Raw genomic sequence first — 56,693 nt, forward strand, 5'->3', positions numbered from 1 at the left:
TGATGGAGGGTTTTCCCTGAATGGATTCAACTATTTTTAAGAAAATTGCCTCTTTCTCTATATCATCAAATTCCAAGGCATAAGCATTGGATTTTGTTCTTAACTGAAAGCAATTGTTTGCTTCATCTTTAAAAACATCAAACTTATCTATCATGAATTTTATATTGGGTCAAGGCTGGTTTGTTATTAATAGTTGTGATGGTAAAATCACTTATACAAAAGCCTAAGGTCTTTTTATAGAATTGAATTAATTGGTAGGGTGAAATTTCTCAGGAACAAGATTGTTCCTGAGAAATAAAGCTGAAGAGTATTACTATGATGTAGTAACACTTACGCAACAGCTACAACAACAACTACAGCAGCAGCCTGCAGCAGCAAGCATATTTGTACCCATTGATTTCTTTGATAGTTTTGTAATTTTCATAACAAAAGGTTTTGAAGTTAATAATAATTGATTTTGAGAATAGATTAACTTGCAAGTAAAGCATCTCCGTGGCAAATATATGTTAGTACAAGGTCAAAAAATGACCCTTCGTCAAAATCAATCTTCGGAAATAATTTTATACGATCGTCTGTAATTACAAAACTTAATATTAACGCCAAGTATTCTAAGACATCGAATCATTCTTTTAACAGTACTTTCTGAAACATTCAATTTTTCTGCTAATTCCTTACAGGATCCTGTGGCTCCTCTCTTTGCAAGACTCTTGATGTATTGAAGTTTCTCTGAATAGGTAACATAGTCCATATTAGTAAATGTTTATGGTTGAGTTTATTTGATAAAACATGCTGTGTTATTTTCTATTTACTTTTAAGCCTTATTGTATTAATGCCTGACAGGCAGGTGAGGTTTTGTAAATGTGTCTTTCTTTTAAAGGGTGAACAATTTTTGCGCGAGGATTCAATCTGATTCACTCAGGTATCTAATAATTGCAAATTATAAAGTGGTTGTATGAAAGTTTTGAGATTAATGCATACCATAACAGTATCTGATTAATACAATCACGATAATGTTAGCTGATTTACTTAATGGTTAGATTGTCTCAAAAGAAATGGAAAGCTGTCTTATTTTATATATGATGCTATCAAATAAAAACAATTTAGATGGTTGCCAATTCTGAGTACTTTCTTTTGTATTCAATTTTGGAAAAACTTAAGGGGTAGTTGTTTCCTGTATTTGTTTGTTCTGTTTCTTAAATGAAACCTGTAGTGTTAGCTTAACTCTTAATTCTCTTTTTTGTTAAAAAGTAACCCGGTTTTGCTGTTTTTTTTTGTCTATTGAAATTAAATGTCTGGTTACTAGATAGTTGTTGTGGATTGATTTGTGTGTGTATTTTGTTTTTTTGTGGAGAGTCTTCTGGCGGTGATTCATGAAACGTGTTGATTCTTTGAATTATTCAAAAATTAGACTCAGGATTTTAGATGGTATTGTTGTTGTTTGGAAGTTGGCTTTATTGATCTTAACAAGAGGAATAAGGGTGTTTTATAGATTATTGGGAATCAAAATTTGTATACCTAATTGTGTTGATTGAATTTATGGGGTAGTTGAAATATTTATGGAGAGCACCAGGTTTGGTTTCTGATTTTTAATTTTTCTTGGAATTTTAAAAAGGGGGAGTTTTTAATTAAGAATTGACCTAAGTTTCATTTCAGTTGATAAAGATTAAAAATCTATAAAAACATTTAGCTAACTTTGTACGCTGATTTAAAGGGTTTTTTGTGAAAATAACTAGGGTCGCCTATTGTTATTTGAAAATAATTAATACCTTTGCAACCAATTTGTTAAAATATATTTAATCACAAAGTAATTGTTAATATGCCTACAATTCAACAGTTAGTTAGAAAAGGACGCACCAAACTTGTAGAGAAAAGTAAGGCTCCTGCCTTGGATTCTTGTCCTCAGAGAAGAGGAGTTTGTGTACGTGTTTACACTACTACACCTAAGAAGCCTAACTCGGCTATGCGTAAAGTAGCACGTGTTAGATTGACAAACGGAAAAGAAGTGAATGCTTACATTCCAGGAGAAGGACATAACTTGCAAGAGCACTCGATCGTATTGATTCGTGGTGGTCGTGTAAAAGACCTTCCAGGGGTAAGATATCACCTTGTTCGTGGTGCACTGGATGCTTCAGGGGTAGAAGGTCGTATGCAGCGTCGTTCTAAGTATGGTACTAAGAGACCAAAAGCTAAAAAGTAATTAATTCTAGTTTTTAAAACTGTGGGTTAATGTTTATGTGTTGTTCTCTATTAAGTTGAGTAAATGATCGTGAGATTTTTGAAGACTGAAAAAGGCAGCTACAACGGATAACTCGTAAACTAAGAAAAGAATGAGAAAATCAAGACCAAAAAAGAGAATCTTGTTACCAGATCCAAAATTTAATGATGTGTTGGTAACACGATTTGTAAATGACTTAATGGTTGACGGAAAGAAAAATCTATCATTTAAGATTTTTTATGCTGCGTTAGATATCGTTAAGGAAAAAACTGAAAAAACTGGAAAGTCTCCAATCGAGGTTTGGAAAAAATCTTTGGAGAATATTACACCTGCAGTAGAGGTTAAGTCTCGTCGTGTTGGTGGTGCTACTTTCCAAGTTCCTATGGAAATTCGTCCAGAAAGAAAAGTTTCTATCTCTATTAAGAACATGATTCTTTTTGCTCGTAAGAGATCAGGTAAGTCTATGGCCGACAAGTTGGCAGCTGAAATTGTAGCTGGATTCAACGAAGAAGGTGGAGCTTATAAGAAAAAAGAAGATACGCATAGAATGGCTGAGGCTAACCGTGCTTTTGCGCATTTTAGATTTTAATCATCGCAAGTTATAAGATCATGGCAAAAAGAGATTTAAAATATACCAGAAATGTTGGTATCATGGCTCACATCGATGCTGGTAAAACTACAACTACAGAACGTATCTTGTATTATACCGGTGTTTCTCACAAAATTGGTGAGGTGCACGATGGAGCAGCTACCATGGACTGGATGGAGCAAGAGCAAGAGCGTGGTATTACCATTACTTCTGCTGCTACAACTTGTTATTGGAGCTACAATGATGAGAAATATCAAATCAATATTATTGATACCCCGGGTCACGTTGACTTTACTGTAGAGGTAGAGCGTTCTTTACGTGTACTTGATGGTGCTGTAGCATGTTTTTGTGCTGTAGGTGGTGTTGAGGCTCAGTCTGAAACAGTTTGGAGACAAGCAAATAAATATAAAGTTCCTCGTATGGGTTTTGTAAATAAGATGGACCGTTCTGGTGCTGACTTTTTCAAAGCTGTACGTGAGGTTAAGGAAAAGCTTGGTGCTAATCCTGTGCCTATTCAAATTCCAATTGGAACTGAAGAAAAGTTTTGTGGTGTAGTTGATTTGATTACAATGCAAGCTTGTATCTGGTTCGAAGATGAGAATGGAACAAACTATAGAATGGAAGAAATTCCGGCTGATTTAGTAGAAGAAGCTAACGAGTGGAGAACTAATCTTGTTGAGGCAGTAGCTGAGCAGGATGAAGAGTTGATGGAGCGTTTCTTCGAAGATCCGGATTCTATTACTGAAGATGAGATGTATGCGGTTATCCGTAAAGCTACCATTAGCATGGAAATTGTTCCAATGTTATGTGGTTCTGCATTTAAGAACAAAGGTGTTCAAAGATTATTGGATGCTATGGTTGCTTATTTGCCACATCCATTAGATATTGATGCTATTGAAGGTACTATACCAGGAACAGATGAGGTTGCTACAAGACAACCATCTGTTGATGAGCCTTTAGCAGCTCTTGCATTTAAAATTGCTACTGACCCATTTGTAGGTCGTTTGGCATTTACACGTGTATATTCAGGTTCTATTGATGCGGGTTCATACGTTTATAATGTAAGAACTGGTAACAAAGAGCGTATTTCTCGTTTATACCAAATGCATTCAAACAAGCAAAATGCTATCGACCGTGTTGAGGCAGGTGATATTTGTGCTTGTGTAGGTTTTAAAGATATTCGTACAGGTGATACTCTTTGTCAAAAAGAAACACCAATCGAATTGGAATCTATGGATTTCCCAGAACCAGTAATTGGTATTGCTGTTGAGCCTTTGACTCAGAAAGATGTGGATAAGATGGGTATGGCTTTAGCTAAATTGGCTGAAGAGGATCCAACCTTCCAGGTTAGAACTGATGAAGATTCAGGACAGACAGTAATCTCTGGTATGGGTGAACTTCACCTTGATATTATTATTGACCGTTTGAAGCGTGAATTCAAGGTTGATTGTAACCAAGGTGCACCTCAGGTTGCATATAAGGAAGCTATTACTCGCGAGGTTGAGCACCGTCAGGTATTCAAGAAGCAGTCTGGTGGACGTGGTAAATTTGCTGATATCCAATTCCGTTTATCTCCAGTTGATGCAGATTTCGAAGGAGAAGGATTACAGTTTGTTGACCAAATTAAAGGTGGTAACATTCCTAAAGAATTTGTTCCATCTGTACAGAAAGGTTTCCAGGATGCAATGGCTAATGGTGTATTGGCAGGTTATACTGTTGATTCATTGAAAGTTGTATTGTTTGATGGATCTTTCCACCCAGTTGACTCGGATCAATTATCATTTGAATTGGCTGCTAAGCAAGGTTTCAGAGAAGCATGTGCTAAGGCAGGACCAATCCTTCTTGAGCCTATTATGAAAGTTGAAGTTGTTACTCCTGAAGAATATATGGGTGATATCATCGGAGACTTGAATAAGCGTCGTGGTCAGATCGAAGGTATGGAGTCTAAACATGGTGCACGAGTTGTGAACGCTAAAGTACCTTTGGCAGAACAATTCGGTTATGTAACTGTATTAAGAACTCTTTCTTCTGGTCGTGCAAACTCTTCTATGGAATTCTCACATTTCGAAGATGTGCCTAAAGGAATTGCAAAAGAGGTTGTAGAAGCCGCTAAGGGTAAAGTAGAATTATTGTAATTAATATCGTAATAGATTTAATAATATGAGCCAGAAAATTAGAATTAAACTGAAATCTTACGATCACAACTTAGTTGACAAGTCAGCTGATAAGATTGTAAAGACAGTTAAGGCTACAGGTGCAGTTGTAAGTGGACCAGTTCCACTTCCTACTCACAAAAGAATATTTACTGTTCTTCGTTCAACTTTTGTGAACAAGAAATCAAGAGAACAATTTCAGCTTTCTTCATTTAAGCGTTTAATTGATATTTACAGTTCTTCTGCAAGTACAATTGATGCTTTAATGAAACTTGAGTTGCCTAGTGGAGTTGAAGTTGAAATCAAAGTTTGATAGACAGTAATTGTTAGTTTTATATTAAAACAAAAAGAGAAATGCCAGGATTAATTGGAAAAAAAATCGGAATGACTTCCGTTTACAGTGCCGAGGGAAAATGTATTCCATGCACTGTCATTGAGGCAGGTCCATGTGTTGTAACACAAGTTAAGACTATTGAGTCTGACGGTTACGAAGCACTTCAGTTGGCTTTTGATGAAAAGAAAGAAAAGCGAACAACTAAGGCGCTAGATGGGCACTTTAAAAAGGCAAACACTACACCTAAGAAAAAACTTGTTGAATTCTCAGATTTTGAGAATGAATATAAGTTAGGAGATGCTATTACTGTTGATATCTTTGAAAACACACCATTCGTGGATGTTGCCGGGGTAACAAAGGGTAAAGGTTTCCAGGGTGTTGTAAAACGTCATGGTTTTGGCGGAGTAGGTGGCGCGACACACGGTCAGCATAACCGTTTACGTGCACCTGGTTCTATTGGTGCTGCATCTTACCCAGCAAGAGTATTTAAGGGCATGAGAATGGCCGGACGTACTGGTGGGGACACTGTGAAGGTTCAAAACCTTCAGGTTCTTAAGGTAATTCCTGAGAACAACTTATTATTAGTTAAAGGATCTCTTCCAGGGTCTAAAGGTTCATACGTAATTATTGAAAAGTAATGGAATTAACTATTTTAAACACAGCTGGAGAAGATACAGGAAGAAAAATTGAGTTGCAAGATTCAGTTTTCGGCATCGAACCAAATGAGCACGCTATTTACTTAGATGTAAAACAATTTTTGGCTAACCAACGTCAGGGAACTCACAAATCGAAAGAAAGAGCTGAAGTTTCTGGTAGTACAGCTAAAATTAAAAAGCAAAAGGGTACTGGTACAGCTCGTGCGGGTAGTGTTAAGTCTCCTTTGTTTCGTGGTGGAGGACGTTGTTTCGGACCACGTCCAAGAAACTATAGCTTTAAATTGAACAAAAAACTTAAGCAATTGGCTCGTAAATCTGCATTAGCAGTTAAGGCACAAAACAATGCTTTAGTAGTAGTAGAAGATTTCAATTTTGAAGCAGTAAAGACAAAAATGTTTGTTGATCTTCAAAATAATCTGAAAGTGGCTGATAAAAAAGTACTTTTGGTTTTAAACGAAGAGAATAAAAACATATATTTGTCGTCTCGTAATTTGAAGAATGTTGAAGTTGTGCGAGTTTCTGACTTAGCAACTTATGACATTATGAAAGCTTCAACTTTGTTATTCGTTGAGAGTTCGATTAAAGGGCTCGATGAAATGTTTAAACTAAACTAAGTTTAAAAAAATGGAAATTTTATTAAAGCCCCTCGTTACTGAGAAAATGACTGACCTAAGCGAAAAGCTAAATCGCGTAGGTTTTGTTGTTGATCGTAGAGCAACAAAGATCGATATTAAGAAAGCAGTTGAGAAAATGTACAACGTGAAAGTTTCGGCCGTGAATACCATGAACTATCAAGGTAAGAAAAAAAGCCGTTTTACTAAAGCTGGTGCAATTGAAGGAAGAACTGCTTCTTTTAAGAAAGCGATTATAACTTTAGTTGAAGGAGATAACATAGATTTTTATAGCAATATTTAATTAGAAAATGGCTGTACGTAAATTAAAACCTGTAACTCCTGGTCAAAGAAATAAGATCTTAAATACCTTTGAACAGGTAACTACAGACAAACCTGAGAAATCATTGTTAAGACCAATGAAAAAAACTGGTGGTAGAAATAACACCGGTAAAATGACAATGAGATATATAGGTGGTGGTCACAAAAGACGATATCGAGTAATCGATTTCAAAAGAGACAAGGATACTATTCCTGCCAACGTAGTTTCAATAGAGTACGATCCAAACCGTACTGCGCGCATTGCTTTGCTTGTGTATGCAGATGGTGAGAAACGTTACATTATTGCTCCTAACGGATTGGAAGTTGGACAAACTCTTGTGTCTGGTGAAAAAGTTGCTCCAGAGATCGGAAATGCAATGCCATTATCAGATATCCCATTAGGTACAATAATTCATAATATTGAATTAAGACCCTCTCAAGGTGCTGTGATGGCTCGTAGTGCTGGTGCATATGCTCAACTCGTTTCACGAGATGGCAAATATGCAATGATCAAATTGCCTTCGGGAGAAATTAGAATGATTCTTGTTACTTGTAAAGCGACAATCGGAACTGTTTCAAATAGCGATCACGCTCTTGAAAGAAGTGGTAAAGCCGGTCGTACTCGCTGGTTAGGTAGAAGACCTCGTGTTCGTGGTGTTGTGATGAACCCAGTTGATCACCCAATGGGTGGTGGTGAAGGTAAATCTTCAGGTGGACATCCACGCTCTAGAACAGGTGTTTTGGCTAAAGGTTTCAAAACCCGTGCTAAGAAGAATGCTTCTAATAAGTATATCGTTGAAAGAAGGAAAAAATAATTTGATTAACTAAGTTGTTATGAGTCGTTCATTAAAAAAAGGCCCTTTTATCGATTTCAAATTGGATAAAAGAGTATTAGAGCAAAACGAGTCAGGTAAAAAATCTGTGATTAAAACCTGGTCACGTCGTTCTATGATCTCTCCAGATTTCGTAGGCCACACGATTGCCGTTCACAACGGAAATAAATTCATCCCAGTGTATGTTACCGAGAATATGGTTGGACATAAATTAGGGGAATTTGCACCAACTCGTACCTTTAGAGGTCACGCGGATAAGAAAAAACGTTAAGCGTGACGTTGGTTTTAATTAACATTTTGAATTCATAGAAATGGGAGCTAGAAAAAGAATAAAAGCAAACCAAATAAAGGAGCAGAATTTAAGCAAAGCCTTTGCTAGCTTAAGGAATGTTCCTACTTCGCCCCGCAAAATGCGCCTTGTTGCCGATATGGTGAGAGGTATGGAGGTGAACCGAGCTTTAGATGTACTTCGTTTCAGTCCAAAAGAAGCATCGAATCGCGTAGAAAAACTATTGCTTTCAGCTATTGCCAACTGGCAAGCTAAAAATGAAGGGCAGAGACTTGAGGAAAGTGCACTTTACGTGAAAGAGATTTCAGTAGATTCAGCACGTATTCTTAAGCGTTTAAGACCTGCTCCTCAAGGGAGAGCACATAGAATTAAAAAGAGATCAAATCATGTAACTATATTACTTGGTAGCAAAACTGCCGAAAGTGATACAAAAGAATAGTTAGAATGGGACAAAAAGTAAATCCAATAGGGAATCGACTAGGAATCATCAGAGGATGGGATTCTAACTGGTTTGGTGGAAAAAACTACGGTGAGAAGCTTGTTGAGGATACAAAACTTCGTAAGTATCTAAATGCTCGTTTAGCAAAAGCAAGTATTTCTAAAATCATAATTGAAAGAACTCTAAAACTTATCACTATTACTATCAACACTGCACGTCCGGGTATTATTATCGGAAAAGGTGGTCAGGAAGTAGATAAGCTAAAAGAAGAGTTGAAGAAGATTACTGACAAGGAAGTACAAATTAACATCTTTGAAATTAAGCGTCCTGAGTTGGATGCCGTAATCGTCGCTAATAACATTGCTCGTCAAATCGAAGGACGTATCGCCTACCGAAGAGCAACTAAGATGGCCATTGCTTCTACAATGAGAATGGGTGCTGAAGGAATTAAAGTTCAAATCTCAGGCCGTTTAAATGGAGCAGAGATGGCACGTTCTGAAATGTATAAAGAAGGACGTACTCCTCTTCACACTTTAAGAGCCAATATTGATTACTGTTTAGCTGAAGCTTTAACAACTTACGGTCTATTAGGTATCAAAGTTTGGATCTGTAAAGGTGAGATTTATGGAAAACCAGATTTAACTCCAAATGCAGGATTGCGCGATGCTCGTGCACCTAAAGGTGGAAAGCCTGGTTTTAATAGAAGAAAAAAGAAGTAGTCTTTAAATTTTAATGTATTAGTACGATGTTACAACCAAAAAGGACTAAATTTAGGAGACAACAAAAGGGAAGAATGAAAGGTAACGCTCAACGCGGAACTGAATTAGCATTCGGATCTTTTGGAATTAAATCACTTGAGACCAAGTGGATTACCGGTCGCCAAATTGAAGCTGCTCGTGTTGCAGTAACCCGATATATGCAAAGACAAGGTCAACTGTGGATCAGAATTTTCCCAGATAAACCTATCACTAAGAAGCCTGCAGAGGTACGTATGGGTAAAGGTAAGGGTTCACCAGAAGGATTCGTAGCTCCTGTTACACCAGGAAGAATGTTATTTGAGTGTGAAGGTGTACCTTTTGAAGTAGCTAAAGAGGCTTTGCGTCTTGCTGCTCAAAAATTACCTGTTACTACAAAGTTTGTCGTAAGACGTGATTATGTTGAAAATTCAAATGTTTAAGCATGAAGAATTCAGAAATTAAAGAGTTAACAACGCAGGAAATAGTAGAAAAGTTGGACGCTGAAAGATCAGCATTAACTCGATTCAACCTAAATCACGCTATTTCACCTTTGGAGAATCCTTTGCAAATCAAGGTAACCAGACGTAATATTGCAAAATTAATGACAGAATTACGTCAGAGGCAATTAACTGAAAAGTAAAAAAAGTGATGGAAAGAAACCTTAGAAAAGAACGTATCGGGGTAGTGGTAAGCAACAAAATGGATAAAACCATCACAGTTGCGGTTCACACTAAAGAAAAACACCCTATTTACGGTAAGTTTGTGAACAAAACTAAAAAGTATACTGCTCACGATGAAGAGAACACCTGTAATGAAGGTGATACCGTAAAAATCATGGAAACCCGACCTTTAAGTAAAAATAAGACTTGGAGATTAGTTGAACTTATTGAAAGAGCTAAGTAATCATGATACAAACAGAAAGTAGACTATTAGTAGCTGATAACAGCGGAGCCAAAGAAGTTCTTTGTATCCGTGTGTTAGGCGGAACCAAAAAGCGCTATGCATCAATTGGCGATAAGATTGTGGTTACCGTTAAGAACTCAATCCCAGGTTCGGACATGAAAAAAGGAACAGTAACCAAAGCCGTTGTTGTTCGTGTAAAAAAAGAGATTAGAAGAAATGATGGGTCTTATATTCGCTTTGACGATAACGCGTGTGTGTTGTTGAATGCAGCTGAAGAAATGAGAGGAACCCGTATTTTTGGACCTGTTGCAAGAGAACTACGTGAAACAAACATGAAGATCGTTTCTCTAGCACCAGAAGTATTATAATCTTGTAAACTTAGAACAATGCGAAAAAAGTTACATATTAAAAAGGGTGATACCGTAATTGTAAACGCAGGGGAATCTAGAGGCCAGGAAGGTAAAGTATTAGAAGTTCTTGTTGACAAACAACGCGCGATCGTTGAAGGTGTTAACATGATTTCTAAACACACTAAGCCTAACGCAGCTAACCCTCAGGGCGGTATTATTAAGCAAGAGGCTCCAATTCACATTTCAAATTTAAATGTGAAGGATCCTTCTACCGGGAAAGCATCCCGTATTGGTAGAAAATTGAATGACAATAACAAATTAGTTAGATACGCTAAAAAGTCAGGGGAGGAGATTAAGTAATGAGTTATACACCATCTCTTAGAAAACAGTATACAGAGGAAGTTGTTCCAGCTTTAATGAAGGAATTCAACTACAAATCTGTAATGCAAGTTCCTAGATTAACGAAGATAGTACTTAATCAGGGTGTTGGACAAGCAATTGCTGACAAGAAAGTTCTGGAGTTCTCATTGAACGAATTAACTTCTATCACTGGACAGAAAGCAGTATCAACTCTATCGTCTAAAGATATTTCTAACTTTAAGTTACGTAAAGGTATGCCAATTGGTACTACTGTAACTCTACGTCGTGAGCGCATGTATGAATTTCTTGAGAAATTAATTCGTGTTGCTTTACCACGTATCCGTGACTTCAAAGGTATTAATAGCAAACTTGATGGACGTGGAAACTATACATTAGGTATTGAAGAACAAATCATTTTCCCTGAAATCATTCTTGATGAAGTGAATAAGATTATGGGTATGAATATTACCTTTGTTACTTCAGCAAATACCGACGAAGAAGCCTATGCTCTTTTGAAAGAATTTGGATTACCATTTAAAAACATTAAAAAGTAATACGATGGCTAAAGAATCAATGAAAGCTCGTGAAGTTAAGCGTCAGAAATTAGTAGATAAATACGCGGCTAAAAGAGCTAAATTAAAAGAGGAAGGTGACTATATCGGTCTTAGTCGTTTACCTAAAAATTCTTCACCTGTTAGATTGCATAACAGATGTAAGCTAACTGGTCGTCCTAAAGGATACATGAGACAATTCGGTTTAAGTCGTATCACTTTCCGTGAGATGGCTTCAGCTGGTTTGATCCCAGGTGTTAGAAAGGCAAGTTGGTAACCAACAAAGTTTGTAAAAGAACAATTGTTAAATATTGTCCCGAGCAATCGGGATCAATTTAATTTTTTATAAAATGACAGATCCAATAGCAGATTTTCTTACACGTTTAAGAAATGCAATTATGGCTAATCACAAAGTGGTTGAGATTCCTGCATCAAACGTAAAAAAAGAGATCACAAAAATTCTTAAGGATAAAGGATATATCCTTAATTACAAATTTGAGGATGATGGTTTGCAAGGCAAAATTAAAATTGCTTTGAAATATCATCCAGAGTCTAAGATTCCAGCAATTAAGGATCTTAAGCGTGTGTCAAAACCAGGTTTAAGAAAATATTGTGGAGCTGCTGAACTACCTCGCGTACTTAACGGTTTAGGTATTGCTATCCTTTCTACTTCTCAGGGAGTAATGACAGATAAGGAAGCTCGCCAAAAGCATGTTGGTGGTGAAGTGTTATGTTTCGTTTACTAATAATAGGGAGGAAAAAAGATGTCAAGAATTGGAAAATCACCTATCGTTTTGCCTGCCGGAGTTGAAGTAAAGGTAAACAAAGATAATTCAGTAGTGGTTAAAGGGCCTAAAGGTGAATTAACCCAACAGGTTGATCCTGTAATCAAAGTAACTGTTGAAGAAAACTCTATCGTTTTAGAGCGTCCAACTGATCAAAAACCTCACAAAGCAATGCATGGTCTTTATCGTTCATTAATCAACAACATGGTTGTTGGTGTATCTGAAGGATATACTACTAAGCAAGAACTTGTAGGTGTTGGTTACCGTGCGACTTCTAACGGTCAGATCTTAGAGTTGGCTTTAGGTTACTCTCACTTGATTCATATGGAGATTGCACCAGAAGTTACAGTTACTGCTGTAACTGACAAGCGTGCTAATCCAATTATTACTCTTGAGAGTTGCGATAAGCAATTGATTGGACAGGTTGCTGCAAAGATTCGTTCTTTCAGAAAACCTGAGCCGTATAAAGGAAAAGGTGTTAAATTTGTTGGAGAGCAGCTAAGAAGAAAAGCTGGTAAATCTGCGGGTAAATAATTTCTAAAACAGTAAATTATGGCTTTAACTAAGCGCGAAAGAAGACTTAGAATTAAAAGAAGAGTTCGTAAGTCGATTTCTGGAACTGCCGAAAGACCAAGAATGTCAGTTTTTCGTTCAAATAAGCAGATTTCAGTACAGATTATAGATGATATTACTGGAAAGACTATAGTATCTACTTCATCTCTAGTAAAAGAAATTTCTGAGAAGAATGGTACTAAATTGGAGCAAGCAGAGTTTGTAGGGCAAGCAATTGCTGAGAAAGCTGTCACTGCAGGTATTTCTGAAGTAGTATTTGATAGAAATGGTTACTTATACCATGGTAGAATTAAATCTTTAGCGGACGCTGCTCGTAAAGGTGGCCTTAAATTTTAAGAATTATGGCAGAGAAGAATATTAAGACTAGCGACGCAGAACTTAAGGATAAACTGGTTGCTATTAACCGTGTTACTAAAGTAACAAAAGGTGGACGTACTTTTAGCTTTTCAGCAATTGTTGTTGTTGGAAACGAGAATGGATTAGTAGGTTGGGGGCTTGGAAAAGCTAACGAGGTTACTACTGCAATTTCAAAAGGTGTTGACGCTGCCAAGAAAAATCTTATTAAGGTTCCAGTACTTAAAGGTACTGTTCCTCACGAGCAACTTGCACGTTTTGGTGGAGCAGAGGTTTTCATTAAGCCTGCTTCTCACGGTACCGGGGTAAAAGCCGGTGGTGCGATGCGTGCCGTACTTGAGAGTGTTGGTGTAACTGATGTACTTGCAAAGTCAAAAGGATCATCAAACCCTCATAACCTTGTAAAAGCTACTATTGCAGCTCTTGCTGAGTTAAGAGATGCTCATACTGTAGCTGACCATAGAGGTGTTTCATTAGATAAAGTGTTTAACGGTTAAACTAAAGGAAATGGCTAAGATTAAAATTACCCAAGTTAAGAGTAAAATTGGGAGTAGTGCTCGCCAAAAGAAAACCTTAGAAGCATTGGGATTGAAAAAGATCAATGGTACTGTTGAGCATGAGGCTACACCTCAAATTAAAGGAATGGTTGCAAAGGTGAGTCACCTAGTTATCGTTGAAGAATAATAATTGTTAATAGCATATATATATTATGGACTTAAGTAACTTAAAACCCGCAGCTGGTTCTGTTAAGACAACTAAAAGAATAGGTCGCGGACAAGGATCTGGAAGAGGTGGTACCTCAACCAGAGGACATAAAGGTGCAAAGTCAAGATCTGGATACTCTAAAAAAGTTGGTTTCGAAGGTGGTCAAATGCCTTTACAACGTCGAGTACCTAAGTTTGGATTTAAGAACATTAATAGAGTTGAATACAAAGCTATTAATGTTGAAGTATTGCAAGTTTTAGCTGAGAAAAACAACCTTACGACTATTGATGTTGAGGTTTTGATTAACGCAGGAATGTGTAACAAAAACGACAAAATCAAAGTTTTAGGTAATGGTGTATTATCTGCTAAACTTGAAGTTAAAGCTCATGCGTTCTCGAAGTCTGCTCAATCAGCGATTGAAGCAGTTGAAGGAACTGTTGTTAAATTGTAAGATTAGATAATGAAAGGTTTAATAGATACATTGAAGAACATCTGGAAGATTGAAGATTTAAGATCAAGAATCTTAACAACTTTAGCTCTTCTATTGGTTTACCGTTTAGGAACCATGATTGTGTTGCCGGGGATAGACCCAGCTCACTTAGGCGCGTTAAAATCTCAAACTAAAGACGGTGTTTTAGGTTTGTTAGATATGTTTTCAGGAGGTGCATTTTCGAATGCTTCAATTTTTGCCCTTGGAATCATGCCTTACATTTCGGCATCCATCGTTATTCAGTTGATGGGTATTGCGGTCCCTTACTTTCAACGTCTACAAAAAGAAGGTGAAAGTGGTCAACGTAAGGTCAATCAGATTACACGTTACCTAACAGTGGTTATCCTTATTCTTCAAGCACCAGGATATTTATTAAACCTGCATTCGCAATTGCCTGAGACTGCTTTCATTTTGAAAGGCTGGTTCTTTACAGCATCTTCAGTGGCTATTCTTGCAGCCGGATCCATGTTTATCATGTGGTTAGGTGAAAAGATTACTGATAAGGGAATTGGTAACGGTATTTCTATCATCATCATGATTGGTATTATCGCTCGTTTACCTTTTAACTTTTTCGCTGAATTGGGATCAAGATTAGAAGGACAAGGCGGCGGATTAATTCTACTTGTTCTTGAAATTGTGATTTTGTTTGTTGTATTTGCACTGACAATTTTGTTGGTACAAGGAACAAGAAAGATTCCAGTACAATACGCTAAGCGTATTGTTGGTAACAAACAGTATGGTGGCGTTCGTCAGTACATTCCTTTAAAAGTGAATGCTGCTGGTGTTATGCCAATCATCTTTGCTCAGGCTATTATGTTCTTGCCAATGGCATTTGTGAACTATGCGAGTTCTGATTCATTATCTGGAGTAGCTGCTGCTTTAAGTAACTATACCGGTTTTTATTACAATGCTTTGTTCTTTGTAATGATTGTGTTGTTTACTTATTTTTATACTGCAATTACAGTTAATCCAACGCAAATGGCCGAGGATATGAAAAAGAATGGTGGTTTCATACCAGGTATTAAGCCAGGTAAGAAAACAATTGATTTCTTAGATACTGTAATGTCTCGTATCACTTTACCGGGATCTTTATTCTTAGGTTGGGTTGCTATTATGCCTGCCTTTGCAATGATGGGTGGTATAAATAGTGGTTTTGCTCAATTCTTCGGAGGGACTTCGTTATTGATTTTAGTGGGTGTTGTTTTAGATACTTTACAACAAATCGAGAGTCATTTATTGATGCGTCATTATGATGGTTTGATGAAGTCTGGAAGAATAAAAGGCAAATCTCCAGCGGGAGCTGCTGCTTATTAAAATATTTTTGCTTTCTTTGCAAAATGATTTTTTACAAGACTGAGGAGGAGATAGCGTTACTTGAAAAAAGTAACATGCTGGTGGCCAAGACTCTTGGAGAAATCTCTAAGTGGATATGCCCCGGCATATCGACTCTAAAGTTGGATCAAATTGCAGAAGAATATATAAGAGATAATGGCGGACAGCCAGGATTTCTTGGTTACGATGGATTCCCAAACACACTTTGCATGTCAGTTGGCAAGCAGGTTGTGCATGGAATTCCGTCTTTCTATGAGTTGAAGGAAGGGGATATTTTGTCTTGCGATTGTGGTGTGTTGTTAAATGGCTTTTATGGCGATTCAGCATACACATTCGGAGTAGGAGAGGTAAAACCTGAAATTAAATCGTTACTAAAAGTAACTAAGGAAGCTCTTTATAAAGGCATAACTAATGCGGTCGAAGGAAACCATTTGGGGGATATCGGCTATGCCATTCAGCAACATGCAGAGAAACATGGTTTTTCTGTTGTACGAGAAATGGTTGGACACGGAATTGGTAAGGATTTGCATGAAGATCCACAGGTTCCCAATTTTGGTAGACAACACCGAGGTTTAAAATTGAGAAATGGCTTAGTTATAGCCATTGAACCAATGGTGAATTTCGGAAAAAAAGAAGTTTATCAGGATGAAGATGGTTGGGCAATTGTTACAGCAGATGGACTGCCCTCTGCGCATTTCGAACATACCGTGGTTGTACGAAATGGACAAGCTCAAATCCTGTCCAGTTTTGAATTTATTGAGGAATAAAATAACATATAATACAATTATTACTTATGGCTAAACAGCCTTCAATAGAACAAGACGGTACCATTACCGAAGCATTATCAAATGCAATGTTTCGTGTAGAACTTGAGAACGGACATGTGATTACAGCTCATATTTCCGGGAAAATGAGAATGCACTATATTAAGATCTTGCCTGGGGATAAGGTTAAAGTGGAAATGTCGCCATACGATCTTACTAAAGGGCGCATTACTTTTAGATACAAAAATTAAATTTCGATAAAATGAAGGTAAGAGCATCTGTAAAGAAACGTTCTGAAGATTGTAAGATCGTTAGAAGAAAAGGACGTTTGTATGTGATTAATAAAAAGAATCCTAAGTTTAAACAACGTCAAGGATAATTAAGTTAACTTGTAAATAAATAAATAAATTTTATGGCTAGAATTGTTGGAGTCGATTTGCCTCAAAACAAAAGAGGAGTTATTAGTTTAACTTACATCTTTGGAATTGGTAGAAGCGCCGCTAAACAAATCCTTGATGAAGCTGGTGTTAGCTACGATACTAAAGTTAAGGACTGGACAGATGATGAAGCAGGAAGAATTCGTCAAGCTATTAACGCTAACTTCAAGGTAGAGGGTGAATTACGTTCTCTAAATCAACTGAACATTAAGCGTTTGATGGACATTGGTTGCTACCGTGGTATTCGTCATCGTGTTGGTTTACCTTTACGTGGACAGAGAACTAAAAACAACTCCCGTACTAGAAAGGGTAAGAGAAAAACAGTTGCAAACAAAAAGAAAGCGACTAAATAATTGTTAAGTTATGGCAAAGAAGTCTGTATCAGTTAGAAAGAAAGTTGTGAAGGTTGAAGCACTAGGACAAGTGCACATCCACTCATCATTCAACAACATTATTATCTCAATGACCAATAACAGTGGTCAGGTTATTTCTTGGTCATCGGCCGGTAAAATGGGATTTAGAGGTTCTAAAAAGAATACTCCATATGCTGCTCAACAAGCAGCAACCGATTGTGCTAAAGTAGCTCATGACCTAGGTTTGAGAAAAGTTAAAGTATACGTAAAAGGTCCAGGTAACGGACGTGAATCTGCTATCCGTGCAGTAAATGCTTGCGGAATTGATATCGCAGAAATCATCGATGTAACTCCACTACCACATAATGGTTGTAGACCACCAAAAAGACGTAGAGTATAATTAAAATTCAGCTTAAATTTTGTTCGGTTTTTTTTTCTTTTGATATCCTCTCAAGAACAGCGGCACTTTTTAAAACCGATAACTTTTTAAGTCACTTAACGTAAAAATTAAATTTAATAAGAGATGGCTAGATATATAGGACCAAAGAGTAAAATTGCTAGAAAATTTGGAGAGCCAATTTTTGGACCTGACAAGGCATTTGAAAATAAAAACTACCCTCCAGGACAGCACGGTAATAGCCGTAGAAGATCAAAAATGTCTGAATACGGGGTACAGTTGAAAGAGAAGCAAAAAGTAAAATACACTTACGGTGTATTAGAAAAGCAGTTCTCTAACTTATTTAAAAAGGCCGCAAGAAGTAAAGGTATTACTGGTGAAGTATTGTTACAACTCCTGGAATGTCGTTTAGATAACGTTGTTTACAGATTAGGTGTTGCTCCAACAAGATCAGCTGCTCGTCAGTTGGTTAGCCATAAACATATTACTGTGAACGGTCAGGTTTGTAATATCGCTTCATTTTCAGTAAAAGCCGGGGATATCGTAGGAGTTCGTGAAAAATCGAAGTCTTTAATTGCTATTACCGATTCTTTATCTACTGCAAGATACAACCAAGCATCTTGGTTGGAATGGGATCAAACTTCGCTAAGCGGTAAGTTTTTAAACATTCCAGAAAGAACTGAAATTCCTGAGAACATCAAGGAGCAGTTAATCGTTGAATTGTATTCTAAATAAAAATAGTTAATCAATATTTTATGGCAATATTAGCTTTCCAAAAACCGGACAAAGTTATTATGCTCGACGCAGACGATAGATTCGGAAAATTCGAATTTCGTCCATTAGAGCCTGGATATGGTATTACAATTGGTAACGCCTTAAGAAGAATTTTACTTTCTTCACTTGAGGGGTACGCAATTACTACTATCAAAATTCAGGGTGTTGATCATGAGTTTTCTACTGTACCAGGTGTTATTGAGGACGTAACCGAAATGATCCTGAACTTAAAACAAGTTCGGTTTAAACAAAAAGTTGAAGAAGTTGACAGCGAATTGGTAACTGTTACCATTTCGGATCAAGAAACTTTTACAGCAGGCGATATTAACAAGTTCCTAACCGGTTTCGAAGTGTTGAATCCAGAACTTGTGATTTGCAGAATGGATAGCTCTGCCAAATTACAATTGGATTTAACTATCAATAAAGGTCGTGGTTATATTCCTTCTGTTGAGAATAAACCAGTAGATGCAGAATTTGGAGTTATTCCAATTGATGCTATTCACACACCAATTAAGAACGTTAAGTTTGATGTTGAGAACTACCGTGTAGAGCAAAAAACTGATTACGAAAAATTAGTTTTTGAAATTACAACTGATGGTTCAATTCATCCAAAAGAAGCGTTAAAAGAAGCGGCGAAAATTCTTATTTATCACTTCATGCTATTCTCTGATGAAAAGATCACTCTTGACACTGATGAGAAGTTTGCTAATGAAGAGTTTGATGAAGAAGTATTGCATATGCGTCAACTTCTTAAAACTAAATTGGTAGATATGGATCTTTCTGTAAGAGCACTGAACTGCTTGAAAGCTGCTGATGTAGATACACTAGGAGAACTAGTTCAGTTTAACAGAAACGACCTGTTGAAATTTAGAAACTTTGGTAAGAAATCCTTAACCGAGTTGGATGATTTATTGGAATCTTTGAATCTTACTTTCGGTATGGACATTTCTAAGTATAAATTAGATAAGGAATAAGGTAAAATGAGACATAGAAAAAAGTTTAATCACTTAGGAAGAAAAGCTGCCCACAGAAAGGCTATGCTTTCAAATATGGCTTCTTCATTAATCTTACACAAAAGAATCAGCACAACTACTGCTAAAGCAAAAGCTTTAAAAATGTATGTAGAGCCGTTGATTACTAAGAGTAAAGAAGATACCACACACTCAAGACGTGTTGTTTTTAGCTATTTAAAGCAAAAAGAAGCGGTTACTGAGTTGTTCAAGGAAGTTTCAGTAAAAGTTGCGAACCGCCCAGGTGGTTACACTCGTATTCTTAAGACAGGAAATCGTTTAGGTGATAATGCAGAAATGTGTATTATCGAGCTAGTTGATTTCAATGAAACTTACGTTACTGAGATCAAAACTGAAGCTAAGAAAACTACTCGTAGAAGAAAAAGCACTAAGAAGGCTGATGACGCTACTGAAGTTGAAGCTACAGATGCAACTGAAGTTAAAGGCGAAGAGTAATCTTTCCTTTTCATATAATAAGAGGGATAAAGTTAAGCTTTATCCCTTTTTTAGTGCCCTAAAGATTTTGCTAACGTTTGCATAGATTCCAAGATAATTTTTATCAAAATTTTATGTATAAGTGGTTTTAATTGGTGAACTTTAGGGTTGATAATAAATAAGATACTATCATTACTATATAATTTTTAATACCGTAAGTTATGTCAGAAATTGTAAACATTCACGGTCGTGAGATTCTTGATTCACGTGGAAATCCTACTATCGAAGTTGAAGTAACTCTTGCTAGTGGTTTTATGGGTCGTGCCGGTGTTCCTTCAGGAGCTTCTACTGGTGAAAATGAAGCCTTAGAGCTTCGTGACGGCGATAAGTCTCGTTACTTGGGTAAAGGTGTGTTAAAAGCTGTTGATAACGTGAATAACGTTATTGCAAAGGCTTTAATTGGCATGGATGCAACTGATCAGGTTGCTATTGATAAAGCTATGATTGCTCTTGACGGAACAAAGACTAAATCTAACTTGGGTGCAAATGCCATGTTAGGTGTTTCTTTGGCTACTGCTAAAGCTGCGGCTTTATACTCTGGTATGCCATTGTACCGTTACATTGGTGGTACTAACGCTAATGTACTTCCTGTTCCAATGATGAACATCATCAATGGTGGATCTCACTCTGATGCGACTATCGCATTCCAGGAGTTCATGATTCGTCCTATTGGTGCGCCTTCATTCCGTGAGGCTTTACGTATGGGTGCTGAAGTATTTCACGCTCTTGCTAAAGTTCTTAAAGGTAAAGGTCTTTCTACAGCAGTTGGTGATGAAGGTGGTTTCGCTCCAATGTTGGCTGGTACAGAAGAGGCTATTGACTGTATTCTAACTGCTATTAAAAATGCAGGTTACAAGCCAGGTCGTAAAGAAGATGGTGGTGATGTTTCTATCGCTATGGATTGTGCTTCTTCTGAGTTCTACAAAGACGGTGTATACGATTACAGCATTTTTGAGCCTAACGGGGCTAAGAGAAACTCTGAAGAACAAGCAGCTTACCTTGCTGAATTGATCGCTAAGTATCCTATCGATTCTATTGAAGATGGTATGGACGAAGGTGACTGGGATGGATGGGTTGCTCTTAATGCCCTTATCGGTGACAAGTGTCAGTTGGTAGGTGACGATTTATTCGTTACTAACACTGATTATTTGGCTAAAGGTATCGAGCTTAAGGCTGCTAACTCTATCTTGATTAAGGTAAACCAAATTGGTACTTTAACTGAGACTTTAAACGCTATTGAAATGGCTCACCGTGCGGGTTATACTTCAGTAACGTCTCACCGTTCTGGTGAAACTGAAGATGCAACTATCGCTGACATTTCTGTTGCAACTAACGCTGGACAGATCAAAACAGGTTCATTGAGCCGTTCTGACCGTATGGCTAAGTACAACCAATTACTTCGTATTGAAGAGGAATTGGGTGAGAATGCAATTTTCGGATGCTAATCAGTAGCACATGGACTATATTAAAAAAGGAGCCTCAAGGCTCCTTTTTTTATGCGTTATAATGATTAAAATTTTAGATGTATTCCTGCATTAAATTGAAAAGGGTTTTCGATTGAAATGGCTTTGAGATATAAGCATCCATCCCCACTTCAATAGAGGTTTCTTTATCCGATGAAAAGTAGTTGGCACTAAATGCAATAATAGGGACACGATAATCTCTGTCAGCTTCCATTTCCCTAATATGCTGAGCCGCTTCAATACCTCCCATAATCGGCATTTGTATATCCATTAGGATCATATCGTACTCGTTCTTAGCAAACATCTCAACGGCCTCTTTGCCATTTTCTGCAACTTCGACTTTCCCGACTCTCGATCTTAAATAAATTTCAATCGTCTTACTGTTGCTAATCTTATCTTCCGATAATAAGATCTTAGCATCCTTCATTGGAATATTCCTTTTTTCTATTTCGGTTTTAACGACAATACAAGAATCGATATTCTCTTCCCAACAAACACGTTCGAATTTTTCCATATATATTTTTTATAGCCGAGTTAGAAATTAATTTTAGACTGATCACTGACTAAAATTAGGAATTTATATGATAATTTAAAATCTTATTGCTTAAAATCTTTTCATAATATTTTACAAATGCTTTAGGCGTCTTTTATTGAATATTTTTCTATTTGCAGTTCTACCGTCTTTTTTGAATTGATCCTTCATTTGTTTTTTTATTTTTGTATGAGATTGATAGGCTAATGGCAAGGATATGGATTGATTGGCATTATCAGTTGAATCAAATTTTGAAATAGAAAAAAAATATAAATAGATGGCAGACGATAAGAAGATTATCTTTTCGATGGATCGGGTTAGTAAAACCTTTTCATCGCAGAAAAAAGTATTGAATAATATCAATCTTTCTTTTTTCTATGGAGCAAAGATCGGTATCATTGGTTTAAACGGATCGGGTAAGTCTACTTTGCTTAAAATTATAGCAGGTATCGAACCTTCATTTGATGGGCATGTGGTTTGGTCTAAAGATCACAACATTGGTTATTTGGCTCAGGAACCCGAATTGGATGATGCTAAAACAGTAAGAGAAATTGTTGAAGAAGGTGTTCAGGAGATTGTAGATTGCCTGGCAGCTTACGAAGCCGTGAATTTAAAGTTTGCTGATCCTGATGTATTGGAAGATCCGGACAAGATGCAAGCCGTAATGGATGAGCAGGCTGATCTTCAGGAAAAAATCGATCATTTTGATGCCTGGAATCTGGACACCAAGCTTGAGCGAGCAATGGATGCGCTGCGTTGTCCTGAAGGGGATGCTTTGGTTAAGCATTTATCAGGAGGAGAGCGCCGTCGTGTAGCTCTTTGTCGCTTGTTATTGCAAGAGCCGGACATTCTACTTCTTGATGAGCCGACTAACCATTTGGATGCCGAATCGGTTGAATGGTTGGAGCAACACCTGGCACAGTATAAAGGAACTGTAATCAGTATCACTCACGACCGTTACTTTTTGGATAATGTGGCGGGATGGATTCTTGAACTTGACCGTGGCGAGGGAATTCCATGGAAAGGGAATTACAGCTCATGGTTGGATCAGAAGACCCAACGTATGGCCATGGAAGAGAAAACGGCTAGTAAGCGCCGTAAAACCCTTGAGCGCGAGCTGGAGTGGGTGCGTATGTCGCCTAAAGCGCGTCAGGCTAAAAGTAAGGCGCGTTTGAATGCCTACGATAATATGATGAACGAAGATTTAAAGCAAAAGGAAGAAAAGCTGGAAATCTTCATCCCTAATGGTCCTCGTTTGGGTAACAAGGTTATTCAGGTTCAGGGCGTATCAAAAGGTTTCGATTCAAAACTCTTGTACGAAGATTTGGAATTCGAATTGCCACCGGCAGGTATTGTGGGTGTCATAGGTCCCAATGGTGCGGGTAAAACCACACTTTTCAGAATGATTATGGGCCTTGAACAGCCCGATAAGGGAACCTTTAAAGTGGGTGAAACTGTAAAAGTAGGATACGTCGATCAGCAACATGCTGATATCGATCCTGAGAAATCGGTTTACGAAGTGATTTCAGGCGGTGGCGATTTGATTAATGTTGGTGGACGCACCATCAATGCCCGTGCCTATGTTGGTCGTTTTAACTTTACCGGAGCCGATCAGGAAAAGAAATGCGGAGTGCTTTCAGGAGGTGAGCGTAACCGCTTGCACCTGGCTTTAACGCTAAAAGAAGAAGCTAACGTTCTGTTACTCGATGAGCCAACCAATGATATTGATGTGAACACGCTTCGTGCCCTTGAAGAAGGTTTGGAAAGTTTCGCAGGTTGTGCCGTGGTTATTTCTCACGACCGTTGGTTCCTCGACCGAATTGCGACGCATATTCTGGCTTTTGAAGGAAATTCTCATGTGCATTTCTTCGAAGGGGGTTACAGCGACTACGAGATCAATAAAAAGAAACGACTGGGCGATGAAGGGCCTAAGCGTATTCGATATAAAAAACTGCTTGCAGACTAAAGGAATAAAAGGTGAAAGCTTCATGATTGAGCTTTCACCTTTTATATTTGCTATGTAGCTGTAAGTAATTGTTTTTTTGTTTATTCGTCAATTGATAATTCAGGTTCTACTTCTTCCTTTTTGCGTCTCTTTTTAACTGCTTCGTTATTGTCGCTGATAATTTGCGAAACGGTTTGAGCCAATTCACCATAGAGGGCTTCATTTGCCTGTCTCATGCCATTTAAGTACACCACTATTTTTTCGTTTACCGTTGACAGTACTTTTCGTTTTATATCTGTTGCACATAGGGTAAGTCCTTCTTGTGCTTTTTTCTCCTCCCAGGCAAAATAAGTGCTTTTAAAATCATTTTGAGTGGCTTGCAGTTTAGAGATAATTTCTGCACAGCCCGACACGGCAGCAATATCAGCCTGGAGTTTGTTTGCAGCCAGGTCTTCGAGTAAGGAATCGATAAGTGCCGATTCTGTGGAATAGCTCGCTTGCGTCATTTTTAAACCATACTTCGAAAAAACAACAAACAAATTTTCTGCTGCTGTTTTTATGGTCGTATCCGGATGGTGAATTGAACCAACCAGCAGGTAATTCAATGCTTTTACATTTTCATCTCTCGCCACATCTTTCTTGTCCAAATTCGATTCAGCCTTACTGCGATTAATTGCAGTAGTAAGTTGATTCGATTCGGTCTCCAACTCAGTAAAAATTGTTACCAGATAAGCATCATTATCCCATGAGCCTTTTTTATAGGCTGCTAATAAATTATCCGATGCCGTATCGACTTCGGTTGTACGACTTTGAGAAATTAGTTTTGGTATCATTTTCTTAAATTTAGAAGTGTTGATTAATGATTTTGATCGTTCAAATTGTAAATTGTGTTGATTATAAATATGTTATCGTTAATGAATTTAATAACTTTTATTTAGAAGAAAAAAAATATTTGTATAATTTTTATGACAAGCAGTAGTGTTGGTTATGTTCTAAAATCATTAAAATTCTAAATGATGGTTTGGTTAAACCTCCAAGCCTTAACTCAGTCTTAGGTGAAGCTTTGGGTAAACACCCAAGTCTCCAACTGAGGCTGTTTTTGTATTTGGTTAAACCTTCAAACCTAAACCTAGTGCTATTTGTTCTCATGGTTAAACCTCTAAAGCTCCAATTAATGTTAGTTGAACCCTTGGTTAAACCTCCAAGCCTTGCCCTAAGCTTAGTCGAGACTTTGAATAAACAATGATAAGATTCTTGTTTCATCTTTTTTTGAATGCAAATTTTGTTATTGAGATAAGATCAAGTGTAGTTTATAAATGAATTGATATAATTGTGTTGTTATCATACAGTTGAATATATTATTCATAAATAATGTATTTTACCGGGTTACTTTTTGTTAAAAAAGGGAATTAAGGAGGGAGCCATATTTCACAAATCAAATATGACTTAATTCTAATTACAATTTTAAAACATTATTTATGAGAAGGAAAATTGAAGTCATTCTAATCTGTTTATTATTTTTAACAGTAGGGTGTCAAAAAGAAGAACTGTATCAGGATAAACAAGAGAAATCAAGTGAGTTTACTAATCTTCAGTTATTAAATGCAAATGATCCTATAGTGAATGATATTATGGGTTCCAGCACCAAATCGGTTAATGATAAAGTTGATTTGGGATACCCGTGGTTACTCGATATGGAAGACGATAAGGAAAGAGTCACTTTTTTTATGAAGTCGGAGGATAGGTTTTCTGATAGGAGAATGGTTTATGTGAAAGATGGGGATAAGCGGTTTAATTATATTGTTGAGAGAGCCTATGTGTATAGCAATGTTGATGACATTGAAAATCTTGATGTAGATTCAAAAGTTAATTTTACAGGTATTTTAACAATTTATAGTGCTGATAACCTCCCATTACATAGCTATTTTTATATGAATAATGAATTGGTGGGAGAAACCGTGATTGATCAATATGCAAAAGGTTTAAAAACAGGAACAAAAAGTGGTGAAGGGATTGAAGATGAAAAAGAACCTGGAAATTTCCCAAATCTATTAAAAGAAGTTAAAGTTGTCGGCGATGCGGGAAGTAAAAATCTAATGTCAGATTTATGGTTCCTTGAGAATAGCGGACGATATATCAATTATAATAGAGGAACATCTAACGATAGAACAAATTATCTATATGATGATGATGACGATAGAGGAGGCTCTAGTACTGCTAATACAAATAATAATGATATTGGTTCGAACGGTTTACCTATGGATCAAAATAGGAAAGTTCTCATTCATCTTCAATATTTGAGAATACATGAACAAGCTGAGCTTGCCAAAATATTTTCAACTTTACTTCAAAAACCAGACTTGACAAAACTACAAAGAGCTGAAATATATGATGCTTTGGAGGTGGTTTATTTGGATTTAATGAAAAACTCGAGTGAGGGTGTGTTTCCTGAGAAACTATATTCAGAAGATGTTAATAAAGGTGATATTTTTGTTCTTGATAAAGAAGTGATAAATATCTTCTCACAATCAGTTTCACCAAAGGGACTTGTAGTTTCAACCTGGGGCTTTGCTATATATGATATTGTTAGAAATGCTTCTAATAAGCCTGGTATTCCTTCTGTTTATAGCTCACCTCTATTATTAATTCAAATGTCTATGCAGCTGGAAGACTGGACTAGAGCAAATATACTACATAGGTATAATAACAATCCAGGAGGTAGGCAGGGGCTGATTATGAGATATACAGAGTCAGTGCAAGACTTTAATGGTTATTTACACATTGAAAGCTGCACAACTTTAATAGATGCAGCTACGGGAATGGTATATGGAACCTACGGCCAAAATTATTTACCATGAAAAAACATAAATTAAATATATTATCTGCAATTTTAATTGCTGGATTAGTAATTCTATATATCATTAATCCATTAAATAAGTTAATTGAACTAAATGGATGGTATTCTTATATTTTGTTTGGACTTGTTATATTGAGTGCTGTAAATAAAAGTAAAATAGTTAATATTATCTTTCGAATCCTTGGAGCTAGTTTTTTTATTTACCTCTTATTGTATTACTTCTTATAGAGAAATAAAGCCCGAGTAATGAAGTGACCCCAAAAAGTTAGACGGTTATATAATAAAACTAGATAGATTGAGTTTAGTATTGCATTGGACTCCCCCCTTAATATTGCAAGTCTATGACTTGTGATAACCACTATAAAAATATTCTAGAGATGAAAGAATTTTATATAACTATAATTGATTAAATTAGAGATATCTACAATAACAATATTGATGTGCAGGTTAATTTTAAAGGAAAAAATTACATTGCTACCTTATTTACATTAAAGAATATTCAAACATTAATGGAAAATCATAAAAACTCAGGAAAATGACTAAATGGTTCATACTTTCGGGTTTTAAGCAGTTTAATAGTAAGAGATTTAAATATCGATACTAGTAATGCTGTTATTAAAGATATGATAAAGGAAGAAGAACTCTTTGATGTATTTTAAAAGGTAGATGAGGAAGTGTAATGTGTAAGGAAATATTTAAATTAAGAATCAAGGTAAATTATTTGCCTTGATTCTTTTAATGTGTATAACTATGAGAATAATTTTAGTAATACTATTAAGTTTAGTTTTAAATGCTTGTCACAGACAAGATTATAAGGTAGAGGAACAGATATTGAACAGAATATATGAATCAGGGAGGGATAATGGTCTTGATTTAGAACATGAATACACTGAGTTTAAGAAATTCTTATTAACCTCCGGTTTTTTGAAGGATGATAGTGGATCTAGTTATTATCGAATTTATAAAAGGATTGCCGATGAGGGTCGAGTGAATAATTATTTTGAATATAATTTTCTGGATACGATTAAATATCATGCTAAAGATACTAGTATTGGCTTTAAGAAGATACTTAGTATTTTACGTGGTCCTAATGAAGCAATAAAAAAAAGGTGTGATTTGGATTACAAGAAATCAAGACAATATTTATTAGATAAGGCAATGGATTCCTTGGTACAATGTAACACAATGCATCCTGGATTTATAGCAAAGGCAATAACGAAAGTGTTAACAGTTCAAGATTTTGAACATGATTATTACAAAATGATGGCAATGTGTACATTCGCCATAACCGCTGATGTTGTTCCGTACCCTAAGCAAGAAACTCATATCCCGGAGCATGCTTTACGTGTATTTCTTGATGCAGAAAACAAATTAATAGTGAATGATGGTAATTTACTCTTAGATAATCTGCCTGAAATTGTCTATAAATATGTGAAAAATCACAAAGATTCAGCTTGTGTAACTTTGAAAAGCTCGGGGTATTCTTCATATAAGATTTTTTTATCTTTTGACCGTATAATATCAAAAGCTACTGATCGACTAAGAAAGGAGAAAGCTTTAAGTGATTATGGAAAAGAATACGACGAGCTTGAATTAAAATTCAAAAATCTAATTGATAATACATTTTCTGTTGAAATTATTGATTTAGATTTTAAATCGAATTTTTAGTTATTTATTAGTTATAAGAAAATAAGTTTTATGAAGGGAAAGAGCCGGATTGGTTTTCTTCCCTTTGTTTTTGTAATTTTGACATAAAGTAATTTAAAAACAGAAAAGCATGACGTATTTTAGAACGCCACACGAAGAGAGAAATTGGGCGATGTTTTGCCATTTAGGTGGCTTGGCTTATTTTATTCCATTGGGACATATTATTGTGCCTCTTATTTTATGGAGCATGCGCAAGGATAGTTCGGCCCTGGTTGATCGCGAAGGGAAAAAGGCTTTAAATTTCCAGATCTCGTTTACGCTTTATATGTTTGCTGCAGGTGTTCTGGTCTTTTTACTTGTTGGTATCTTGTTTTTGGCCATACTGGGCCTTTTACAACTCATCTTTGTTATTATGGCAGTAGTAAAAACTCTAAACGACGAAGAGTTTGAATATCCAATGAGTATTAAGTTTATTCAATAGCGCTTCGATTCGACTTAGCAAATATGTTTAAACTTTGCTCATAACGAGTACATTATCAAATTAACACATCATCACATCATTTTTATGTCTTCTTTTTCAACTTTTAAGCTGATCTATTTTATCGGATTGGCTTTAATCTTTATTGGTGGTTACCGTTTGTACAATCATCTTTCCTATGGCAATATCATATTGTCAGTCGGATTACTGACTTATGCTTTTGTGCAGCTTTTCTTATTAATAAAGCAGGGTATCAGTACCTGGGCCTTGTTTGAATATACCAAAACTACGGTGAATGTTTTATTTATCAGTTCGGTTGTTCTGCTTATGGGATTCGAATCGAAAGTTTGGTATTATCCGTTGATACTGGGCATGTTGCTCGACTTTTTTGCTAATATTTTCCGACGGGTTAACCGTTCGTAATTTAATATGAGGTAAGTATCAGTTTTCTGATACTTTTTTTTGCTTTAAAGTGTCGTGAAAGAGCTTTTAACCAAAGGCTGGGAACTCTGAAAATAATTGATATTTTTGTAGCACAATATGAATACCCGGTTAAGACTCATATTTTCAGCACCAGCGGGCTTTTGGGTCTTTTGAGTGTCTGGTCTAAAGTGGATGATTGAGGTTTAAATTCATATCAAAAGAGAACATTAATCAAATAAAAGAAAAGAAATGGCTCAAAAACCGTCAATTCCTAAGGGAACGAGAGATTTCTCACCTGTTGAAATGGTGAAACGAAATTACATATTCGATACCATTAAAGAGGTGTTTCAACTGTATGGTTTTATGCCTATCGAAACGCCATCGATGGAAAATTTATCGACCCTCACGGGGAAATATGGCGAAGAAGGCGATAAGTTGTTGTTTAAGGTTTTAAATTCGGGAGATTACATCTCTAAGGTGAGAGATGAAGACTTGATGGCTAAAAATTCAAATAAACTAACAACAAAGATTAGTGATAAAGGACTGCGTTATGACCTGACTGTGCCTTTTGCACGTTACGTTGTGCAGCATCGTAATGAAATTTCTTTTCCATTTAAGCGTTACCAAATTCAGCCTGTTTGGCGTGCCGATCGTCCGCAAAAGGGACGTTATCGCGAATTTTATCAGTGTGATGTTGATGTGGTGGGTAGCAATTCTCTTTTGAATGAAGTTGAGTTAATTCAGATTGTTGATCAGGTTTACAATCGATTGAATCTTAATGTGCTTGTGAAACTGAATAACCGCAAGGTTTTGGCAGGTATTGCCGAAATTATTGGCGAGGCTGAAAGAATCATCGACATTACGGTTGCTATTGACAAGCTGGATAAAATTGGTTTGGAGAATGTGAACAAGGAAATGTTTGAAAAAGGCATTCCACAAGCGGCCATTGATACGCTTCAGCCTATTATTCTTTTGTCAGGAAGCAATGCCGACAAGTTGAACAAGCTTAAGGAAATTCTATCGGCATCCGAAGTGGGAATGAAGGGGATTGAAGAACTGGAAACGGTTTTCGATTATCTGAATGATTTGGATGTGAGCACTGAGGTTGAGTTAGACCTAACGCTTGCTCGTGGCTTGAACTATTATACCGGTGCCATTTTCGAAGTGAAATCAAAAGATATGGAATTCGGAAGTATTACAGGTGGTGGTCGTTACGACGACCTGACGGGTATTTTCGGATTGAAGGATGTGTCAGGTGTGGGGATTTCGTTTGGTGCCGATCGTATTTACGATGTGTTGGAACAAATGAATCGTTTTCCGGCTGAAACTGTTAATACAACCAAAGTGATGTTTGTGAACTTTGGTGAGAAAGAAGAAAAATACTGTTTGCCTATCTTAGCTAAGTTGAGAGCCAATGGCGTAAAAGCAGAAATTTTCCCTGAATCTGCAAAAATGAAAAAGCAAATGACCTATGCTAATGATAAGCATATTCCGTTTGTGATCATGGTTGGAGAAACGGAAATTGAAGAAGGACTTGTGAGTCTTAAAGATATGGAGTCGGGTGAGCAAGTGAAGCTGAGCCCCGATGCCTTGATCGATAAATTAAGATAACTTTTATCGATCCAAATGAAAGGGCTTGTTACGATAGCATTGCTAGTTATGTCCAATACATTCATGACCCTTGCATGGTATGGGCATTTGAAATTTGCGGAATGGAAATGGTTTAATAAACTGGGTTTTATTTCGATAATATTTATTAGCTGGGGTATTGCATTGTTTGAATACATGTTTCAAGTACCGGCAAATAAAATTGGTTTTAAAGGAAATGGCGGACCTTTTACGTTATTACAGTTAAAAGTGATTCAGGAGCTGATTACTTTAGTGATATTTGCAGCTTTTACAATTATTGTTTTTAAGACTGAAAGTTTTAGGTTAAACCATATTATTTCGTTTGTTTTTATAATGTTGGCGGTTTATTTCATGTTTAAAAAATAAACCCGTCTTTTTGTGTTTCGTATGAATCTGTTTATTAAAATCTTATAATGATATATAAACTATTACAAGATAGAGCGGTAGAAACAATAGGGGGAGATATCCGTTGCCCCTGAGTTTTTATGTACAAAGCTTCAAGTTGCAAGAGCTATTCTCTTATGACTTTGTACGCCCACTTTTTATTTAATATGATTCTAAAAATTAAACAACAAAAATACATAACACAACATGTCTAACACACATTTTATTAGCCCGGAGAGACTAACGTTCTCCAAAATTGAAGAAATTCTTGAAAACGGATATAAGCTTGAATTATCTGAGGAATCAAAGAAGTTGATTCTTGACTGTAAAGCTTACCTTGATGATACAATTGCCAAGTCTGAAAAGCCAATTTATGGTATTACAACTGGTTTTGGATCGCTTTGTAAGATTTCTATTCCTGAAGAGGATTTAAGTCAGCTTCAATCTAACCTGGTTATGTCTCATGCTTGCAGCTTGGGTAATGTTATTCCTGAAGATGTGATTCGTTTGATGCTTTTATTAAAGGCTCACGCACTTTCTATGGGTAAATCAGGTGTTCAGCTTGAAACTGTTCAGCGTATCATCGATATGTACAACAGCGATGTGCTTCCTGTGGTTCGTCATTTAGGATCATTGGGTGCTTCAGGTGATTTGGCTCCTTTGGCTAACTTATTCTTACCATTATTTGGTGAAGGTGAAGTGATTTACGAAGATGAAATCCGTCCTTCTGCTGAAATTTTGAATATGTTTGGTTGGGAACCTATCAAATTGGGTGCTAAAGAAGGTTTAGCTTTATTGAACGGTACTCAGTTCATGAGCTCGCATGCTGTTTATGCTTTGCTTAAGGCTTTCAAATTGGTGAAGTATTCTGATATTATTGGTGCGATTTCATTGGAAGGTTACGATGGACGAATCGATCCATTCTTAGCTCCAATTCACGAAGCGCGTCCACACAACGGACAAATTGAAACCGCTCGTAACATTCGTACCCTTCTTGAAGGTAGTGAGTTTATCGTTAGAGAAAAGAAGAATGTTCAGGATCCATATTCATTCCGTTGTATGCCTCAGGTTCATGGTGCGTCAAAAGATGCTATCAACTATGTTGCCAGCGTTGTAGAAACTGAAATCAATTCGGTAACTGATAACCCAACAATCTTTATCGAAGAGGATATGATCTTGTCAGGTGGTAACTTCCATGGTCAGCCATTGGCATTGGTACTTGATTTCCTTTGTATTGCATTGGCAGAGCTTGGTAGTATTTCGGAGCGTAGAACTTACCGTTTGATTTCCGGTGACAGAGACCTTCCTGAGTTCTTGATTTCTGATTCAGGATTGAATTCAGGATTTATGATTCCTCAGTATGCAGCGGCTTCTATTGTAAGTCAGAACAAGCAATTGTGTACACCATGTTCAGTTGATTCCATTCCTTCTTCAAACGAACAGGAAGATCACGTGAGTATGGGTGGTAACGCAGCAACTAAGTCGTTGTTGGTGGCTGATAACGTAGAGCGTATTTTTGCTATCGAGTTGATGAATGCAGCTCAGGCTGTAGATTTACGTCGTCCGGGCAAATCATCGCCATTCCTTGAGTCATTCCTTGAAGAATTCAGAACGGCTGTCTCTTTTAATGATAAAGACAGAGTGATGTACAAGGATATCGAAGCAGCAATTGATTTTCTTGCAGCTGGAAAATTCGAAGGTGGTGAAAACTAGATTCGATAAAAGTGAGAATTAAATCTCATTTATATCTATTATAAAATTGAAGGCCGTCCTTATGGATGGCCTTTTTTATTTAATAGTCAGGCAATACAATCCCACGATTTTAACTTGTTGAAAACAGATGTAAGAATTTTATATGTTTTTTATCTTTTCGAATACGTGTTCGCAATTTATCAGATGTCATTACATTTAGAATCTTAAAATGTTATCTATAATTGGTTTTATGAAGAAGACTATTGGTTTAATGCTGCTCCTTTTCCTCTTTTCAGGATTTGTTGGTAGTGAGTTACGGGCGCAGGAAAAACAAACGCTGAGTGGGTATATCAAAGATGGCTCAAATGGTGAAGCCCTAATTGGTGCTACAGTAAGTATTCAGGATCTTATGGTAGGGACGGCAACCAACGAGTATGGTTTTTTCTCTTTATCACTGGCTCCCGGGAAATATAAGGTTTTGTTTAGCTTTATTGGTTATTCGCCTGTTCTCAGGGATATTGATTTGAATAAAAATACCACTGTAAATATTGAGTTGAATGCCGATGGTATTAAACTGAAGGATGTAACGGTTACGGCTGCCAAGAAGGATCAGAATGTGTCTTCGGTGCAGATGAGCGTTGAGCGTTTGCCGGTCAGTATCGTTAAAAAATTGCCTCATTTTCTGGGTGAGGTTGATATTATCAAAACCTTGCAGATGTTACCTGGTGTGACATCGGTTGGCGAAGGTAGCACCGGTTTTAATGTCCGGGGTGGAGGTACCGATCAAAACTTGATTCTTTTGGATGAGGCACCGGTTTTTAATTCGGCTCACCTTTTTGGTTTTTTCTCAGTATTTAATGGCGATGCTGTTAGGGATTTTCAATTGTACAAGGGTGGTATTCCTGCTCAGTATGGCGGTCGATTGTCTTCGGTATTGGATGTGCGTCAGAAAGAGGGGAACAGCAAACGTTTTTCAGGAAGTGGGGGGATTGGTATTGTTAGCAGTCGACTGACACTTGAAGGGCCCATTAAAAAGGATAAAACCTCTTTTATGTTGGCTGGTAGACGTTCTTATGCCGATGTGTTGCTTCGTATGAATCCTGACATGAAGGATAATACGGTTTACTTTTATGATTTGAATGCCAAAATAAACCATAAATTCAACGATAACAACCGTCTTTTTATCTCGGGTTATTTTGGTAACGATGTGTTTAAGTTTGGTAAGGAATTCGATTCCCATTGGGGAAATACAACGGGCACCATTCGCTGGAATCATCTTTTCAACAAAAAGCTCTTTTCGAATTTTACAGCCATTTATAGTAATTTCGATTATTCAATTAGTGTGCCTGAGGGGAGTTTGGGTTTTGAATGGATTTCCAGTATCAAAAACATGAATCTAAAGGCAGATTTTTCTTATTTCCCCAATCCTGATTTGAAATATAATTTTGGTTTTGGGACGACCTATTACATTTTTAATCCGGGTGAGTTGAATCCTGTAAAGGGATCTATTATCGAGTCGAATAAACTCGAAAAAGGCTACGGACTCGAATCATCAGCTTATGCCGCAGTAGAGCAAAATATTGGCAGCAATCTGACTTTGCAATATGGTTTAAGGCTATCCAATTTTTCAAGTTTGGGTGATCAAACAGTCTACACTTACCAAAGTGGTGTTCCAAAGGAAAAGTCCAGCGTAACGGGATTTAAGAAGTATGGCAAAAATGAGATTATTAAGAATTACTTCAATTTCGAACCCCGACTGGCTATTAAGTATGCGCTTAGCGATGTGAATTCGATAAAGGCAAGTTATAACAGAACATGCCAATATTTGCACCGTATTTCAAATACTACGGCACCCACACCACTTGATATTTGGGTGCCAACAGGCAAGCATATCAAACCTGCTAAGGTTGATCAGATAGCTTTGGGTTATTTTCACAATCTTGGAAATAATATGTTTGAAACTTCGGTTGAAGCTTATTACAAGAAATTTTACGATTTGGTGGAATACAAATATGGCGCTCACTTGTTGCTAAACAATACCATTGAAACCGAGTTGCTCGACGCACAAGGCAGAGCTTATGGACTGGAATTTAGTGTCCGTAAAAAAGAGGGCCGTTTGACGGGATGGATTGCTTATACCTTATCGAGAACAGAGAAGAAAGTAGCGGGTTTGATGAATAATGAGACTGGCGAAATTTTCCCAAGTACTATGATTAATAATGGGGACTATTTTCCTGCGGATTACGACAAAACACACGATTTAAAAGTGGTTGCGAATTACGATTTGAGCGACAGATGGTCGGTTGCAACCAACTTTATTTTGATGAGTGGTCGTCCGGCAACCTATCCTTATGGAAAATACGAGTTTCAGGATAATACCTATGCGCATTATATCAATCGAAATGGTGCGCGTATATCAGCATATCACCGATTGGATTTATCTTTTACCTACAAGTGTAAAAAGAAACGGGCGAATCAGAGCTGGCAGGGAAGTTGGAACTTTGGAATCACTAACCTTTACAGCAGACAGAATGCCTATTCGGTTTACTTTAAAGAGAGTGAAGATAATTGGGCCGGAAGCCAAAAGGGAAACCGTACTGAAGCCTGGCAGTTTGCGATTATAGGAAAACCTGTTCCTACGATTACTTATAATTTTAGCTTTTAGTCACAAATAATGGAGATTAAAGAAATGCAAAGAAAATATATACACTTAGTCGTACTTGCTTTTATTATCCTAACGGGATGTGAAAAGCAGATTGAATTGGATCTTCCATCGGTTGGCTCTAAGCTTGTAGTGGATGGCTGGTTGTCCAGCGAACCTGATGAAGATGGAGGGGAGCGTCTGCAAAAGGTGCGTCTGACCCAATCCATTCCCTATTTTGAGACAAAAGATTATCCAGTTGTTAAGGATGCTCAGGTGATTTTGAAGGACAATAAAGGCAATGCCTTTTCAATGACTTATACCGTACCATTGGTTTACGATCCAAATTTGGGTAAAGAAGTTGCAGATGAAAAAAAAGGGCGTTATGAGCTTCGGAAAAATTTGGAGATGAATACATCCTATACCTTGTATATTAAAACTGCAGATGGTCAGGAATACGAATCAACAAGTCAGGAGGTCACTGATTATATCTATGCTCCGAAAATCTTTGTTGAGTATAGGGATGCCAATAGTTCGATAGATGAGGATGAAGGCTATTACGTTAATTTTGAACCCAAGTATGTTGACGAGGGGGATTTTTATTTCTGTTGGGAGTTGTATAAAATAGAATCGTATACAGACTGGAGTGATCCGGAAAATCCCAAAGAAGTGACTTATTCTTACTCCTATTCAAATTTACTCTTTGGGAGTAATGTTTATACCTCGGTAGGGGAATCTGAAACACAATTTGATTTGAATGTCATGCAGGGAGAACGGTATTTTATCAAGCAACATGTTATTGCAAGAGGGGTTTACGACTTTTTGCGTTTGGCTGAGGAGCAAAGAGATAATGAAGGAACTCAGTTTTCACCACCACCTGCGCCTTTGCGAAGCAATGTCAAGCGGATAGGAGGTAAAACACTCGATGATGATGCCCTTGGGTATTTTATTATCTCTTCGGTACAAAGAACTGATATTATCACGATATCAGAATCTGTAAAAGCCATTAATTAACCCAATCAGTGATTCCTGTTATTTAAAATGGAATAACTTGTAGACTCCGTTTCATCCCGAATTATGTGGACGGAATGGTGTTAGCTCGAGACACATACTTTGGTCATTACTTAGGGGGTAGTGCCAAGTGTGTGTCTTTTTTTTTTACAGTCTGTTGATTTTGTTGTTTGTGGAGTGACATTTATTCGGGATTAATCGTTTTTTCATTTATAAAAAGAAAAGCTGTAATCCTTATCGATTACAGCTCATTTTTCTTATATAAAAGGTTAATGCAGCGCAAAAATGAGTTCTACGTTTCCCTTTTAATCTGTTTAGACCTTTTGACTTTTATACCTTTCGAGCTTCTAATAACTCGTTTCATCAATTTTAACTTTACCGCTAAAGGTTTTGTATACAAAAAAGGTGTAACCCAAAACCAGAGGTGTACCAATTGCGACAATAATCATCATGATTTTTAATGATTTTAGCGATGAGGCTGCATTGTAAATATCAATATTATTCTCAGGACTGATTGAAGAAATCAGAAGGTTCGGATAAACTTCCAAAGCACAAAGTAAGAGCATAAAACTGATACAAAGTGATGAGAACAGAAATGCCTGAAGGTATTTTTTCTTATGTGTCAGACGAGGAATGTTAGCAATGCTTAATACAACCAGAACAGGTAAAATTAAACTGGCTGGCATCGTCATTAATTTATCGCTCAGATGAGGTGCATACATTAAGGTATATACCGAAGTGAGTGCAAAAACAGTGATAAAAGCACCCATGGCATACTTTTGCAAAACTGCCAGACGTTCGTACAACTTCCCTTCTGTTTTTAATAGCAGGTAAATGGCTCCGTGAGACATAAACAAACTTAAACTCGTCAATCCCATGAGTATGGAGTAGGGGTTTAGAAAGCTAAGTAAGGCGTCGCCAGTGTAGTTGTGATTGGCATCAATAGAGATGCCCATTAAGACATTTCCTAATACCACACCCAAAAGAAAACCAAGCATAATGCTTGAAAAACTATAGACCACATCCCAAAGTTTGCGCCACCATTTCATTTCTTCTTTGCCGCGAAATTCGATGGACACTGCACGAAAGATGATGAAAAACAAAAAGAGCATAAATGGGGTATACATGGCTGAGAGTAAACTAGCATATGCCACGGGAAATCCAGCAAATAATGCGCCCCCTCCAATAACCAGCCAAACCTCGTTACCATCCCAAACGGGACCAACCGCATTCATGGCGATACGTCGGCTTTTTTCTTTTCTGAGAAACAGATGCCAGGCTCCCGCTCCAAAATCAAAACCATCCAATATGGCATAGCCTGAAAAAACGCCACCTACAACTAAAAACCACCAGGTTTGATAATCCAATCCGAATAGAGTTTCCATATGTTTATATTATAAGTCCCATTCTGATAAAATGAATTAGGACGTGAATTTTAATTTGTTTTTGGAGTCGGTTACTGACTATCATTTTCTCTTTGATTTTCGTTTAACCGTTCTCTTTTTCACTTTAGTTTTTAATAATTGCTTCTTCAATTCCTTTAGTTAAAGGACGGTTTTCAGTATCATCTTTATCGTAAGGTCCGTGCTGTATCTTTTTGTTTAGGATATAGATAAATAAAATAAACAATAGAGTATAGATAAAGAAAAACATAATCAGCGAGAACCATATTTGATTAGCAGAGACCGCTTGTGAAAAGGCATCTGAAGTGCGGAGCAAGCCGTAAACCACCCAGGGCTGTCTACCCATTTCGGCAGCAAACCATCCGGTTTGATTGGCAATTTGAGGTAAAAATACGGCAAAAATAAAGGTGACAAGTAACCATTTTTGTTCGAATAATCTGCCACGCCACCAGTAAAAACAGGCTAAGAGACTAAGACCGATGAGTGCCATTCCAATTGCCACCATGATATGATAAAATTGGAAAACGGCATTGACTTGTGAAGGCTGGTCTTCTTTAGGAAAGGCATTGAGTCCGGTTACAGGAGCCTCAAAATCATAATCCAGAAGAAAGGATAAGCCTCCCGGGATTTTTATACCTGTCACTTCTTGTTTGTCCTGATCAACCCAGCCCATGATATACATATCGGCAGGTGCACTTTTCTCGTAATGACCTTCCATTGCTGCAAGTTTTGCAGGCTGGTTTTTAGCAACCCCTTCAGCTGATTTATGTCCTGTTGCCAATTGGCCTAATGAAAGAATTGTGGCTACTGCTAAAGCAATTTTAAATGCTTTTTTTGAGATCTCGATATGTCTGCCTTTCACCAGGTAGTAAGCGTGTACGCTAAGCACCAGAAATGTACCAGCAAGCAGAGCACCTAACCACACATGAGTAATTCTGTCGATACTGGATGGATTGAATACCATTGCCCAGAAATCAGTGATTTCAGCACGGGCATTTATACCTTCGCCTACGATGTGATAACCAGCAGGCGTTTGTTGCCACGAGTTGGCTACAACGATCCAAACAGCAGAAAACATAGAGCCAAAGAAGACTCCAATTGTCGAAATAAGGTGCACTTTTGAACTGACACGATTCCATCCAAAAAGAAGAATGCCTAAAAAGCCACTCTCCAGAGCAAAGGCAAAGATGCCTTCGGCAGCCAGAGCTGATCCGAAAATGTCACCTACATACTTTGAATAGATAGCCCAATTGGTTCCAAATTCAAACTCCATGACGATACCAGTTGCAACGCCAATCCCAAAGGTTAGCGCGAATATTTTGGTCCAAAAGCGGGCCAGTGTTTCATACACTTTCTTTCCAGAGCGAACATACATGCTTTCGAAGATCACCATCATCATTCCCAAACCAATACTCAGTGGTGGATAGATGTAATGAAAAGCGATGGTGAAAGCGAACTGGATACGGGCTAATATTTCTACGTCCATAATTTATGTTTTAATGGCCCATGTCTTGGGCAGGTTTTGTATTGATTAAAACAAGCTTTAATAAATGATGTTTATTGAAACAAAGTTAATGTTTTGATTCTGTTGGAATCATTAAACTTCAAATTTTTATGTAAGAGATTATTGATCGTAGTATTGATTTTACTGATGATTAAAATACATGAAAAAAGCCAATGAATGAAATTCACTGACTGATATTATTTTAACTGTGCTTTTAGTCTTTGGTATTTGTAATTGAATTTTGCTGTTGAAATTAGCGCACAAAAATAAAGCACTTAATTAAAAGTGCTTTAGAATTTCTTTATCCAAACTAGAAGTGGATTTTTATTTGATACGGCGGTTATCTTTATCGCTAAAACGATACATCATTAGGTCGTATGAAGGAATTGCTTTTACTTTTAATTTAATCTTGTAGGTTGCCTGCCACTGACGACGCAATGTTTTAAAAAAGCCTTGATTAATATAAGCTGCAACAAAAGGGTGGACTTTAAGAATAAATTGTTTTTCCGGGGTCTTCTCTACCAGGCTTGCCAGTTGATCTTCGATCTGATCGGTAAGTAGTACAGCAGGTGAAATTTCACCCGTTCCCTGACAGGTTGGGCATTTTTCCTGAACAGCGACATTCATTTCCGGACGAACACGTTGGCGAGTAATTTGCATCAAACCAAACTTACTCAATGGTAAGATATTGTGTTTGGTACGATCCTTACTCATCATTTCTTTCATTTTTTCGAAAAGCTTATGACGATTTTCTGCAGAGTGCATATCGATAAAGTCGACAACAATAATACCTCCCATATCACGAAGTCTTAATTGGCGGGCAACCTCTTCAGCAGCGGCCATGTTGACTTCAAGAGCATTGGTTTCCTGATCGTTTCCGGCTTTAGAACGATTCCCCGAGTTTACATCAATGACGTGAAAAGCTTCAGTGTGTTCAATAATCAGGTAAGCTCCGCTTTTAAACGAAACCGTTTTGCCAAAAGAAGATTTAATTTGTTTGTCGATTCCTAACTGATCAAAAATTGGAAGGTCACCTTTAACGTGCTTTACAATTTTCTCTTTTTCAGGCGCAATGCTGGAGATATATTGTTTGATATCTGCGGCTGCCGCAGCATCATTCACATAAATATTCTCGAAAGAAGAATTTAGGATGTCACGAAGAATAGCTGTGGTACGATTCATTTCGCCCAAAACCAAACTTGGAGGATTGATCTCGCGAATATTTAAAAATGAATTTTCCCAACGTTCAATTAAGCCACGAAGTTCTTTGTCGAGTTCAGCCACACGTTTCCCTTCAGCAACCGTACGCACAATAACCCCGTAATTCTTAGGTTTAATGCTTTGTAATAATTGTTTGAGGCGACTTTTTTCTTCGGTAGATTTTAATTTTTGGGAAATTGACACCTTATTGGCGAAGGGCATCAATACGATATTACGCCCGGCTAATGAGATTTCTGAGCACAAACGAGGACCTTTAGTCGAAATTGGTTCTTTTGCAACCTGAACAAGAATGTATTGTCCCGATTTTAAGACATCGGTAATTTTCCCATTTTTATCGATATCTTCTTCCAATTTCATTTTTGAAATGGAAATGCCTCTGCCTTTGCGAGCTAAGGCTTGCTGTAAGAATTTATTTAAAGTGAGAAACTGATGTCCCAAGTCCAGATAGTGAAGGAAAGCATCCTTCTCATATCCAACATCAACAAAAGCGGCATTTAAACCAGGCATGATTTTCTTCACTTTCCCCAGATAAATATCACCTACTGCAAATTGTATATTACTTTTTTCTTTGGATATTTCTACCAATTGCTTATTGTCAAGCAAAGCAATTACAATTTCATTTGGTTGTACATCAATTACAAGTTCGTTACTCACTTGAAAACTCCTATATTAAATTCAAAAAATAATCAATTCTTACAAATAGATAAACCTAAAGTACTAAAAAGTTCTTTAGGTTTATACATTATACTCTTACTAATAAGCGTGATAAGAATTATTTCTTCTTATGACGATTCTTTCTTAATCTCTTTTTACGCTTGTGCGTAGCCATTTTATGTCTTTTTCTCTTTTTTCCGCTTGGCATAACTTAAATATATTAAAATTTGTTTTTAAATTCTGAGACTACTTTACGTTTGTTTTTACTTTACTTACGAAAGTCTTCGCCGGCTTAAATGACGGGATAAAGTGCTCAGGAATAATAATAGTTGTGTTTTTAGAAATGTTTCTTGCAGTTTTCTCTGCTCTTTTCTTAACGATAAAACTTCCAAAACCTCTTAAATACACGTTTTTACCTTTAACAAGTGAACCTTTGATAGTGTCCATGAAGGCCTCAACAGTTTTCTGTACTGTAATCTTCTCAATTCCCGTGTTCTTAGAAATTTCGTTAACAATATCTGCTTTAGTCATCTCTTAAAAATTCTTTAATTATCAATTATATACAACAGTTTTTTCTCAAAATCAGACTGCAAATATATATGATTTCTCTTTATTAAAGAAATCGAAAGCACTATTTTTGTGTGAAAACTAAAAAAAAAAAAAAAGCGTAACAATCTAGGTCTATGCTCAATAGAGAAATAATAAACTGGTACGAGCTTAATAAGCGTGATTTACCTTGGCGAAATACTACAGATCCATACAAAATATGGATTTCAGAAATCATGTTACAACAAACTCAAGTTGTTACAGTTGTAGACTACTATTATCGCTTTATTAATCGTTTTCCTACCATTCAGGATTTGGCTTTTGCTGATGAGAATGTTGTTCTGAATCTATGGCAAGGATTGGGGTATTACTCTCGTGCCCGAAATTTACATCAGGCGGCAAAGTCAGTTGTTGAGAATTACAATGGTGTTTTTCCCGATTCGTTTGATGAGATATTAAAGTTGAAGGGGATTGGGGTTTATACTGCTTCGGCAATTGCTGCTTTTGCGTTTCATTTACCCTATGCAGCAGTTGATGGAAATGTAAACCGGGTTTTATCCCGTTTATATGGTGTTTCTGAGTCGACAAATTCTCCTCAAGGAAAAAGGCTGTTTCAATCTTTGGCTGATGAGCTCATGTCAGACGCAGCTCCGCATATATACAATCAAGCTATTATTGAGTTTGGAGCTTTGCAGTGTACAGCCAAAAATCCAGCCTGTGATGTATGTCCTTTGCAATCTCAATGTTTTGCCTTTATAAACAAGCAGCAGGATGCTTTTCCCGTGAAAAAGAAAAAGGTGAAAATAACGGATCGATATTTTTATTACCTCTTTATATATAGTGACGATCATTTTTTGTTGCAACAAAGAGATGATCGCGATATTTGGAGGAAATTATTTGAATTTCCTTTAATTGAGGCCAGTAATAAACTAGATTTAGTAGATTTGATAAAAACTAAAGAATGGCTTTCAGTTTTTAAGGATATAAAACTTGAGATAACTGAGCATATAAGCAGGAAAGTACATAAATTGAGCCATCAGAATTTGCATATAGATTTTGTTCATGTTAAAGTTGAATCTTGTGATTTGAATAAATTTGACTCTTTGTTTTTGGTTGATAAAGAGTCTGTTGTAGATTACCCGATGCCGAGGCCAATTGAGATACATTTGGCAAGCTTATAAATGTTATGTGAACAAAAATATTTTTATCTCGGAAAAAAAGTTTATAACTTTAGTGTTGTTAACTAAAAAAATAGATGATATGTCAGTAAATAAAGTAATTTTGGTAGGGAATGTAGGAGCAGACCCTGAAGTTAAATATCTTGATAATGGTGTTGCTGTATGTAATATTCGTTTGGCAACAAGTGAGTCTTATACTCGTAATGAGGAGAAAGTAACACAAACCGAATGGCATAGTATTGTGATGTGGCGTAAATTGGCTGAAATAGCAGAAAAATACGTTAAAAAAGGGTCCCAACTCTACGTTGAAGGTCGTTTAAGAACCCGTACATGGGAAGATCAGGATGGCAAAAAACGTTATACAACTGAAATTTTTGCGGATAACTTCCAAATGTTGGGCCGTCGTTCTGAAGGTGAAGCTGGTTTTACTGAACCCGAGGTTAAACCTCAAGCTGCAGTTACCAATACAGCTGAAGAAGAAACGGATGACCTACCATTCTAAACTATTGTTGAACTAGAATATTAAATGTTGGAAACCAACGATTTGTTACTGATATTAAACGATTTTAATATTGTATTTAAACCTCTTAGCTTAAGTATCATTGCAGAACTGTGTGCAATGGTACTTTTGTTGTTTTTTTCTGCACTGATTTCGGGTTCAGAAGTTGCAGTGTTTTCTCTTTCTCCTAAAAATCTTAGAGAGATTGAAGACGCGCAAACCAATAAAAGTAAAAAGCTGCTCAAACTTTTGAGAATGCCTGAAAAATTACTGGCAACTATTCTGATTGCCAATAATTTTGTGAATATCGCAATTGTTATTCTTTCAACTTATATCACATCATCGCTGATTGATTTTAGTCAGGCACCGACCATAGGTTTTATTGTTCAGGTTGTTGTGGTAACCTTCCTGCTTCTTTTATTTGGTGAAATTATTCCCAAGGTGTATGCCGCTCAGTTTTCTCTTCGTTTTTCTCAATATATGGCAGTGCCTCTTGTTTTTTTAGAGAAGGCGTTGAGTCCATTAGGAACCATCCTGATAAATTCAACCTCTTTTGTGAACAAGCGGATTTCGAAAAAGCAGAATATTTCTATGGATGATCTTTCGCATGCTTTAGTACTTACTGCTGATGAAATGAGTGAGGAGATTGAGATACTTGAGGGGATTGTCAAATTTGGGAACATCAATGTTGACGAAATCATGAGAGCTCGTGTGGATGTGATAGCTGTAGATATTCGGACCAGTTTCAGCAAACTCAAATCTATCATTATTGAATCGGGGTATTCCCGAATACCGGTGTATGATGGGGCTTTTGATAATGTACGGGGAATACTTTACGTGAAAGATTTATTACCTCACCATCATAAACCCAATACGTTCAGATGGCAATCCTTAATTCGTCCACCCTATTTTGTTCCAGAGACTAAAAAGATTAGTGATCTTTTGGAGGAGTTTCAGACCAAAAAGAATCATATGGCTATTGTGGTTGATGAGTATGGAGGGACTTCTGGTATAATTAGTTTGGAGGATATTCTTGAGGAAATTGTCGGTGATATTACAGATGAATTGGATGATCAGCAGGATTTTTATTCTATTGAGGAGGACGGGTCCTATCTTTTTGAAGGTAAAACCTTATTGAATGACTTTTTTAAATTGATTGATATTGAGGATGATGTTTTTGATAAGATTAAAGGCGATGCTGATACTTTAGCTGGTTTAATTCTTGAAATGAAGGGAGAAATTCCGCAAAAGAAAGAGGTTTTTACTTATCATGGGTATGAGTTTATAATCGAAGCTGTAGATAACCGTAGAATAAAGAAGATACGTTTCAAACCTCTGGGAAATAAAAAAAAGTCTTAAATACAAACAGTCTTTTTCCAATTGTAAGCAACAGATGCGTGAGTTTTACTGAAATTTATGCAACTTGCAGCACTATTTATTTAAATCCTATTTAATTATGCTTAGGCATTCCCGAATTTTAATTCTATCCTTTTTCGTCGTTTTTGCTTGTTTGCCTATGTCTTGTAGAGAAAAGGCTATGCCTAAACCCCGAGGTTATTTCCGTATTGATCTTCCTGTGAAGAAATATGAAATCTGGAATCAAAATTATCCGTTCAATTTTGAATATTTAAAGGGGGCAAAGGTTGAGGAAGATAAGAGTCGGCTGGCTGAGAAATATTGGTTAAATGTTGAATACCCCAAATATAATGCGATTTTGCATTTGAGTTATAAAGAGGTTAACGAGAATCTTGAAAAATATCTGGAGGATTCACATCTATTGGTCTACAAACACGCCATAAAAGCTGATGCAATTGATGAGAAAAACTACATCGATAAGCAAAAAAATGTTTTTGGTTTGATCTATCGTATACAAGGGAATGCAGCATCTCCGGTTCAGTTTATAGCGACTGATAGTGTGAAACACTTTCTGAGAGGTGCCCTTTATTTTAATACGCATCCCAATCCCGATTCACTGGCTCCCGTTATTCAATATATCGATAAGGATATCGTACACTTAATGGAAAGTTTAAAGTGGAAGTAATTTTCGGAATTCTATTTTTTGAAATCAATTCAGATGCCATTATTTAAGCACATACATATTAATGAAACATGTCAGTTGGCGATTTGGAAAATTACTGAAGAACTGGTTGAATTGCAAAATGCCATTTGTTTAAATGATTTGGATCGGAAACGATGTGATAGTTTTGGCAGCATAGCTCGCAAAAAGGAGTATCTGTGTACCCGTATTTTAGTGCGAAAACTCCTTGGTGATGGCGTTTTTATAAAGAATAATACAGATGGAAAACCCTACCTGATCAATTCTGATTTTGAAATTAGTATTTCACACAGTAAAGATTACGTTGGAATAATGGTGGGACAGGGTTGCGATTTAGCTCTTGATATTGAATATTTATCTGAACGTGTCTTTCGAATTACCAAGAGATTTATGAGTGAGGATGAAATGGCTCATTTGTCAGAAATTGATAAGCAACTTCATATTTATCAGCATTGGTGTGCTAAAGAATGTCTGATAAAGTTATATGGAAAAAAGGATGTTCTATTAATAGATGAATTGAAAATTTATCCTTTCTTGCCTCAACAAGGCACATTTTATGGGGAGGTGATTCGTCCCGATTTTTCAAAGAAATTTAATTTTCAATACGAAACTTTCGACTCCTATTTAATGGTATGGTGTTGCCAAAAAAGGGACTAATCAATTAATACCTCTATTGGTTTCCCTTGACAGCCGGATGGTGGCGTAATTTTTAAGAATGAAGATAGAGTCGGTACAATATCTTCAATATCCAACTGCTGGTTTAGTTCCTGATTTTTAATTTTCCATCCATACCAAAACAAAGGAACTCTTCTTGATTGACTGTACTGAGCGACAAGGTCTCTTTCATCTTTTATTTGATTCACCCAGCCAGGTTGCAGTGTAATGAGTACATCTCCTGATCTTTTGTGATTGAATGAGCGCTGAATTTTATTCATTATGCCATGGCTGTAATTCGATTGTATAAAGTGATGTGCCGGGATTGCTTTGGCCACACCGGAAAATTGGACTAAAAATTTTGCCGCTTTTATCTGCACGTCTTCAATTGACCGTTTGGAATCTTCGATGAGTTTATGGTTTAGAAAGATTTGTTGAGAATCGTATCCTAATATCCATTGTCCGGCACCGTAGGTTATATTAAAATACGATTTTAATAAAGCAACTGCATTATATGAGCTGAAATAGCCATGGGGAATGTGTTGTTTTTCAAGATCTGACTGAAGAAAGCTGGCTGGTTGATCTGAAGTAACAAAAAGCAAAACATTTTCCATTCCAACTTGTTCATCAAGAAATGTAATTAAGTCTTCAATATTCTTATCCAACCGGGTTACGCAATCAAGCATTTCAGGAGAATAAGGCGAAAATACACGGTGGTTATTTCCCAAACATGAAAAATTGATAGTGATTAAATCGCAATCGTCATCTTTTCCTAAGTTTTCGTTAATGATGGTTGCAACCGCAAAATCTTTAATCAAAAGATTTCCCGCTGGATAATTTTTTAGTGCATAATATCCCAGTTTCTTCTTTTCCTTTTTTAAATCGTAATAAAATTGATCGATCAGGTTTAGTTTTGCTTTGATAATATCTGTAGAGCTTCCATTATCCTCCAGATCTTTAGGGACCCAAGCTTTTTCAAGGTATTTATTGGGTAAATCAGTCGCATTAAAATCGTTTACCCAATTAAATAAAGTGTTTTGGTAATATGATGAACTGATAAATTTACCCTGAATGCCATCTAACCAATAGGCCGCATCGGCAGCATGTCCCGCAGAAAAAATAGCAGATTCATTGTTTAGTGAAACTCCAATAACTCTTGATTTAGGGTTGTTTAATTTCATGATATCACCCAGGGTAGGAGCCATTAGTTTGTGAGGTGACTTTGATATGACTGTATCTGCAATACCCAGTTTTCGATATCTTTTGTCATAGGTTGACGATTCAGAACTTTCAGAAATCCTGTCAAACCAGGCATGAGAGATGATCCCATGATATGCAGGAGGAGTTCCTGTATATATTGTTGCCTGATCCACACCTGATTGCGAATAGGCATAATTGTATTCAGTATCATTACTGAATGCACCATTTTTAATCAATTTATTAAAGCCCCCTTCAGAAAATAGATGTGAATATTTATCGAAATAATCACTACGCAAATGGTCAATAACAATTCCAACAATAAGCTTTGGTTGCTTAGGAGTGGGTTGTGATTTTGTTTCAGGTTGATTGAATTGAGCACTTACTTTTAAAAAGCTAAAAGTGATAATAAGGAAACTTAAGCAGGTATTTTTAATAGTCATAGTTGTGGAAAGCTGTCTCGAATAAAATGAGAAATAAATTAAAACAGTTTATGAATTTGATTACCGATACAAATGGTAATCGATTCTTGAAAAAACACAAATTCAATAATTTGTTGTGTTTGATGTATAATTTGTGATCGTTTTGATACCTGGACAAAGATAGAAATATTAAGAAGCGATATTGGACTAAATGAGAATTTTACAGTCGCTTTGGGATATCAAAAAAAAAGGCTGTCTCGAGTGACAGCCTTTAAAATATATTTTAGTGAAAGGTTTTATACGTTGAAACGGAAGTGCATAATATCACCATCCTGAACCACATATTCTTTACCTTCTACATTCATTTTTCCTGCTTCTTTACAAGCCGCTTCGGAACCAAGTCTTGAGAAATCTTCGAATTTGATAACCTCTGCACGGATAAATCCTTTTTCGAAATCGGTATGAATAACACCGGCAGCCTGAGGAGCTTTAGCGCCTTTAGGATAGGTCCATGATCTAACTTCCTTAACACCTGCAGTGAAGTAGGTTTCAAGATTAAGAAGTCTAAATGCAGCTTTTATTAGTTTGTTTACGCCAGGTTCTTCAAGGCCAAGATCTTCGAGAAACATTTGTTTTTCTTCGTAGGTTTCCAGTTCAGCAATATCAGCTTCGATACCAGCACCCACAATAAGAACTTCAGCATTTTCATCTTTCACTGCTTCTTTTACGGCATCAACGTAAGCATTTCCTTTAGTTACTGAGGCTTCATCAACATTACAAACATATAAAACGGGTTTAGTCGTTAAGAGATGTAAATCTTTAGTTACGAGTTCCTCAGCTTCGGTTAATTCTACTACACGAGCTGATTTTCCTTGCATTAAAACTTCTTTGTAACGTTCCAAAACATCAGCCAGACGCTTAGCTTCAGGGTTTTTACCAACTTTGGCAAGTTTAGTGGCTTTTTGAAGTCTGGCTTCTACCGTTTCCAGATCTTTCAGTTGCAATTCGATATCAATAGTTTCTTTATCACGGATAGGATCAACAGAACCATCTACGTGGACAATATTCCCATCTTCGAAACAACGCAATACATGAATAATTGCATTGGTTTCACGAATATTCGATAAGAATTTATTTCCTAAACCTTCACCTTTACTTGCGCCCTTAACTAAACCTGCGATATCTACAATCTCCATTACTGAAGGCTGTATTCTTTGTGGCTGAACCAATTCGGTTAATCTAATTAAACGTTCGTCAGGTATAGTAATTACCCCCACATTAGGCTCGATAGTACAAAAAGGAAAATTAGCCGATTGTGCTTTAGCGTTCGACAAACAATTAAACAAAGTGGATTTACCAACATTAGGTAACCCTACGATTCCGCACTGTAATGCCATGTTATATTCTATTTATTAATTAGCTGTGTTTCAAAAAATCTGTGCAAAAGTACATTTAAAATTCCGATGTGCCAATTTTCCGGATTCATCTCATTAATATTTGTTAAATGCTTGCTAAGACCTATTATATGAGTGATTTGGTATTCATAATTTCATTAGTTTTACATTATGGGAGTTAATATGTATATAAAGTTCAGTATTGTTATCTTTTTCATTCTTGCATTTTTTAACACAATTAATGCTCAAGAGCCTAATTTTAGTCAGTATGGAGAGATTGATCGTCAGGTTAAAAAAACACCTGATAGCCTGTCCAATAATATTATGCGTTTGCATCATTATTTAGACTCGATTGGGAACGATGATCAGAAGAAGATAAGAGCTTTTTATATGTGGATTATAACAAATATTAAATACAAAGATCAGGTTGAGCTCATGTTTGATAAAAATATGTTGTTTTATATGGGGTCTAATAATTGTTCTTCTCCTGTTTGTGTTTTGAAAAAGAAGAAGGCTGTTTGTGAAGGTTTTTCAAAGCTGTTCCAGTTTTTTTGTCAGCAATCCGGAATCGAAGCTTATTCCATTGGGGGATATATTTCGAAAAAGGGTGTTCTTCAAGATCGGGCAACGCATTCGTGGAATGTGGTTAAAATTAATAATGAATGGCGTTTTTTTGATTTGACTTGGGCTTATGCGATATTGGAGTATACCGGCATTAAGCGAACAACAAATGAGTTTTACATGGTTTCTCCTTATGAATTTATTTTGAGCCATTTGCCGTTGGTACCTATGTGGCAATTTCTTGATACTCCGGTCCCGATTAGTGTTTTTAATAGGGGGGATGAGCAAATAAATAAGTACCTGACTGAAACGCAGCCCTATTATAATTATCAGGATAGTCTTAAAAACTATAATCAATTGTATCCTGTTGAGCGTAGTATCAAAACCGCTCACGATATCTATCTGACAAATCCGTCTAATAAATTCAACCGGGCTATCGAATATTTTCGATACGCACGAATTGTCTTGAATTCTCAAAGTTCGCTTGAGATAAAAGATCTTGAAGAACTGATTAAGGCAAGATATAGAATAAAGATTGCAATGGTTTTATTTCGTGAAACACAGGATGTTTCGTCGCAGCTTATGTTTTTGCAGGCTCAGGATGTACTCCTTCTTCTTGAAAACTGGATTCAGGTTACTCGCTCTAAAGACAAAATGAAATCGTAAATCAAGAGTCTTATTTTTGGAATATTTTTTAGAAATTGATTCCTAAAAGTTCATTGATTGGTTTTAATTTTAAATTTTTAGGAATGGAAAATGAGTTCTCACTTAGTTTTGTTTTTGAAGCGTGATCCATTGTTATTACCCATTTTTCTTTGTCGTGAAAGATAATAACTCTCATGGGAAGTCCATTTTTTCGAACTTTCATATACGAATCCATATTAAAATAGGGCGCAATACCAGAGTGTAAAAAGAAGGCTTCCAGAAAATCTTTAAAATCATTCATATCCCAGCCCATATGTAGGAGTATGTTTTCTGCAATCCAGATTTCTTCCATAACTTTTCCTGAGTTTGTTACTTCGTATTTCCGGACGACATAATCGCCTACAGATGTAAAATCCGGTGTATTTCTAATATTAAAATTATTGAAAATACTGTAGTCTGGTATTAGAGGATTTTTTCCAGTTCGACGATTAATCATTTCTTCAAAATGTTTTCTGTCGATTGAATTTAGATTTCTTAAGAAAGATACATCATTGATAATAAAATCATGGTCGTTTTGCATTTTGACTTTTATAACAGCTTCATTGAAATCTTTTACTTCGCCTGACCAGTATGTGTTTTCTTTTTGATTGATGAAACAGATTGTTTTTGTTTCTGAATTATAAAGATAAGTCCTATCCTCAGTCACAATTTTCATGTTGTGACTCATTATATAGATTAAAGTTCTACTTTGTGTTTCTCCATTTTCAACGTAAAATTTAACGACCCAGGATTTATTGCTCGTCAGGGATTTACTTGCTAAAAAGAGCAAGATTAAGACAACGGAAATATATATGGTTTTTTTGATCATAAAATCAGAAACATAAAGTTGAATCCTGAAGACAAATCAAATTTACAATTTGATTTTACATATAGGGTCTTATGATGGAATATTTTTACTCAAGCGAGATGCTTTATGGGGTATTTGTTTAATTTTCGTTATATTGATCGAGTTAATACAAGCTGGTTTTAAAACTTAAGTAAATCCCTATTTTGCAGATAGCCTAATCTATAGAAACTTTACCAACACCCTACAATTTGAAAAGATTATTAAACTATAGCATCTTTCTGTTTATAAGTCTGATTACAACTCAGGCTTTAGCTCAAAAGATAAAGACCGTAAAAGAGAAAACTCGAATTCTCTTTATTTTTGATGCTTCTCAGAGTATGAATGGAAAATGGGAAAAATCAAAGAAGATAGATGTTGCCAGAGATTTTTTGATTGAAATGATTGATAGTCTTGAGTTTGAGCATGGTGTTGAGATGGCTCTTCGTCTATATGGCCATCAGAGTTCATTTCCTCCGCAAGATTGTGGGGATACAAAACTCGAAGTTCCCTTTTCTGAAGACAATGCTGTCATTATTCGTCAAACTCTTCAATATATTTCTCCTAAAGGAACAACCCCTATTGCTTATGCTCTTTCTCAGGCTGCATATGATTTTCCGGAATCTAAAGTGCTGGTTCGTAATATTGTTGTTCTAATTACGGATGGGGTTGATGCCTGTGATGGAGATCCTTGTGCCGTTTCTGATGAACTGCAAAAAAAAGGCATTATTTTAAAACCTTTTATAATAGGAATTGGTTTGGATAGAAGATTCCAAAAGAGTTTTGAGTGTGTTGGGGAATTTTTGGAGGTCAGTAAAGAAAAAGATTTCGGCGGGATTTTACATTATGTGATTTCACAAGTTTTGGATAAAACATCGATGCAGGTGAACCTTTTGGATGAAAATGATGAACCTAAAGAAAGTGATGTTCCAATGAGTTTTTATAATCACACTACAGGAAAACTGCGTTATCAATATATGCATACGATGAACACGATGGGCTTGCCTGATACCCTATTTATTGATCCGCTGATTCCATATGATATTACTGTTCATACAATCCCTAAATTAGAGATGGATAGTATTAGAATTACACCGGGTAAGCATTCTATTGTTGGTTTTAGAGCTGTTCAGGGAAAATTAAAAATCACCTCTTTACGAAATAGTATGTTAAAAAATTTAAGTTGTCTGGTTAAGAAAAATGGGGACATTATTAATGTTCAGGCAATTGATTATCCACAAAAGTATTTGATTGGCAACTACGATTTAGAACTCTTAACGCTTCCGCGTATTAAAATCGATAATATAAACATTAAGGCTTCTGAAACGACAGTGATCGATGTGCCACAGCCAGGAATGGTAACGGTTTTTAAACCGACTTATGGTCCTTGTGATTTATTTATTAAGCAAGATGGGAAGATGATATGGGTGTGTGCTCTTGATAGCCGTGAGTTGCGTAAAACTTTGACACTTCAACCCGGGAATTATCATTTGGTATTTAGAAGTAAAACCGCTCATTTGTCGCATTATACTAAAAAACGATCTTTTATTATTCATTCCGGATGCTCTATCGCCATTCGACTCTAATATATTTGAATGGTTCGTGATGAAAACGTGCTTCTATTCATGAATGACCTGCTTTCATTGTTTTTTATTGTAATTATCTATTGGTTACCACTTATTAAGTTCTTGTTTTTTCAGCTAACAATCTAGCTGTCTATTTGGTTATACATTTTATAAAGCGCTTTCTAAATTCCAATGAGTCTGCAATAATTTTCATGTCCCTTGATAATTTTCGTATATTTGCGGGCATTAAATAAAATCTGAAGCAGATTTTTTAATCATCTAAAAAACTCTTGACTAGAATGGAGCCAAAAGAAATGGACAAACAAGTGGAATTATCGGTAACTGATATGGCATCGGATAATATTCGAATACTTTCAGCTGCTATGGTTGAACAAGCAAAATCCGGACACCCAGGAGGTGCAATGGGTGGCGCTGATTTTGTAAATGTACTCTTCTCGGAATTCTTAAATTTCGACCCAAGTGATATGAAGTGGGCGAATCGTGATCGTTTCTTCCTTGATCCAGGTCATATGTCACCAATGTTGTATTCTATTTTAAGTCTGACAGGCAATTACAGCATGGATGATTTGAAAAATTTCAGACAATGGGGCAGTGTAACACCAGGTCATCCTGAAGTTGATCAGGAAAGAGGTGTTGAGAATACATCAGGTCCATTAGGACAAGGACATACAATGGCAGTAGGTGCTGCTATTGCAGAGCGTTTTCTTGTTTCTCGTTTCGGCGAGTGGATGGCTCACAAAACTTATACGTTCATCTCTGATGGAGGTATTCAGGAAGAGATTGCTCAAGGTGCGGGCCGTATTGCAGGAACTTTGGGATTGAGTAATTTGATCATGTTCTATGATTCAAATAATATTCAATTATCAACTAAGGTTGAGGAAGTTACTTGTGAGGATACAGCTAAGAAATACGAAGCCTGGGGATGGTATGTGATTACGATCAATGGTAACGATGCGAATGAAATTCGTGCTGCGCTTAAGGCTGCAAATGAAGAAACTGAGCGTCCAACATTGATTATTGGTCAAACTTTAATGGGTAAAGGTGCTGTTGATATTGATGGTTGTAGCTTTGAAAATATGGTGTCGACTCATGGTCAGCCATTGGGCGCTGCCGGAGCATCTTTAGCGAAAACAATCGAGAATCTTGGTGGTGACGCTGAGAATCCTTTCCAGATTTTCCCTGAAGTTCAAGCATATTACAAGGAAGTTTTAGCTAAAAAACAGGCTGCTGCTGCTGCTAAAAAAGCAGAACAAGCTGAGTGGGCTAAAGCAAATCCTGAATTAGCTGTAAAACTAGAGGGTTTCTTAAATATGGAAGCTCCTGAAATTGATTACGAAGCAATCGCTCAAAAATCAGGTGTAGCAACTCGTGCTGCTTCTGCAGCTGTTTTAGCTGAATTGGCTAAGAAAGTTGATAATATGATTGTTTCATCAGCTGACTTGAGTAACTCTGATAAAACAGATGGTTTCTTAAATAATACAAAGGCATTAGTTAAAGGTGATTTCTCCGGAGCTTTCCTACAGGCTGGTGTTGCTGAGTTGACTATGGCTGCTATTTGTAATGGTATTGCATTGCATGGTGGAGTTTGGGCAGCATGTGCCACTTTCTTTGTATTCTCTGATTATATGAAACCTGCAGTTCGTCTATCAGCTTTGATGCAGGTTCCTGTAAAATATATCTGGTCTCACGATGCTTTCCGTGTAGGAGAGGATGGACCAACTCATCAACCAATTGAGCAAGAAGCTCAAATTCGTTTGATGGAACAAATTAAAAATCACTCTGGCGAGATGAGTCTTTTGGCTCTTCGTCCTGCTGATGCATTGGAGACTTCAGTTGCCTGGAAAATGGCTATGGAAAATACAAAAACGCCAACAGCTCTTATTTTGTCTCGTCAGAATATCAAAGATCTTCCTTCAAAAGGAAACCGTTATCAAGAGGCTTTACAAGCTGAAAAAGGGGCTTACATTGTTGAGCAGCCTAATTCAACTCCTGATGTGGTTCTTTTGGCTAGCGGTTCTGAGGTTTCGACACTAGTAGCCGGAGCTGAATTGTTACGTGCTAAAGGCAACTTGAATATTCAGATTGTTTCTGTTATTTCTGAAGGTTTATTCCGTCAGCAGTCTGCAGAATATCAGGCACAAGTTCTTCCGGCAGGAATTCCTACTTTAGGTTTAACTGCAGGCTTACCTGTAACGCTTCAAGGTTTGGTTGGAGCAAATGGTAAATCAGTTGGTTTGGATCATTTTGGTTATTCGGCACCTGCAAATGTGCTTGATGAAAAATTTGGTTTTACGGCTGAAAATGTTGTGAAAGAAGTTGAAGCTCTATTAGAGTAGGCGTTTCACTACCATAATAAACTTGAAATCCGAAGCCGAAAGGCTTCGGATTTTTTTGTGCTCTGCTTTATTTAATTGATTAATTTTACAAAAATAAAATTGGTATTAAACCAATTGGGCATTACGGCGTCAAAGAATTATTCTCTATAAAAAAGAGAGCCAAAATTTGTGGCATATTTTAAAGTTAAAAATTAATGGTATCCAGGTCAGACGATGAAATTTTAGAGCTGTTTCGCGATGAAACAAGTAAGGAGGAGGCTTTTGGACTTTTGCTAAAGAAATATCAGGAACGCTTGTATTGGCAAATTCGAAAAATTGTAATTTCCCATGACGATACCGACGATATTTTGCAAAATACCTTTGTGAAGATATGGAAAGGACTGGGAAATTTTCATTCTCAATCTCAACTTTTCACATGGATGTATCGCATTGCAACCAATGAATCTCTAAGTTTCCTTAAAGAAAAACAACGCAAGAATTTTGGATCGACTAATGGTGAAGTTGAAGAATTACTATTGGCTAGTTTGGAAAGCGATCCCTATTTTGATGGGGATAATGCTCAGTTAGAATTACAAAAAGCCATTATTCAGTTGCCTGAAAAGCAACGTTTGGTTTTTAATATGAAATATTTTGATGAGATGAAATACGAAGAAATTTCGGGTATCCTTCAAACGTCGGTAGGGGCACTTAAAGCCTCATACCATCATGCAGTAAAAAAAATTGAGAGTTTTCTGATTTCCAGAGAAGTGTAATTAAACCATTACAGTATTAATCAGTCCAATATGTGTTGGAAATAGATTGACTAATTATGAAAAAAGATAATCCATATAAAGTTCCGGAAAATTATTTCGATAATTTAGGTGAACAGATCAAGGATAAAATAAAAAAAGAAGAGAATTTGCTTGAGTCCAAATCAGAGAAAAGATCTTTGATGATTCAACTTAAGCCTTATATGTGGATGGCTGCCAGTATTTTTACATTGGTGATTGCTGCTCGTCTTATTTTATCGGTATCAATCTCACCGGAATATAAAATTTCATCATCCAATTTCGGCATATCACAAACAGCAGAATCCACAGATTCTATCAGTTCTGAAGAAGATGCCATCTTTTTTGATGATTTAACTGAGGTTAGTTCAGAAGATATCATTAACTATCTGTCAGATAATGATATTGATACTGATATTTTATTAGCAAATTTATAGGTTTAAAGTAATACAAGTAATTATGTACAAATTCATTAGTTTTCTATCCATATTACTATTATATACTTCTTTAGTTGTGGCACAAGGTCACCAAAGAAATATTTCACCCGAAATGAGGGCTAAGTTTGAGGCTCAAAAAATTTCGTATATCACCCAGCAGCTCGATCTTAGTCCTGAAGATGCTCAGAAGTTCTGGCCCTTATATAATGAGATGCAAAGAAAGAATCAGGCAATTCAT

General features: G+C 36.6%; 66 protein-coding genes (2 of these 66 running past the window's edge). 55 read left to right on the forward strand and 11 right to left on the reverse strand.

The window, feature by feature from the left end; genetic code table 11:
- Both EO244_RS03215 and EO244_RS03220 read right to left on the reverse strand, forming a co-directional pair.
- Positions 1-154, reverse strand: partial view of a TOMM precursor leader peptide-binding protein gene (locus EO244_RS03215; RefSeq protein WP_129252871.1) — the 5' end (the start) only. It extends 815 nt beyond the left edge of the window; only the first 154 of its 969 coding nucleotides appear in the window; its start codon is at positions 152-154; its stop codon lies off the left edge, out of view.
- 387 nt (positions 155-541) lie between these two features.
- Positions 542-748 (reverse strand): HTH domain-containing protein, encoded by a 207-nt coding sequence (locus EO244_RS03220; protein ID WP_129252873.1) that lies wholly within the window; start codon positions 746-748, stop codon positions 542-544.
- 1,068 nt (positions 749-1,816) lie between these two features.
- Here EO244_RS03220 and rpsL point away from each other — a divergent pair.
- The 34 genes from rpsL to eno all read left to right on the forward strand — a co-directional run bounded on the left by rpsL (position 1,817) and on the right by eno (position 21,255).
- Complete coding sequence (gene rpsL / locus EO244_RS03225; protein WP_129252875.1) at positions 1,817-2,197, forward strand: 30S ribosomal protein S12; 381 nt, start codon at positions 1,817-1,819, stop codon at positions 2,195-2,197.
- Positions 2,198-2,327: 130 nt separating this feature from the next.
- On the forward strand, positions 2,328-2,804 hold the full coding sequence (gene rpsG / locus EO244_RS03230; protein ID WP_129252877.1) for a 30S ribosomal protein S7: 477 nt from the start codon (positions 2,328-2,330) through the stop codon (positions 2,802-2,804).
- A gap of 20 nt (positions 2,805-2,824) precedes the next feature.
- Positions 2,825-4,939: an elongation factor G gene (gene fusA, locus EO244_RS03235; RefSeq protein ID WP_129252879.1), complete on the forward strand. Its 2,115-nt coding sequence runs from the start codon at positions 2,825-2,827 to the stop codon at positions 4,937-4,939.
- A gap of 25 nt (positions 4,940-4,964) precedes the next feature.
- Entirely contained in the window at positions 4,965-5,270 is a 306-nt protein-coding gene (gene rpsJ, locus EO244_RS03240) for a 30S ribosomal protein S10 (RefSeq protein WP_129252881.1), read from the forward strand.
- Positions 5,271-5,311: 41 nt separating this feature from the next.
- Positions 5,312-5,929 carry a 50S ribosomal protein L3 gene (gene rplC / locus EO244_RS03245; protein ID WP_129252883.1) on the forward strand — a complete coding sequence of 206 codons (618 nt, stop codon included), beginning with the start codon at positions 5,312-5,314 and terminating at the stop codon, positions 5,927-5,929.
- On the forward strand, positions 5,929-6,561 hold the full coding sequence (gene rplD, locus EO244_RS03250; protein WP_129252885.1) for a 50S ribosomal protein L4: 633 nt from the start codon (positions 5,929-5,931) through the stop codon (positions 6,559-6,561). The genes rplC and rplD overlap by 1 nt, the downstream gene beginning before the upstream one ends.
- A gap of 10 nt (positions 6,562-6,571) precedes the next feature.
- Positions 6,572-6,862: a 50S ribosomal protein L23 gene (rplW, locus tag EO244_RS03255; RefSeq protein ID WP_129252887.1), complete on the forward strand. Its 291-nt coding sequence runs from the start codon at positions 6,572-6,574 to the stop codon at positions 6,860-6,862.
- 7 nt (positions 6,863-6,869) lie between these two features.
- Positions 6,870-7,694 (forward strand): 50S ribosomal protein L2, encoded by an 825-nt coding sequence (rplB, locus tag EO244_RS03260; protein ID WP_129252889.1) that lies wholly within the window; start codon positions 6,870-6,872, stop codon positions 7,692-7,694.
- Between the two features lie 19 nt (positions 7,695-7,713).
- Entirely contained in the window at positions 7,714-7,983 is a 270-nt protein-coding gene (rpsS, locus tag EO244_RS03265) for a 30S ribosomal protein S19 (protein WP_129252890.1), read from the forward strand.
- A gap of 40 nt (positions 7,984-8,023) precedes the next feature.
- Positions 8,024-8,440: a 50S ribosomal protein L22 gene (gene rplV / locus EO244_RS03270; RefSeq protein WP_129252892.1), complete on the forward strand. Its 417-nt coding sequence runs from the start codon at positions 8,024-8,026 to the stop codon at positions 8,438-8,440.
- A 5-nt stretch (positions 8,441-8,445) separates the two neighbouring features.
- A complete protein-coding gene (gene rpsC, locus EO244_RS03275; protein WP_129252894.1) occupies positions 8,446-9,159 on the forward strand; it encodes a 30S ribosomal protein S3 in 714 nt (237 codons plus the stop codon).
- A 26-nt stretch (positions 9,160-9,185) separates the two neighbouring features.
- Positions 9,186-9,617 carry a 50S ribosomal protein L16 gene (rplP, locus tag EO244_RS03280; RefSeq protein ID WP_129252896.1) on the forward strand — a complete coding sequence of 144 codons (432 nt, stop codon included), beginning with the start codon at positions 9,186-9,188 and terminating at the stop codon, positions 9,615-9,617.
- A gap of 2 nt (positions 9,618-9,619) precedes the next feature.
- On the forward strand, positions 9,620-9,817 hold the full coding sequence (gene rpmC / locus EO244_RS03285) for a 50S ribosomal protein L29 (protein WP_129252898.1): 198 nt from the start codon (positions 9,620-9,622) through the stop codon (positions 9,815-9,817).
- An 8-nt stretch (positions 9,818-9,825) separates the two neighbouring features.
- Entirely contained in the window at positions 9,826-10,080 is a 255-nt protein-coding gene (rpsQ, locus tag EO244_RS03290; RefSeq protein WP_129252900.1) for a 30S ribosomal protein S17, read from the forward strand.
- A 2-nt stretch (positions 10,081-10,082) separates the two neighbouring features.
- Positions 10,083-10,448, forward strand: coding sequence for a 50S ribosomal protein L14 (gene rplN / locus EO244_RS03295; protein WP_129252902.1), 366 nt, complete (start codon positions 10,083-10,085; stop codon positions 10,446-10,448).
- A gap of 18 nt (positions 10,449-10,466) precedes the next feature.
- The gene (rplX, locus tag EO244_RS03300) at positions 10,467-10,790 is read left to right on the forward strand and encodes a 50S ribosomal protein L24 (RefSeq protein ID WP_129252904.1); all 324 of its coding nucleotides are present in this window, start codon (positions 10,467-10,469) and stop codon (positions 10,788-10,790) included.
- Positions 10,790-11,344: a 50S ribosomal protein L5 gene (gene rplE / locus EO244_RS03305; RefSeq protein WP_129252906.1), complete on the forward strand. Its 555-nt coding sequence runs from the start codon at positions 10,790-10,792 to the stop codon at positions 11,342-11,344. The genes rplX and rplE overlap by 1 nt, the downstream gene beginning before the upstream one ends.
- A 4-nt stretch (positions 11,345-11,348) precedes the next feature.
- Complete coding sequence (gene rpsN / locus EO244_RS03310; protein WP_129252908.1) at positions 11,349-11,618, forward strand: 30S ribosomal protein S14; 270 nt, start codon at positions 11,349-11,351, stop codon at positions 11,616-11,618.
- A gap of 73 nt (positions 11,619-11,691) precedes the next feature.
- On the forward strand, positions 11,692-12,087 hold the full coding sequence (gene rpsH / locus EO244_RS03315) for a 30S ribosomal protein S8 (protein WP_129252910.1): 396 nt from the start codon (positions 11,692-11,694) through the stop codon (positions 12,085-12,087).
- Positions 12,088-12,105: 18 nt separating this feature from the next.
- On the forward strand, positions 12,106-12,660 hold the full coding sequence (rplF, locus tag EO244_RS03320; RefSeq protein WP_129252912.1) for a 50S ribosomal protein L6: 555 nt from the start codon (positions 12,106-12,108) through the stop codon (positions 12,658-12,660).
- Between the two features lie 18 nt (positions 12,661-12,678).
- Positions 12,679-13,035, forward strand: coding sequence for a 50S ribosomal protein L18 (gene rplR / locus EO244_RS03325; RefSeq protein WP_129252914.1), 357 nt, complete (start codon positions 12,679-12,681; stop codon positions 13,033-13,035).
- A 5-nt stretch (positions 13,036-13,040) separates the two neighbouring features.
- Positions 13,041-13,550: a 30S ribosomal protein S5 gene (rpsE, locus tag EO244_RS03330; RefSeq protein ID WP_129252916.1), complete on the forward strand. Its 510-nt coding sequence runs from the start codon at positions 13,041-13,043 to the stop codon at positions 13,548-13,550.
- A gap of 10 nt (positions 13,551-13,560) precedes the next feature.
- Entirely contained in the window at positions 13,561-13,737 is a 177-nt protein-coding gene (gene rpmD / locus EO244_RS03335; protein ID WP_129252918.1) for a 50S ribosomal protein L30, read from the forward strand.
- 25 nt (positions 13,738-13,762) lie between these two features.
- The gene (rplO, locus tag EO244_RS03340) at positions 13,763-14,209 is read left to right on the forward strand and encodes a 50S ribosomal protein L15 (RefSeq protein WP_129252919.1); all 447 of its coding nucleotides are present in this window, start codon (positions 13,763-13,765) and stop codon (positions 14,207-14,209) included.
- 9 nt (positions 14,210-14,218) lie between these two features.
- Positions 14,219-15,562 (forward strand): preprotein translocase subunit SecY, encoded by a 1,344-nt coding sequence (gene secY, locus EO244_RS03345; RefSeq protein ID WP_129252921.1) that lies wholly within the window; start codon positions 14,219-14,221, stop codon positions 15,560-15,562.
- 23 nt (positions 15,563-15,585) lie between these two features.
- A complete protein-coding gene (map, locus tag EO244_RS03350) occupies positions 15,586-16,347 on the forward strand; it encodes a type I methionyl aminopeptidase (RefSeq protein WP_129252923.1) in 762 nt (253 codons plus the stop codon).
- A 26-nt stretch (positions 16,348-16,373) separates the two neighbouring features.
- Positions 16,374-16,595: a translation initiation factor IF-1 gene (infA, locus tag EO244_RS03355; RefSeq protein WP_054714084.1), complete on the forward strand. Its 222-nt coding sequence runs from the start codon at positions 16,374-16,376 to the stop codon at positions 16,593-16,595.
- Between the two features lie 11 nt (positions 16,596-16,606).
- Positions 16,607-16,723, forward strand: coding sequence for a type B 50S ribosomal protein L36 (gene ykgO, locus EO244_RS03360; RefSeq protein ID WP_054714088.1), 117 nt, complete (start codon positions 16,607-16,609; stop codon positions 16,721-16,723).
- A gap of 33 nt (positions 16,724-16,756) precedes the next feature.
- The gene (gene rpsM, locus EO244_RS03365; RefSeq protein WP_129252925.1) at positions 16,757-17,134 is read left to right on the forward strand and encodes a 30S ribosomal protein S13; all 378 of its coding nucleotides are present in this window, start codon (positions 16,757-16,759) and stop codon (positions 17,132-17,134) included.
- Between the two features lie 10 nt (positions 17,135-17,144).
- Positions 17,145-17,534, forward strand: coding sequence for a 30S ribosomal protein S11 (rpsK, locus tag EO244_RS03370; protein ID WP_129252927.1), 390 nt, complete (start codon positions 17,145-17,147; stop codon positions 17,532-17,534).
- A 123-nt stretch (positions 17,535-17,657) separates the two neighbouring features.
- Positions 17,658-18,266 (forward strand): 30S ribosomal protein S4, encoded by a 609-nt coding sequence (gene rpsD, locus EO244_RS03375; protein ID WP_129252929.1) that lies wholly within the window; start codon positions 17,658-17,660, stop codon positions 18,264-18,266.
- 20 nt (positions 18,267-18,286) lie between these two features.
- The gene (locus EO244_RS03380; protein ID WP_129252931.1) at positions 18,287-19,279 is read left to right on the forward strand and encodes a DNA-directed RNA polymerase subunit alpha; all 993 of its coding nucleotides are present in this window, start codon (positions 18,287-18,289) and stop codon (positions 19,277-19,279) included.
- Between the two features lie 6 nt (positions 19,280-19,285).
- Complete coding sequence (gene rplQ, locus EO244_RS03385) at positions 19,286-19,771, forward strand: 50S ribosomal protein L17 (protein ID WP_129252933.1); 486 nt, start codon at positions 19,286-19,288, stop codon at positions 19,769-19,771.
- 200 nt (positions 19,772-19,971) lie between these two features.
- A complete protein-coding gene (eno, locus tag EO244_RS03390; RefSeq protein ID WP_129252935.1) occupies positions 19,972-21,255 on the forward strand; it encodes a phosphopyruvate hydratase in 1,284 nt (427 codons plus the stop codon).
- Positions 21,256-21,328: 73 nt separating this feature from the next.
- On the opposite strand, the gene EO244_RS03395 is transcribed toward eno, so the two are convergent.
- On the reverse strand, positions 21,329-21,787 hold the full coding sequence (locus tag EO244_RS03395) for a response regulator (RefSeq protein WP_129252937.1): 459 nt from the start codon (positions 21,785-21,787) through the stop codon (positions 21,329-21,331).
- A gap of 295 nt (positions 21,788-22,082) precedes the next feature.
- Between EO244_RS03395 and ettA the strand changes: the two genes are divergently transcribed.
- A complete protein-coding gene (gene ettA / locus EO244_RS03400) occupies positions 22,083-23,771 on the forward strand; it encodes an energy-dependent translational throttle protein EttA (protein WP_129252939.1) in 1,689 nt (562 codons plus the stop codon).
- Between the two features lie 80 nt (positions 23,772-23,851).
- Here the strand turns inward: ettA and EO244_RS03405 are convergent, their stop codons facing one another.
- On the reverse strand, positions 23,852-24,583 hold the full coding sequence (locus tag EO244_RS03405) for a DUF6261 family protein (protein ID WP_129252941.1): 732 nt from the start codon (positions 24,581-24,583) through the stop codon (positions 23,852-23,854).
- Positions 24,584-25,228: 645 nt separating this feature from the next.
- Here EO244_RS03405 and EO244_RS03410 point away from each other — a divergent pair.
- The 9 genes from EO244_RS03410 (at position 25,229) to EO244_RS03450 (ending at position 36,515) form a co-directional block, all read left to right on the forward strand.
- Positions 25,229-26,608 carry a hypothetical protein gene (locus EO244_RS03410; protein WP_129252943.1) on the forward strand — a complete coding sequence of 460 codons (1,380 nt, stop codon included), beginning with the start codon at positions 25,229-25,231 and terminating at the stop codon, positions 26,606-26,608.
- Between the two features lie 749 nt (positions 26,609-27,357).
- Complete coding sequence (locus EO244_RS03415; protein ID WP_129252945.1) at positions 27,358-28,275, forward strand: hypothetical protein; 918 nt, start codon at positions 27,358-27,360, stop codon at positions 28,273-28,275.
- Between the two features lie 109 nt (positions 28,276-28,384).
- Positions 28,385-28,735 (forward strand): DUF4870 domain-containing protein, encoded by a 351-nt coding sequence (locus EO244_RS03420; protein ID WP_129252946.1) that lies wholly within the window; start codon positions 28,385-28,387, stop codon positions 28,733-28,735.
- An 84-nt stretch (positions 28,736-28,819) separates the two neighbouring features.
- Positions 28,820-29,155, forward strand: a complete 336-nt coding sequence (locus EO244_RS03425; protein ID WP_129252948.1) for a hypothetical protein — start codon at positions 28,820-28,822, stop codon at positions 29,153-29,155.
- A gap of 249 nt (positions 29,156-29,404) precedes the next feature.
- On the forward strand, positions 29,405-30,766 hold the full coding sequence (gene hisS / locus EO244_RS03430) for a histidine--tRNA ligase (RefSeq protein WP_129252950.1): 1,362 nt from the start codon (positions 29,405-29,407) through the stop codon (positions 30,764-30,766).
- A 15-nt stretch (positions 30,767-30,781) separates the two neighbouring features.
- Positions 30,782-31,150, forward strand: coding sequence for a DMT family protein (locus EO244_RS03435; protein ID WP_129252952.1), 369 nt, complete (start codon positions 30,782-30,784; stop codon positions 31,148-31,150).
- 225 nt (positions 31,151-31,375) lie between these two features.
- Positions 31,376-32,881, forward strand: coding sequence for a histidine ammonia-lyase (hutH, locus tag EO244_RS03440; RefSeq protein ID WP_129252954.1), 1,506 nt, complete (start codon positions 31,376-31,378; stop codon positions 32,879-32,881).
- A 229-nt stretch (positions 32,882-33,110) separates the two neighbouring features.
- Positions 33,111-35,525 (forward strand): TonB-dependent receptor, encoded by a 2,415-nt coding sequence (locus EO244_RS03445; RefSeq protein ID WP_129252956.1) that lies wholly within the window; start codon positions 33,111-33,113, stop codon positions 35,523-35,525.
- A 24-nt stretch (positions 35,526-35,549) separates the two neighbouring features.
- Positions 35,550-36,515, forward strand: a complete 966-nt coding sequence (locus EO244_RS03450; protein ID WP_164977392.1) for a DUF4249 domain-containing protein — start codon at positions 35,550-35,552, stop codon at positions 36,513-36,515.
- Between the two features lie 344 nt (positions 36,516-36,859).
- On the opposite strand, the gene cydB is transcribed toward EO244_RS03450, so the two are convergent.
- The 4 genes from cydB to EO244_RS03470 form a co-directional block, all read right to left on the reverse strand.
- Positions 36,860-37,897, reverse strand: coding sequence for a cytochrome d ubiquinol oxidase subunit II (gene cydB, locus EO244_RS03455; RefSeq protein WP_129252959.1), 1,038 nt, complete (start codon positions 37,895-37,897; stop codon positions 36,860-36,862).
- 124 nt (positions 37,898-38,021) lie between these two features.
- A complete protein-coding gene (locus tag EO244_RS03460; RefSeq protein WP_129252961.1) occupies positions 38,022-39,401 on the reverse strand; it encodes a cytochrome ubiquinol oxidase subunit I in 1,380 nt (459 codons plus the stop codon).
- A gap of 342 nt (positions 39,402-39,743) precedes the next feature.
- Positions 39,744-41,294, reverse strand: a complete 1,551-nt coding sequence (locus EO244_RS03465; protein WP_129252963.1) for an Rne/Rng family ribonuclease — start codon at positions 41,292-41,294, stop codon at positions 39,744-39,746.
- Between the two features lie 246 nt (positions 41,295-41,540).
- Complete coding sequence (locus EO244_RS03470; protein WP_125030273.1) at positions 41,541-41,825, reverse strand: HU family DNA-binding protein; 285 nt, start codon at positions 41,823-41,825, stop codon at positions 41,541-41,543.
- A gap of 152 nt (positions 41,826-41,977) precedes the next feature.
- On the opposite strand from EO244_RS03470, the gene mutY reads away from it, so the two are divergent.
- From mutY to EO244_RS03495, 5 genes are all read left to right on the forward strand, one after another.
- A complete protein-coding gene (mutY, locus tag EO244_RS03475; RefSeq protein ID WP_129252965.1) occupies positions 41,978-43,021 on the forward strand; it encodes an A/G-specific adenine glycosylase in 1,044 nt (347 codons plus the stop codon).
- Between the two features lie 79 nt (positions 43,022-43,100).
- Positions 43,101-43,520: a single-stranded DNA-binding protein gene (locus EO244_RS03480; RefSeq protein WP_129252967.1), complete on the forward strand. Its 420-nt coding sequence runs from the start codon at positions 43,101-43,103 to the stop codon at positions 43,518-43,520.
- A gap of 24 nt (positions 43,521-43,544) precedes the next feature.
- Positions 43,545-44,876, forward strand: a complete 1,332-nt coding sequence (gene gldE, locus EO244_RS03485) for a gliding motility-associated protein GldE (protein ID WP_129252969.1) — start codon at positions 43,545-43,547, stop codon at positions 44,874-44,876.
- 97 nt (positions 44,877-44,973) lie between these two features.
- Positions 44,974-45,558, forward strand: a complete 585-nt coding sequence (gene gldD / locus EO244_RS03490) for a gliding motility lipoprotein GldD (protein ID WP_129252971.1) — start codon at positions 44,974-44,976, stop codon at positions 45,556-45,558.
- Positions 45,559-45,591: 33 nt separating this feature from the next.
- Positions 45,592-46,230 (forward strand): 4'-phosphopantetheinyl transferase family protein, encoded by a 639-nt coding sequence (locus EO244_RS03495; RefSeq protein ID WP_129252973.1) that lies wholly within the window; start codon positions 45,592-45,594, stop codon positions 46,228-46,230.
- On the opposite strand, the gene EO244_RS03500 is transcribed toward EO244_RS03495, so the two are convergent.
- A complete protein-coding gene (locus EO244_RS03500; protein WP_129252975.1) occupies positions 46,227-47,867 on the reverse strand; it encodes an alkaline phosphatase family protein in 1,641 nt (546 codons plus the stop codon). The two genes, EO244_RS03495 and EO244_RS03500, sit on opposite strands and share 4 nt — an antisense overlap.
- Before the next feature lie 275 nt (positions 47,868-48,142).
- Positions 48,143-49,243: a redox-regulated ATPase YchF gene (gene ychF, locus EO244_RS03505; protein ID WP_129252977.1), complete on the reverse strand. Its 1,101-nt coding sequence runs from the start codon at positions 49,241-49,243 to the stop codon at positions 48,143-48,145.
- Positions 49,244-49,423: 180 nt separating this feature from the next.
- On the opposite strand from ychF, the gene EO244_RS03510 reads away from it, so the two are divergent.
- A complete protein-coding gene (locus tag EO244_RS03510) occupies positions 49,424-50,467 on the forward strand; it encodes a transglutaminase domain-containing protein (RefSeq protein WP_164977393.1) in 1,044 nt (347 codons plus the stop codon).
- Between the two features lie 28 nt (positions 50,468-50,495).
- On the opposite strand, the gene EO244_RS03515 is transcribed toward EO244_RS03510, so the two are convergent.
- Positions 50,496-51,161: a hypothetical protein gene (locus EO244_RS03515; protein ID WP_129252981.1), complete on the reverse strand. Its 666-nt coding sequence runs from the start codon at positions 51,159-51,161 to the stop codon at positions 50,496-50,498.
- Between the two features lie 380 nt (positions 51,162-51,541).
- Here EO244_RS03515 and EO244_RS03520 point away from each other — a divergent pair, with 380 nt between their 5' ends.
- From EO244_RS03520 to EO244_RS03540, 5 genes are all read left to right on the forward strand, one after another.
- Positions 51,542-52,915: a vWA domain-containing protein gene (locus tag EO244_RS03520; protein WP_129252983.1), complete on the forward strand. Its 1,374-nt coding sequence runs from the start codon at positions 51,542-51,544 to the stop codon at positions 52,913-52,915.
- Between the two features lie 278 nt (positions 52,916-53,193).
- Positions 53,194-55,251, forward strand: a complete 2,058-nt coding sequence (locus EO244_RS03525) for a transketolase family protein (RefSeq protein WP_241687933.1) — start codon at positions 53,194-53,196, stop codon at positions 55,249-55,251.
- A 194-nt stretch (positions 55,252-55,445) separates the two neighbouring features.
- Complete coding sequence (locus tag EO244_RS03530) at positions 55,446-56,003, forward strand: RNA polymerase sigma factor (protein WP_129252984.1); 558 nt, start codon at positions 55,446-55,448, stop codon at positions 56,001-56,003.
- 56 nt (positions 56,004-56,059) lie between these two features.
- Complete coding sequence (locus EO244_RS03535) at positions 56,060-56,455, forward strand: hypothetical protein (protein ID WP_129252986.1); 396 nt, start codon at positions 56,060-56,062, stop codon at positions 56,453-56,455.
- Positions 56,456-56,477: 22 nt separating this feature from the next.
- Positions 56,478-56,693: the 5' end (the start) of a hypothetical protein gene (locus tag EO244_RS03540; protein ID WP_129252988.1), read on the forward strand. It continues 264 nt past the right edge of the window; only the first 216 of its 480 coding nucleotides appear in the window; it begins with the start codon at positions 56,478-56,480; the stop codon falls past the right edge of the window.

This window comes from Ancylomarina salipaludis (genome assembly GCF_004122035.1).
GTDB classification, from domain to species: Bacteria; Bacteroidota; Bacteroidia; order Bacteroidales; family Marinifilaceae; genus Ancylomarina; species Ancylomarina salipaludis.

Excerpts from the sequence above, each read along its gene's own strand:
- EO244_RS03435 (WP_129252952.1), top strand. The coding sequence starts at position 30,782 with ATGAAAGGGCTTGTTACGATAGCATTGCTAGTTATGTCCAATACATTC.
- rpsJ (WP_129252881.1), top strand. The coding sequence starts at position 4,965 with ATGAGCCAGAAAATTAGAATTAAACTGAAATCTTACGATCACAACTTA.
- EO244_RS03410 (WP_129252943.1), top strand. The coding sequence starts at position 25,229 with ATGAGAAGGAAAATTGAAGTCATTCTAATCTGTTTATTATTTTTAACA.
- EO244_RS03425 (WP_129252948.1), top strand. The coding sequence starts at position 28,820 with ATGTCTTCTTTTTCAACTTTTAAGCTGATCTATTTTATCGGATTGGCT.
- rplV (WP_129252892.1), top strand. The coding sequence starts at position 8,024 with ATGGGAGCTAGAAAAAGAATAAAAGCAAACCAAATAAAGGAGCAGAAT.
- EO244_RS03460 (WP_129252961.1), bottom strand. The coding sequence starts at position 39,401 with ATGGACGTAGAAATATTAGCCCGTATCCAGTTCGCTTTCACCATCGCT.
- EO244_RS03220 (WP_129252873.1), bottom strand. The coding sequence starts at position 748 with ATGGACTATGTTACCTATTCAGAGAAACTTCAATACATCAAGAGTCTT.
- EO244_RS03525 (WP_241687933.1), top strand. The coding sequence starts at position 53,194 with ATGGAGCCAAAAGAAATGGACAAACAAGTGGAATTATCGGTAACTGAT.
- EO244_RS03535 (WP_129252986.1), top strand. The coding sequence starts at position 56,060 with ATGAAAAAAGATAATCCATATAAAGTTCCGGAAAATTATTTCGATAAT.
- EO244_RS03445 (WP_129252956.1), top strand. The coding sequence starts at position 33,111 with ATGAAGAAGACTATTGGTTTAATGCTGCTCCTTTTCCTCTTTTCAGGA.
- rpsM (WP_129252925.1), top strand. The coding sequence starts at position 16,757 with ATGGCTAGAATTGTTGGAGTCGATTTGCCTCAAAACAAAAGAGGAGTT.
- ettA (WP_129252939.1), top strand. The coding sequence starts at position 22,083 with ATGGCAGACGATAAGAAGATTATCTTTTCGATGGATCGGGTTAGTAAA.
- gldD (WP_129252971.1), top strand. The coding sequence starts at position 44,974 with ATGCTTAGGCATTCCCGAATTTTAATTCTATCCTTTTTCGTCGTTTTT.
- rplF (WP_129252912.1), top strand. The coding sequence starts at position 12,106 with ATGTCAAGAATTGGAAAATCACCTATCGTTTTGCCTGCCGGAGTTGAA.
- rplD (WP_129252885.1), top strand. The coding sequence starts at position 5,929 with ATGGAATTAACTATTTTAAACACAGCTGGAGAAGATACAGGAAGAAAA.
- mutY (WP_129252965.1), top strand. The coding sequence starts at position 41,978 with ATGCTCAATAGAGAAATAATAAACTGGTACGAGCTTAATAAGCGTGAT.
- cydB (WP_129252959.1), bottom strand. The coding sequence starts at position 37,897 with ATGGAAACTCTATTCGGATTGGATTATCAAACCTGGTGGTTTTTAGTT.
- EO244_RS03510 (WP_164977393.1), top strand. The coding sequence starts at position 49,424 with ATGTATATAAAGTTCAGTATTGTTATCTTTTTCATTCTTGCATTTTTT.
- rplX (WP_129252904.1), top strand. The coding sequence starts at position 10,467 with ATGCGAAAAAAGTTACATATTAAAAAGGGTGATACCGTAATTGTAAAC.
- EO244_RS03420 (WP_129252946.1), top strand. The coding sequence starts at position 28,385 with ATGACGTATTTTAGAACGCCACACGAAGAGAGAAATTGGGCGATGTTT.
- eno (WP_129252935.1), top strand. The coding sequence starts at position 19,972 with ATGTCAGAAATTGTAAACATTCACGGTCGTGAGATTCTTGATTCACGT.
- rplO (WP_129252919.1), top strand. The coding sequence starts at position 13,763 with ATGGACTTAAGTAACTTAAAACCCGCAGCTGGTTCTGTTAAGACAACT.
- secY (WP_129252921.1), top strand. The coding sequence starts at position 14,219 with ATGAAAGGTTTAATAGATACATTGAAGAACATCTGGAAGATTGAAGAT.
- rplB (WP_129252889.1), top strand. The coding sequence starts at position 6,870 with ATGGCTGTACGTAAATTAAAACCTGTAACTCCTGGTCAAAGAAATAAG.
- rplQ (WP_129252933.1), top strand. The coding sequence starts at position 19,286 with ATGAGACATAGAAAAAAGTTTAATCACTTAGGAAGAAAAGCTGCCCAC.
- ykgO (WP_054714088.1), top strand. The coding sequence starts at position 16,607 with ATGAAGGTAAGAGCATCTGTAAAGAAACGTTCTGAAGATTGTAAGATC.
- rpsG (WP_129252877.1), top strand. The coding sequence starts at position 2,328 with ATGAGAAAATCAAGACCAAAAAAGAGAATCTTGTTACCAGATCCAAAA.
- rpsC (WP_129252894.1), top strand. The coding sequence starts at position 8,446 with ATGGGACAAAAAGTAAATCCAATAGGGAATCGACTAGGAATCATCAGA.
- rplE (WP_129252906.1), top strand. The coding sequence starts at position 10,790 with ATGAGTTATACACCATCTCTTAGAAAACAGTATACAGAGGAAGTTGTT.
- rplC (WP_129252883.1), top strand. The coding sequence starts at position 5,312 with ATGCCAGGATTAATTGGAAAAAAAATCGGAATGACTTCCGTTTACAGT.
- EO244_RS03480 (WP_129252967.1), top strand. The coding sequence starts at position 43,101 with ATGTCAGTAAATAAAGTAATTTTGGTAGGGAATGTAGGAGCAGACCCT.
- rpsH (WP_129252910.1), top strand. The coding sequence starts at position 11,692 with ATGACAGATCCAATAGCAGATTTTCTTACACGTTTAAGAAATGCAATT.
- rpsN (WP_129252908.1), top strand. The coding sequence starts at position 11,349 with ATGGCTAAAGAATCAATGAAAGCTCGTGAAGTTAAGCGTCAGAAATTA.
- EO244_RS03395 (WP_129252937.1), bottom strand. The coding sequence starts at position 21,787 with ATGGAAAAATTCGAACGTGTTTGTTGGGAAGAGAATATCGATTCTTGT.
- fusA (WP_129252879.1), top strand. The coding sequence starts at position 2,825 with ATGGCAAAAAGAGATTTAAAATATACCAGAAATGTTGGTATCATGGCT.
- infA (WP_054714084.1), top strand. The coding sequence starts at position 16,374 with ATGGCTAAACAGCCTTCAATAGAACAAGACGGTACCATTACCGAAGCA.
- rplR (WP_129252914.1), top strand. The coding sequence starts at position 12,679 with ATGGCTTTAACTAAGCGCGAAAGAAGACTTAGAATTAAAAGAAGAGTT.
- rpsE (WP_129252916.1), top strand. The coding sequence starts at position 13,041 with ATGGCAGAGAAGAATATTAAGACTAGCGACGCAGAACTTAAGGATAAA.
- EO244_RS03470 (WP_125030273.1), bottom strand. The coding sequence starts at position 41,825 with ATGACTAAAGCAGATATTGTTAACGAAATTTCTAAGAACACGGGAATT.
- EO244_RS03380 (WP_129252931.1), top strand. The coding sequence starts at position 18,287 with ATGGCAATATTAGCTTTCCAAAAACCGGACAAAGTTATTATGCTCGAC.
- rplN (WP_129252902.1), top strand. The coding sequence starts at position 10,083 with ATGATACAAACAGAAAGTAGACTATTAGTAGCTGATAACAGCGGAGCC.
- hisS (WP_129252950.1), top strand. The coding sequence starts at position 29,405 with ATGGCTCAAAAACCGTCAATTCCTAAGGGAACGAGAGATTTCTCACCT.
- rplW (WP_129252887.1), top strand. The coding sequence starts at position 6,572 with ATGGAAATTTTATTAAAGCCCCTCGTTACTGAGAAAATGACTGACCTA.
- rpsD (WP_129252929.1), top strand. The coding sequence starts at position 17,658 with ATGGCTAGATATATAGGACCAAAGAGTAAAATTGCTAGAAAATTTGGA.
- EO244_RS03415 (WP_129252945.1), top strand. The coding sequence starts at position 27,358 with ATGAGAATAATTTTAGTAATACTATTAAGTTTAGTTTTAAATGCTTGT.
- rpmC (WP_129252898.1), top strand. The coding sequence starts at position 9,620 with ATGAAGAATTCAGAAATTAAAGAGTTAACAACGCAGGAAATAGTAGAA.
- EO244_RS03495 (WP_129252973.1), top strand. The coding sequence starts at position 45,592 with ATGCCATTATTTAAGCACATACATATTAATGAAACATGTCAGTTGGCG.
- EO244_RS03405 (WP_129252941.1), bottom strand. The coding sequence starts at position 24,583 with ATGATACCAAAACTAATTTCTCAAAGTCGTACAACCGAAGTCGATACG.
- rpsL (WP_129252875.1), top strand. The coding sequence starts at position 1,817 with ATGCCTACAATTCAACAGTTAGTTAGAAAAGGACGCACCAAACTTGTA.
- EO244_RS03515 (WP_129252981.1), bottom strand. The coding sequence starts at position 51,161 with ATGAAAATTGTGACTGAGGATAGGACTTATCTTTATAATTCAGAAACA.
- rplP (WP_129252896.1), top strand. The coding sequence starts at position 9,186 with ATGTTACAACCAAAAAGGACTAAATTTAGGAGACAACAAAAGGGAAGA.
- gldE (WP_129252969.1), top strand. The coding sequence starts at position 43,545 with ATGTTGGAAACCAACGATTTGTTACTGATATTAAACGATTTTAATATT.
- rpsS (WP_129252890.1), top strand. The coding sequence starts at position 7,714 with ATGAGTCGTTCATTAAAAAAAGGCCCTTTTATCGATTTCAAATTGGAT.
- rpsK (WP_129252927.1), top strand. The coding sequence starts at position 17,145 with ATGGCAAAGAAGTCTGTATCAGTTAGAAAGAAAGTTGTGAAGGTTGAA.
- hutH (WP_129252954.1), top strand. The coding sequence starts at position 31,376 with ATGTCTAACACACATTTTATTAGCCCGGAGAGACTAACGTTCTCCAAA.
- EO244_RS03500 (WP_129252975.1), bottom strand. The coding sequence starts at position 47,867 with ATGACTATTAAAAATACCTGCTTAAGTTTCCTTATTATCACTTTTAGC.
- EO244_RS03450 (WP_164977392.1), top strand. The coding sequence starts at position 35,550 with ATGCAAAGAAAATATATACACTTAGTCGTACTTGCTTTTATTATCCTA.
- rpmD (WP_129252918.1), top strand. The coding sequence starts at position 13,561 with ATGGCTAAGATTAAAATTACCCAAGTTAAGAGTAAAATTGGGAGTAGT.
- rpsQ (WP_129252900.1), top strand. The coding sequence starts at position 9,826 with ATGGAAAGAAACCTTAGAAAAGAACGTATCGGGGTAGTGGTAAGCAAC.
- EO244_RS03530 (WP_129252984.1), top strand. The coding sequence starts at position 55,446 with ATGGTATCCAGGTCAGACGATGAAATTTTAGAGCTGTTTCGCGATGAA.
- map (WP_129252923.1), top strand. The coding sequence starts at position 15,586 with ATGATTTTTTACAAGACTGAGGAGGAGATAGCGTTACTTGAAAAAAGT.
- ychF (WP_129252977.1), bottom strand. The coding sequence starts at position 49,243 with ATGGCATTACAGTGCGGAATCGTAGGGTTACCTAATGTTGGTAAATCC.